The sequence below is a fragment of the Promicromonospora vindobonensis genome, from assembly GCF_042685865.1.
Lineage (GTDB): Bacteria > Actinomycetota > Actinomycetes > Actinomycetales > Cellulomonadaceae > Promicromonospora > Promicromonospora vindobonensis.
Window position 1 is genome coordinate 112,686 of record NZ_JBHUOG010000002.1, and the last position, 57,671, is coordinate 170,356.

Here is a 57,671-nt window from a genome sequence, read left to right on the forward strand (position 1 = left end):
TCATCGACAGGCAGGACCACCCGAACGCCGCGATCGTCTTCTCCACGCCGGACGAGGCACGCGAGGCCATCGAAAGTCATCCTCTCGTCGAGAGCCTCGCGGAGGAGGACTGCTTGGACGCTTACGTCCCCACCGGCGTCGACCCCGCGGCCCTGATTGGCCGCGAGATCTTCCTGCCCTGAGGGTGCGGCGGACACACGGATCGCAGATGAGCGCCGTTCTGCTAGAGGTCGAGCCGGATCACCGCATCGCGACCCTGCGCGCCGGACCTGACACTCGTGACGGTGATACGCACCGTCTTGACCGAGCCGTCAACCCGGCGAAGATCGACCACCATCGAGCGAGGTTCCTCCGTCACGCCCGCTGCCGCCGTTGCGATGAAGGCACGGAGCTCTCCTGAAGCACCATTGGCGAAATCGCCGAGCCCACCAATATGTCCGAAGCCCGCTCGCCGCCACGACTGAGAAGTCATCAGCACGTCCAGGGTGGTTCCGTCCACCACGGCTATCGGTTCCGTGGCGAGCTCCATCACTCCACGAAGTACGTCATCGACGCGTGCGGCGTCGTGCTCCAACGCCAGATCGTGGAACGTCGACGGCGCGTCGTAGCTGAATCCCTGCAGGACGATCTTGTCGTCACCCGGTTCAACCGGGACGACCTGACCGACCATGCGCAGGTGCCGACGACCTTGCGATGAGGAGCCGTAGCCCGTCACCACGCTGTAGGTGAGGCACCGGAGCGTACCCGAGATGCCCTTCAGTCCGTCCTGGATGCTGTCCCGGATCGAAGCGCTCAACCGCATCTGGTCGGTTTGATCAATGAGCCCGGTCGCCCATTCACCGGCCTCCCAGTAGCCCTGGTCCTGACGTAGCTGGGCGATGCTCGGGTCGACGTCGTAGATCTGGAAGAGGTTCTGATCCCAGTAGGTGCGTCGATGCGATGTCGGCTGACCGTTGGGGTGGCGCTCGATCTCCCATTCCCAGCTGCCGACCAGCGGCGGATCTGGCAGCGCCTGGTCGGCCGACGAGACGGCGGCGAGCACGCCGATCAGGGTCGAGGACCGTGGTGAGAACACCGGTCGTAGGGCGACGGTCCACTCGGTACCGCTATGGGTGACCGTCTCGGTGGTCGCACTGCCGTTTTGGTAGGCATGGGTGACCCGGTTCTGGTCCAGCAGCAGGCGGCGCGGAATCGGGCGTGTGATTTTCCGTGCCGAGATGGGTCCGCAGGGCTGGTCGTCGATGAGAACGAGCTGCCTTCCGCCATGGCCGCAGAACAGGCCCCAGGACCCGACGTCGAGCTGGACTGGCATGTATCAGATTCCCCCTGCGACCGGAATAGTGGCCCCGGACATGTACGTGTTCTCAGCGGTATGGATGATTGCCGATGCCATCTCGTCCGCGGTTCCCAGGCGTTTCAACGGAATCCCTTCCAGCATCGCTGCGCGTGCCTGCTGCGAGACGTTCGCCATCATGTCAGTGTCTGTCGCGCCGGGCGCGACGACGTTCACGCGGATGTTGCGATCTGCGTATTCCCTGGCCATCGAGCGGGCGAACGCCTCCAGGGCACCCTTGGAGGCGGTGTAGTTGCACTGGCCGGCAACCCCGTATTTCACCGATATCGACGACACCAGCACGATCGAGCCGTCTCGCTGACGCATCATCGGTTCCAGCGCGGCCTTGCAGGCCAGCATCGGTCCGATCGCGTTGACCTGCATCACCTCGCTCAGGTCCTGTTCGCTCATCCTCAACAGCAGCTTGTCCCGCGTGATTCCGGCGGCGACCACGAGCACGTCGAGGCGACCCAGCAAAGCCACCGCTTCTCTCACGCCTGCCGAGATCGACCCGGCGTCGCGAACATCCATTTCGATCCCGACTGTTCCCGTAGGCACCGACCCGCCACCACGATGTGTCCCTGCGGTCCGGTATCCCACCTTGAGGAGCCCTCGCGCGGTAGCTGCGCCGATTCCTCGGCTCGCTCCGATCACAAGTGCCGTTCTTGCTGCCTCAACCACTTGTCCCCCCAACCCTCTATCGGCTATTGTGATTGCCCTTCAAGATTCAGGACTCGTACCCCTGCGTTAGCCAGCGACAGGCGGTGTCCGTACTACTCTCCCCAGAGGACTACAGATGCCTGCCTTGACGCCGCTGATCACCGGGTCCCTCCGCGATCTTCTCCACCACCGAAGTGGCGCGCCTGTTGAGCCGGCCCGTCATGGCCCCGTCCAGGATCCGATCGACAGCCTCGAATGGCCTGAGGAGTCCACGCTCGAGGCTCTCGGTGCAACTATCGCTTCCGTGTGTGGTCTCGGGATCGTCGTTGCGCCCATCCCCACGAGACTGCGCCACCCCGAGATCAGTGGACTCACCATCGTCATTGGGTCGACCGCGCATGTCTATTACGACGCCGGAGTCTCTCCGCTCAACCAGATGCAGACGGTGCTGCACGAATATGCCCACATCCTCCACGGCGATGTCCGGACGAACGCCGATGCGACGCATGCCCGCACGACCTTCGACAGCCCGGTCGAGCAACGGGCCGAGACGACCGGGATGCGGCTGATGGACACCATGCTGCGCAAGCACCGCGGGTCGGACGTCCTTGACTTCATCTCCGGCAACGGTGACGTTGAGCATCGCTCGTGATCTGGCGTGTCCCTCGCACACGTTCCCCCACGTCGAGCCGGTGGCTCTGCCCGCGTGGTACCCGCCGCCCGGGCCCCTGTTTGGCTACCGCTGACGGGGCCAGAGGCTGAGCAGTCCTGCCGATGGCAACGGGGAACCCGTGGGACCGGTACCCGAGTGGAAGATTTTCCACTACGATGGTTCGTGTCGCGGTTCTCGTGGAGCGCCGTGACGAGCCAGTCGTCACCGATCGCGAGAGGGGCCGGGCCTGTGAGCATCGCACAGCGACTCGAGGATCTCTTTGCACAGACTGCCGGACCTCGTGGCCGTCCGGTCACCATGCAGGAGATCATCAGCAGGATGGAGCAGCGCGGCATCTCGACGATGTCGATGAGCTACCTGCAGCAATTGCGTAAGGGTGAGGCACAGAATCCCCGGCTGCAGCACTTGCGGGCACTCGCCGACGCCTTCGGCGTCACGCTGTCGTACTTCGACGACGAACCCTCGAATCTGGACGCCGAGCAGGACCTGACGCCGCAGGAGCGCACGATCGCGCTGCGCGTCCACGGTCTGAGCCCGGATGCTCTGTCCAGCATCGAGGCCATCATCGAGTTCGCTCGCAAGAGCGAACAGCTCGATGATGTGCCGCAGCCGCATGACCAAGGATGAGCCCGGACTCGTGCAGAGCCTGCGAGCAGAAGTCGGGGCGAGAGTCTCTGGCTGGTCTGCCGTCCGAACCTCGTTTCTGAACTTGTCCTCGATCGTGCCGCGCTTCCTTCTCGACTGCCGGGACGGAAACGCCGAGTAGCTCGAGACAGGCCGTTGTCGCGAGCAAGGTGCCGTGTTCGACTTCATCTGCGCAGAAGCAGGAGGCCTACCATGCTCTCGGTCCTCATCGTCGGTGTCGCCGCCGCGACCGTCGTGCTCATATCGTTCGTCCACAAGGGGCGCGGTGACCGATCGAAATTGCTGCGGTACGCCGTCATCACGATGTTCATCGCTGCGGTGCTGCGTGAGCTCGAACCCGTCCAGGGTGTGCCGGTCATCGACCTGCTCAAGCGCCTCACCTTCCTCGTGACCCAGACTTCCTCGATCCTGCTGATGCTCACCTTCCGTCGAAGGTCCGTCACCCTTCGTGCCGCCCGCAAGATCTGGGCCGTGACCGCCGCGATCGGGGTGCTGACGGCGACACTCGTGTGGTTCGTGCCCACGCACGCGGACGGAACCCTCTACACCCACCTCGAGGCTGCTGGGTCGCCGGCCGGCATGGCCTACTACGGCCTGTATGAAGCCACGATGGCCGTCACTGCCCTGGTGGTCGCGGTTGGCTGCTGGTCCGCGCTGGTCAGAACCGGGCAGCCCATCGTTGCCCGGTTGTCTCTGATCATGATCGCCGTCGCGGCGGTGGGCACCATGGTCTACGTCGCACTCGGGTGGTACTCCCTGTCCGGGGGTGCGGCCGACACCTCCGAGCTCAGGGGGCAGGTGTACCTCCTGACATTGGTCCTCCTGCTCGTCGGCCTCGCCATCGGCGGCCTGCGCAAGATCGTCGTCGAGGGGCAGCAGGCCCTGACCATCTACACCGCCACCGACGTCATCGAGCCGCTCTGGCGCGCTGTGGTGACGCTCCACCCTGATGTCGTGCTCCCGAGCGAGGGGTTCAGTAGGCGTGAGCGGATGATCCGGCTCGTGGTGGAGACCCATGACGCGCTCACCCTCATCCGTTCCGACTCCGATCACGCCCTGGATGTCGTCCGCGACCGGTACGGCGACGACCCGAAGCTCACGGCCGGGTTGCTCCTGCACCTCCTGGGCGAGGACGCCGTGCCCAGATCGCCCGGACGTGTGACACGGCTCCTGATGCGCCTGATCAGTGGCACCAAGAACGAGGCCCTGATGTCGTCGATCCGGGATCTGTATGCCATCAGGCGGGCCTGCGGCTCACGAGACCAGTGGTGGAAGCCGGCCCTGGTGACCTGAGGCGTTCACCGTCGGGCCGTGCTGAGCCGGGGACCCCTGCCGATCGGTACACCAGTGGAAATAATTCCACTCATGAGGCATGATCGCAGTATGCACCCGGCGATGCCGCCGTCCTGACCCCGGCGCATCACGGACTCCCCAGCCGCGCACGTGTAAGGAGTGCATCGATGACCGCCCCCCAACCCGAGATCCATGGCCCTGACGAGTTCCAGGGCTTCCACGAGGCCCGGCACGTCCTGTGGTGCCATGAAGCGCGCACCCGCGTGCGCGAGCAGCTCGACCGGACGACCTTCATCCTCGACGAGGGCGTCACGGCGGTCTGTGTCGACAACTTCTCGCGGGCCGACCGGGTCTCTCTTTCGGCGTTCGACAAGAGTGGCCGGCTGGTCGACTCCGACACGCTCTACATCGACGAACCGGAGCAGCGCCTCGACGTCGCGCCCGAGTTCGACCACGACTTCACTGGCTTGGCGGTCCCGCGTGGATCCGAGCTCGCGCGAGTCGTGGCCCGCGAGGATGGCTGGATCATCGACATGTCGGCGCTGCGGAACTACGACCTCCTCGCTGACCGTCGGGCCGCGCAGCGAGCGATGTTCGTGGCGCACCTCAAGGACATGATGACGAACGGTCAAGCCCGAGGCTTCCTGATCGACCTCGGCGACGCCGACGCGGCGTGAAGGGCCACGACCTCGATTCCCGGCCAGCGCAGCAGGCCCCGCCCGACTCGGGCGGGGCCTTTTTGTGTCTGAGGCGCCCGCGAGCCTGCGCAGTCCCCGCGGGGGATCAGCGCAGCTGATCCGGGTACCGGGCCGAAGCGTGCCCGCCGCGCCCAGCTCTGGAAGTCGTGGATCGCGGGGTGCTCTGCGCAGAAGCGTGCGGTGGACCGGCTGGCGCCGGTCCCGGGTGGCGTCATGTGGTGAACAGGGCCGCGCCCACTGGCCGGCACGCCGTGCCACGGCCTGCCAGAGGGTCTGAGCCCACGAAGAACAGCGAGCCGCGTCAGGGGCGCATGGCGGCTGCGGGCCCTCGAGTACGCCCGCCGGCCCATCAGTGTCAGGCCCCATCGGCGAGGACCGAGGTCCGCCCACCACGAGGCCCGCCCGGGCCGCCTGTTTTGTTGACGCAGCCATCGGTTCCACCTGACCGGGATCGGCGGCGCCCTACGGCCCGAGGGCTCCGACTCCGTCACGGCTGCCTGGTGAACCGGATCCGCATCCCTGTGCCCTACCTCTATCACCAGTGCGAGCGAGCATTCGACTCATGTATCAGTGACCTACTGGAGTCGAACCGAGCCTTGATAGAATGAGCGAGTGGGCATCATTCAGTGCACTTGTTGATAGACGTTTGATAGACCACAGATCCACCGACCGAAGGAACGTCCACCATGGCCACCTACTCCGTCTCCGCCACTCAGCTCACCGAGGGCAGCAGCGTCTTCATCCGCGGCAAGCTCGCCTTCGCCCGGCTCACCCGCCTCATCGAGGGAGCGGAGCTCGAGGCAAGTGACCTGCGCAGAGTGAAGAACGGCATGAACCCGGTCGAGAAGCCGCATACGACCGTGACCATCACCGAGGCTGAGGTCCAGCTCGCCAACCCGGGTGCCCCGACCCTTGAAGAGCGTTTCGTCGCCGAGCGCTGCTACACATCGAGGAAGAACCCCGACAGCGGGATGAACTACGCGATCGACTCCAAGGGCACCGGCCTGCCGACGATCGTGATCCCCTCCGACAAGGGCGACGGCACCTACGACCAGGACCACTCCGGTCAGGAGCTCGCGCAGGGCCTCGACGTCACGCTCGTGCTGCGCGTGTACAAGCCGCGAAACTTCAACAACCGCGGCCTGGCTCTGGACCAGGTGATCGTCCACGAGAAGCCGCGGTACTACAACGTCGGCGTCGACGTGAACGAGCTCCGTGCGCGCGGAATCGTGCTGAACACTCCGCTCTCTCCGGTCCAGGCCTCCGAGGCCCAGCCCACCGGTGACGCGCAGGGCGCCTCGAACGGTACGGAGGTCGAGGATGGCCTGTCCTTCCCGACCCCGCAGCCGGCGGCCGCGCCAACCTCCGATCCTTGGCAGGTCCCGGACCAGCCGTCAGCCGTGGCGGCAGCCCCGGCTCCCGCTACGGAGGAGACGCTCCAGGAGAAGCTCGCGCGTCTTGAGGCCGAAAACGCCTCGCTCAAGGACACCGGCTCCGCCGTCGGCGCTGCCGCGGGTCCCTGGAACAACCCGGGCCAGGCTCCGCAGGCCGGGATCACCTACGAGGGCTGATCCTCGCTGACCACCGATGAGACCCCCGTACTGGCATCCGCGCAGTACGGGGGTCTCGTCTTTACTTCTCCTCAGCCCGGCCGACCGAAAGCGTGCACGAGCGATGATGCCAGCCGACCCCTACGCCTGGTTCCCGCAGTTCTACGCCAACCCCGCGATCCGCGCTCTCGCGGACGCATCCCGGTGGACCATCTCCGGCCAGATCGGAGACGACGATCCCGAGGGTCACGACAAACCGCCGACGCACAAGGCACCGATCGACATCCGGCACCTGCTCGACTTCGGCCGGCTCCGAGGCGCGTGGGCCAAAGACCAGTCCTGCCTGGTCACTCTGGGCGAGCTCACGCGGGCAATCCCCGATGCGGCGAACAATGCGTTCTATCTGCAGGCCCAGACCGACGGGCTGCTCGTCCTGGACATCGAGCCAGACTGCCCGCCAGAGGTCGCTACCGACCTGCTCCGGTTGCCCGGCACGCTCTACTCGGAGCTGTCCATGTCCGGCAAGGGGTTCCATCTCCTCGCCGCGCTCCCGGAGAACTTCCACGACTTCCCGAACGCAGCGACCAAGCGCGTGCTACGCGAGGAGCACGGCTGGTACGAGCTGCTCCTGGACCACTGGGCGACCTTCACGCGTCACTCAGTGCCCGAGCGAATCATTGCTCACGCCAACTCGGCGACCGAGAGCGCAGCATTCGCCTCGTACGAGGACCTCTATGCCGAGCTGGCACTGAAGGCCCGCGAGTCCGCGGCCGGTTCGGCATCGGACATCGACACAGACGAGGCGATGCCCGAGATCCCGTACGCCCAGGAGATCGTCGAGCAGACCCTGGCCACCGCGCGTCATCAGCTTCGCGCTCCCGAGGACTTCGACCACGATCTCTCGCGCTGGGAGTTCTCCGTCCTCGCCTCGCTCCACGGGTGGATGAGGACACAGCTGCGGGCCTACAACGCCCTCGGCATCGAGTACTCCGTCGGTGACGTCGCCTGGCTGCTCTACCGCGCGGCGGTGGAGATCATCCCCCCGCGCCCCAAGCACAGTCAGCGCCGTAACGGACGGCCCTTCCTCTTGGACCGCGCCGCGGCGCTGGTGGCCGATCGCGAAGCCTCCGCGCAGTCGAGTTCCTGACTCTTTGCGTCGACTGTGCTTGGCCCTGTGGCGCGCCTGCTCGTCCGGCACTGGTTCGCGCGTCGGCCCAGCAGCGGCGAGCACCGGTGGAGCAGGGCCTGTATCGCGCGCAGCGCGATCGGGTGGCGGTGGGCGGCTGGCGCCTTCCGCCAGCGGCCGAGGTCTCGGTTCACACCTCGGCGCTCTCCTTACCGCACCAGACGGCGTCGTCGGCCTCGGGGTCCGCGCTGCTGGCGCCCTCCTCGCCGGGTGTGCAGGCGTGTTCGTGGCGCGGCAGCTGACCTGCGTCGACCCGCACCCCCGGGTCGACGCTCCTCCGGTGCCTGAGCCCGGGTGTTCATGGGTGTCCACGACAACGCCATCAACTCGACCGGTATCTCGGGCCCTCACACCCGCGCAGATCCGCGTGCTGCCACAGCCCGGACAGCGGTCTCCTCCCATCCCGCTCATCACAGAAGGAACGTCATCGATCATGAAGTTCAGCGACACTCTCACCGAGATCGTCAAGCAGGACCTGGAGGTGGGCATTGTCCCCGCCCTCATGGGCGAGTCCGGCATCGGCAAGTCGTCCTTCGTCGACGACCTCGCCTACTCCATGGGCACCAGAGCCTTCGTGCTGCCGGTCAACCAGCTCGCCGAAAAGGCCGACCTGACCGGTGCGCGCCTGGTGCCGACCGCGGACGGGAAGTCCTACACGCAGCTCTTCTACCCGCACCACGTCATCCAGGACGCCATCGACTACGCGCTGGCGAACCCGCGCGAGTGGCCGATCCTCTTCCTCGACGAGATCAACCGCACCTCCACTGACGTCACCTCTGGTGCCCTGACTTTGGTGACCCTGCGCAAGATGGGGCACGTCGAGCTGCCGCAGAACGTCCGCCTGATGGTCGCCGGCAACGACAAGGGCAACGTGACCACGCTCGACGAGGCCAGCCTTTCGCGTTTCGCGATCTACCACGTGGAGCCCGACGCACCGACGCTGATCCGGATCCTCGGTGACGCCATCAACCCCTGGGTCAAGAAGGTTCTCACGCAGTTCCCGGCCCTGGTTTTTCAGAAGTCCACGCTGAGCGCCATCGTGGCCGACGGCAGCGACGACGAGGACGATGACACGGTCACCATGGCCGAGCTGTTCGACTCCGGCGAGGAGATGAACCAGATCACCACGCCACGCACCATCGAGAACCTGTCGAAGTGGCTGAACAAGGTCGATCAGCAGCAGCTTGCTCGGTATCTCTCGACCCCGACCCAGACCCAGGGGCGAGAGGACACGGAACTGCACGAGATCGTCGAGGCCAAGGTCGGCAACACCCTCTTCGCCACTCAGGTCATTGCGGCGATCGCGGAGGACCTCGCCTCGGGTGCCGGCAGTGCCCAGACCTCCCGGGTCAACGTGCCCACGCCTAACTGCTACGCAGGGCTCAAGGCGGCCACCACGGTCACCGACCTGGCCGACCAGATCGGTCTGCTCACCGACAACGAGAAGTCCGGCTCCCTGCTGTACGCCCTCAAGGAGAACGACGACAACACGCGCCTCATCGAGCAGCTCGCGCAGGGGATGAACCAGATCGAGGCGGAGCACATCCGAACCCTCTTGGAGATGGTCACCGGTCAGCACGTCAACCGTCAGAACCTCGAGGCCTTCATCGACAGCGACACGGCGATCGCCAACAGTGTCAAGCCTGCTCTGTCGGCCTTCCTGTGACGGGAGGCGGACCGCTGGCCCGCCGCGGCAACGACCTCACGACCGTTGGAGAAACGGAGTAGAGCATGACGATCACCGTCACGAACCAGAAGCCCGCTGTGCTCGACCCGCTGCACCTCATCCCGTGCACGGGACCCTACGACCCGATGACCGCGGTGCAGGCGACGCTCGTCGATCCGTTGCTGCGGCCGCTGAACTCCGCGTCGCCGGTGAGCATCACGAACACGCAGGGCACCGACCTCACCGGCGACATCCTGCCGCTCGTCCTCGACTGCCTCGGCGAGACCGTGCAACCGCCGAGCGAGCAGGCTGTCAAGGAACTGCTCGGGCAGACCCTGGTCAACTTCGATCAGAACACCTCCCTGCCGGTGCGGGAGATGTTCGCCGCCCAGGCAGGGCACAGGAACAAGCTGCCCGCACCAGGGCCCACCGTGCTCTACACGGCCCAGGACGACGTCATCCCAGCGGCCAAGGGGCTGCTGGGAGGCGCGAACGACGACAGCCTGTTCTTCGCGTCCCTGGCCTACGCCTACCACCCCGACACGCTGGGATTCTGGTTCCAGTCCAGCGGCGCCTTCAACGACTTCAAGGCCTGGCTCGTCCAGCAGACCTCGGTGATGGCCTCGTCGCTGCCCCCCGATACCCGCAAGCTCCTCGGCGACTTCGTGAAGCTGTCGCTCAACGGGCTCACCGAGTCGCTCCTGCTGCGCAAGAGTGACGCCGACGAGAACGACGAGCACTCGTTCGCACGCGTCCTGATCCACATGCTCATGCTCTATGTGGATCAGGAACGCCAGCAGGCGTCGCACCACGGCACAGGCGTGACCACGGGCATCCTGCCGTTCACCGCGGGGGAGCTGTTCTGCCCGCTGACGCTGGTCTTGGTCAACGTTGAGGCTCACGCCCGTGCCGTGCACGGCAAGGTCACGACCGAGTGGAAGCTCATCAACCAGTCGCTGGCCTCACCGGTCAAGGTGGTGTCGAACCGGACGCTGTCCAAGCTCACCGCGCTGCCCCGTGTGGCGGCGCGAGCCGCCATGCAGGCGGTCAGGAACCGACCCGGCATTCCGAGCGGCCGCTCGGCACGGGTGAAGTTCCGCAAGCAGCCACCGAGCAAGCTCGATCTCTTCAAGGACCTGACCAGGGTCCTGAGGCGGATGGGGACCGTCAACCACTCGCAGAACATCTTCCGCAGCTCGCGCACCAGCTTCGCCAAGGCGAACCGGCGCAACCCGGACGACTTCAACAAACCGGGCCGCGTCACGTCAACGCACTACATGCCCGACCTGCACGTCTTCGTCGATACCTCCGGGTCGATCAGCGAGAAGAACTACCAGGAGGCGGTCATGATGCTCATCCAGGTCGCCAAGAAGCTCAACGTCAACCTGTACTTCAACTCCTTCAGTCACATCCTGTCCCAGGAGGTCATGCTGAAGGTCCAGAACAGGTCGGTGAGCCAGATCTGGAAGGAGTTCCGCCGAGTCCCCAAGGTCTCCGGCGGAACCCAGTTCCGTCAGGTCTGGGACTACATCAATGCCAGCCCTGATCGCCGTCGTCGGCTCTCGCTGATGATCACCGATTTCGAGTGGTACCCGCCGTCGGCCCGTGTGGACCACCCGATCAACCTGTACTACGCGCCGTGTTCGGCGATGGACTGGAACGACATGGTCCAGTCCGCCCAGCGGTACGCGCACGGCATGCGCCATATCGACCCGAGCATCAGACAGAAGCTCCTGGGCATGGTCATCTGAGCTCGGCCGGCTCCGTCGCAACGACGAGCGTGCCGGAGAGGGAGCGGACCAGGTTCGCCGTTTCGACGTGGTCGCGGCTCCCACCCGATCTTCTTCTGCTCACCGAGGCCGTAGGGAGCTTGACCTCCAGACGGGGATGGCAAGGAGTGGGGCGCCGGAGGCCGACAGCCCCACATGGGGATGTCGCACCAGCGCCGGTAGGAGCACTGAGCAGAAGACAACGCCCGGACGGGTCCGTTCGCAGAGTCAAGTCAGACGGCGGACCGGTCCGGGCCTCTTGCATTCCATCCGAACAGCCAGAGCCACATGTCTGCCCTTTGGTGCTGGCTGCTCTGACCAGGAAGGACCAGCTCCATGTTCGAGGTCCTCACGCTCCTGCGTGATCTCAACGCCATCCGCCCGATCCAGTGGGACATCGCCGAGTCCGATTCCGGGCGGGAGCACCTGGTCGTCCGGATCCCGATCGATACCGACGACCGCAAGGTCATCACCGACCTGCGTGCGCTCCTCGGCGTCGACGGCGACTCAAGCACACACATTCCCCACGACGGGTAGCCCGCACCCAAAGTTCTCGAGAAGGAGGATGACGGCCATGGTCAGATCACCTCGCGACGCAGAGCGAGAGACCGTCACAGCGGCTGAACGACTCATCCTGGACCTGATGCGTGAGATCCGCCAAAGCATCTGGGAATTCGGAGCACCGATCCCGTACCGCTACGACCTCTCGCCTCGTATCCAACGGGCCACCGGCCGGATCGACACCCTCGAAGGTGCGATCGGTTTGCTCACGAGGCGCCCGTTCGGGGAAGCCAGGCTGGCCGCTATCGGTGCGGTCGCCGAGACTGCCACCGACACGGAACGAGCCGATATCGCACGGTGGCTCGACACGCAGAACCCGAGAAATCTGCTCGCCGAGCTCCAGCCTTGGCATCTTCAGACCCAGACCGACGACGAGGATGCCGACCTGTCCCGGCTCCGTCGGCGGCTCGGCTACCTGGGCGATCCCAGTGAGCGCGAGCCCGACCTGACGATCGAGGCGGGCCAGGTGCCCGTCATCGCCGAGGACGAGCGTCGGTGCGCCGAGCGCGCCTTGATGGACGCCTTCGGGGCGGCCCGCCGCGAGAGCGCGTCGGCTGCCAGGTATATGAGTGTGGCCGCGGACGGTCTGATCTGGGTCGACCATCACCTCGACGAGATCGACTTCCGCGACCACACGAGCGAGACCCGCGACGCCTACACGTCTCTGCGGCTGCTCTACGGCGACCAGTTCACCGTGACCGGGAACAAGGTCGCCCGATAGCCGCGGAATGACGAGACCCGGGCCCAGTGCGTCATGCACCGCCGCACGGGCCCGCATCAACGACACCTTGCAGGCAGCGCCCGCCACACAGATCTCACCACAGCCCACCCAACTGCCCAGCCATGCCCAGAGAGGAGCCCCCGCGATGGGACTCGCCAACTTCACACCGGATGTTTCCGACGACGACGCGACCAACGGTGCCGGCTCGTCGTCAGGTGGTCTCCCGACAAGGCTCCCGCCCGCAGGGCCGCCTTCGGGCGGCAACAGCATCGGCGATGCTGTCGAAGAGATGCTCGTGAACTACAACGAGCGCTTCAAGAATGCCGACCCGACCCGGTTCCGCGACACGCTCATCGAGCAGACGCTGGCCGTCCTCATCGGCAAGACCAAGAGCAACGCGCTGCTCATCGGTGCCGCAGGCGTCGGCAAGACAAAGATCGTCGAGGACATCGCCCGCCGCATCGAACTGGGCGACACGCTGATCCCGGACCAGCTCAAGGGCCACACGGTCTTCGAGCTGCCGATCTCCGACCTCGTCGCGGGGTCCGGCATCGTCGGCACCCTGGAGGCGAAGGTCAAAGACGTCGTCGAGTACGCACGGAACCCCAGGAACAAGGTCGTCCTGTTCATGGACGAGATCCACCTCCTGGTCTCCGGCCGCGACCCGAGCTACTCGAAGATCGCACAGATCCTCAAGCCTGCCCTCGCCCGCGGTGACCTACGCGTCGTCGGTGCGACCACGAGTCAGGAATCGCGCGATCTCGACAACGACCCGGCCTTCAGCCGCCGCTTCTCCCGACTGGTCGTCGACGAGCTCACCGCGACCCAGACCCTCGAGGTGCTCGGTACCGTACGTGCCGGTCTGGTAGCGCACTACCAGCACCAGATCACCGTGGACGACAACGTCCTCAAGGAGGTCGTCCGTATCGCCGACCAGAACTCACGAGCCGGGTCCCACCGACCTGACAACGCCATCACGCTGCTCGACCGGGCGATGGCCGATCGTGTGCTGGAGCAGAAGCGCATCACCACCCAAGCGCAGGCCGCCGGTCCGAACCCTGTCGCTCAGGTACTGCAAGCCACCCCGAACGTCCCGCTCACCGAGACCAGGGTTCTCGCAGTCGCCAGGCGTCTGCTCACCGGCAACGCCGTCAAGCACACGTTCGACGTGCAGGAGCTAGAGGCCAGCCTCAAGCAGAGCATCCAGGGGCAGGACCAGGTCCTGGACCAGCTCGTCGACCGGCTCGCGCGCGAGGAGCTGAACCTCTTCCCGCGCACCACCCCGATCGCGTGGATGTTCGCGGGTGCCTCCGGCGTCGGAAAGACCCAGACGGCGAAGTTGGTCGCCCGTCACACCACCGACCAAGACCCGATCATCCTCAACATGACGGAGTACAACTCGCCGGCCGCCATGGCCCGCATCATCGGGTCGCCGGCCGGATACGTCGGCTACGACTCCAACGCCGAGCTCCCGTTCGACACCCTGGAGTCCAACCCGCACCGCCTGATCCTCCTGGACGAGTTCGAGAAGTGCGACAGCTCCGTGCAGCGCCTGTTCCTGTCCGCACTCGACGAGGGCTCGATCAAGACCAGCCGAGGCCGGGCCATCGACTTCTCCAAGGCGATCATCGTGGCCACCACCAACGCAGCACGCGAGTCCCTCAGCGGTAAGACCGTCGGGTTCGGTTCCGAACCCACGACGATCTCGCACCAGAGCCTCGTCAAGACGCTGGCGGATCACTTCGACGCTGAGCTGCTGGGCCGGTTCTCTCTCGTCCTCGGGTTCAACCCGATCAGCGAAGGGACCTACCGGGAGATCGTCGCGGCGGACTACGCCGCCGAGCGGGAGCGGATCATTCAGGTCAGCCCGCGCCTCGCCAGCGACCTACCCGCGAAGATGCCCGACGACGAGCTGCATGCCCTTGCCGAGACGACCTACGTCGACTCCCAGGGCGCGCGACCTGCCCGCAAGGCCGTGCGCACCTGGATCGAGGACCGGCTGCTCACGGCCCAGGCCGTCAGCATGCCCTCGCCCGCGTCGGACGACTGATCGAGCACCAGCCGGGCATCGTGCTGAGCGTCCCTTCTCCGACACACCGGGGGAGGTGCGCTCTGGGTGTGCCCGCCACCTCATCGACGTGGCTGATGCGTCCGCTGGACGAGGTGGTGCTGGAGCGCATCGCGTCCCGGGAGCTGACCGAGCTGCCGTCAACACCGCGTAACCGTTACGCACCCCGAGAGCGGAGAGAAGAAGATGTCGAAGCACCATGTGCGTCCCGAGGACGCTCTCACGCTGGACCTGCTGCCCAAGCACGGGTATCTGGTGGTGTACGCGACTGCCGAGGTCTGGACCAACGAAGCCATCGAGTTCGGCAGCGCCGACCGGTCCGGGTGGGTCTCCAAACTGGACCAGCCGGACGAGCCCGTGCAGGCGCGTAACGACGTGGAGCCCTTGTTCATGGCGTACCTGCCGCTGAACGAGGACGAACGCGGGGAACTGGCAGACGTCCTGGCCTTGCTCGGTCCGGTGCACAGCGATCACGGCCCCACGATCTATGCGACCGGCACCAAGACGTACGACATGACCACGGACGAGGTCTGGCGGTACGCGGTTCACGCCCATGTCAAGCGTTTCAGCACCGTCACGATGCAGTGGTCCGAGGCGCCGGCACTGCTGCTGATGTAGGGCAGCTCGGCGCCCCGCGTCGCACGGGACGTAGGACACCCGTGCCTGCCATGGCTGCTCAGCACCAACAGCCGACTACGAAGCTCGCCGCCGCCTGAACAACCTCGCCGTCCGCGCCCGGAGCGCGGACGAGCTGCACGATATGGGCATCATGCTCGGGCTGAACGAGGTCGATCCAGACGGATCCCTCGTCGCGGCCTCCCCTGGGCACCTGAGGCCGACGGTCCCTGCCGGCGCTCACCCCAGGAGAGAAGCGCCGCTGATGAACGACCACGTGCCTGGGTAGCGCGTGGTGTCCGGGGTGTGGCTGCGCCACAGACCCCGGACTCAGGGGCCTCACGGCCCCTGACGGGTTGGGTTGAGAGGAACACGGACGGGGCTCGTCGGCTGACGAGAGCCCCGTCCGTGTTCGCACCTGCACCCATGACCTGGATATGCGACCGCGGCCGATGCTCGCCGTGCAGCGGTCGATCGACCATCCGGCTCTGGTCAGAACGGCTGTGCCGACCGACTTCCTCTTCTCTCGATCCCACCCCACGACCCGGCTGACGAAAGACGACATCATGCCTATCCTGCTCGATGACATCGACCTCTCGACGGCCGCCGTCACCCACAAGGCCGCCGACCCGAAGTTCTTCTCCTCGAAGCTGACCGGGTCCGGCAAGAAGACCGGCCTGCTCAACGAGAGCCTGCTGCCGATCAACACCGCGACGAACACGGCCTACGCCCTGGGCAACGACATCGAGGTCAAGCAGAGCTCGACGCAGCACGACATCACGACGTCGTCCGTCCCGCTCGCGCCGATCACCCGCCGCGCCCTGAACGCCGGCGGTTCGTTCACGCTCCTGGCTCCGCACGTCGACGACCGCTTCGTCGTGGACACCACCACCAGCCGGCACGACGACTGGGACGTCTTGCTCGACATGACCCCGCAGGCGCTCATGCTCTACGAGGACAAGTCGGGAGACAGGCCCACGCGTGACCTCGTCATCCAGTACCGGATGGAGCTGTACTTCTTCAAGAAGGGCCTCCCCGAGCCGGAGCGCACGACCTTGGTCTCGCCCACGGCCGGCTACGGCAACCACGACGCCGCGGTGCTCCTGCAGTGGGACACCAGCCCGCTGGAGAACGCCCGCGAGTTCGTCGAAGAGATGCTGGCTCGCGCCGGGCTGACCGGGTCCAACCTCGACGACCTCGACGAGTGGCTGCGTGAGTACCCGATCTACGAGCGCATCACGCGCCTGGCCGAGATCTGGGACTGCGAGGCGATCGCCGACGAGGTCTGCCGGTACATCGCCGACATGCCCACCAGCCCGACCCAGGAGCAGCTGAACATGCTCGCCGTCCAGCTGCGCTACCTGGAGAACTACAACGTCCCGCTCGAGGCCTACCGCTCGATCCACCGGACGCTCGAGCAGACCTTCTCCGACCAGGTCGCCGCGACGCTCTCGAAGCAGAACCTCAGCCTGCTGATGAACCACACGCTCGGCCATCTCGAGCAGATGAAGCCCCAGCTGACCGTTCCCGCGGCTCCGGTCTCGCCCCCGGCGCTGCCAGCGCACCTGTCCAAGCAGCAGCTCGACGCCCTGACCACGCACGAGCCGCTGGTCATGACCCAGGCCGGTGCCGGGACGGGCAAGTCCACCGTGATCCTCGAGCGCATCAAGTACCTCGAGGCCTGCGGGGTCCCCGCCGGCGACATCACGGTGCTGTCGTTCACCAACGCCGCGGCCGACAACATCACGGAGAAGAACCCGAACGTCGGCTCGATGACCATCGCCCGGAAGATCATCGACATCTATGCGCTCAATCACCCGACCCACAAGGTCTCCGCGATCGACACGATCATCAACTCGATCGACATCTTCTACCCGAACAACCAGCTCGCAGCACAGTTCCGCACCCGCCTGCTGGAGGTCGACCAGAACAAGACTGGTGCGTTCACGGCGCTGAACACCTTCGTCGAGATCCACTTCGACGCGGTGATCGCGCTGCTCGACCGCATCCAGCAGACCTCGCTGGAGCTGCAGATCATCATCTGCTACCAGCGGATCGACGACATGGCCGAACCGGCGCACGTCCAGTCGAAATTTCTCATCATCGACGAGGTCCAGGACAACTCGGTCTTCGAGTTCATCTACCTGCTGAAGTACATCACCAAGCACGCGCAGAGCCTGTTCATCGTCGGTGACGCCTCGCAGACCCTGTACGAGTTCCGCTCGGCGAACCCGAGGGCGCTCAACACGCTGGAGGGCTCGGGAGTTTTCGCGACCTTCAGGCTCACGACGAACTACCGGAGCAACCAGGAGATCCTGGACTTCGCCAACGTCGTGCTCGGCGGGCTGGAGACCAACGCGTTCGCCAACATCCAGCTGCAGGCCAACTCGCTCGTGGTTCCCACGGCGGACTCGTTCCGGCAGAAGATCACGCTGGACCACCACAACGTCACCAGGCTCAGGGACTTCGTCAACCAGGACCTGCAGCCGCTCGTGCGCAACGTCGTCGTGCCCCGGTACGTGGACGAGTGCCTCGACCGGGGCGAGCAGGTCGCCTTCCTGGCCTACTCGCGCCGTGAGGTGGCAGTGATCCAGGAGGCGCTCGAGAAGAAGTACCCGAGCCGGCACGTGGCCTCTCTCGTCAGCGAGCGGGTCTACTCCACGGACATCTTCTCGAAGTACATCAAGCTCTACTGGAACGACGTCCTGCAGGTCTTGCCGGGCAACGCCGCGTTCGTGGTCTCTCAGGGGATCAAGGACAACATGGACAAGCTGACGAAGAATGCAGGCAGTCCGAACGTCGAGAAAGCGATCCTGCGCGCCATCTCCGAATGGTGGATCGAGAACAGCGCGACCATCAACGGGTGGGTCGCGCTCTGCAACCAGGGCGCCCTGCCGCATGAGACGTTCTTCGACCGGCTCCGCGACAACCTTCTGTCCTTCGAGATCCAGCGCACCCAGAAGAAGCTGAACATCAACAAGCAGAAGAACCAGGAGCGCAAGCGGAAGAACCTCGAGACCAAGGCCGACCTCGTCGTCTCGACGATCCACGGAGCCAAGGGCCTCGAGTTCGACAACGTCGTCGTCCTCTACAAGGAAGACACGACCATGAGCCAGGACACCAAGCGGATGTTCTACGTGGCGTTCACCCGCGCGATGAACAGCCAGTACGTCCTGTCCTACGGAACGGCGAAGACCCCGCCGATCCAGAGCAGCTACGAGCGAATCGTCAACGCCCTCACCGAGCGCGACAAGAGGAACACGCTGCGGGCGCAAGGCATCGACCCGGACCTCCTCGACGACAACAACGACGACGCAGCCGGGACTGGTGCCGTCGATGACGGTGCCGTGGTCGGCCAGGCCGACTGATCGACCGCCACCACCCCACGGACGCGGGCGCCCGCTCGCACCACGAAACGGAGCGCCCGCGTCCGCGTCGGCCGGTCCATGAACCGAGACCGTGCAGGTTCCAGCTGTACAGCGACCGCCTGCAGTGTGCGCCGGGCGGGCTGTGGCGGCCACCAGGCCGCAACCATTCGGCATGCAAGAACCCGGAGGGAGTGAATGAGGAATGCCTGAGATCGTCGTCATGACTCCCCGCTGGGAAAAGGGCGAGGAAATCGGTTGGCAGTGCGCAACCGTCGTCAAGCGCATCACAGGTGACGCGTACGTCGTGAGATTTGACGACGGGCACGAAGCTGGCGCTTTCCAGAGCCGAATGCTCTGCGGTCCTGCCGAAGGAAAGGCCATCGTGGACATGCCCGTGACGGCGTGATCCACCGTCGTAACGCAGTCGGGCCACGCGGCGAGTGGTATTCCCTGCCCGAAGAGGTTTTAGAGCGACGGAGAGTGAATGATGGCGACGGTTATCGGGAAGATTCGCAAGGAGCGCGGCGTGGCTGGACAGTTCGCCTACCGCGTCACTTTCCAGTACGGAGAAGACCTGCCGTTTCCCGTCTGCGCCTGCCAAAAGGGCCGCTGTCGACATGCCATGACATTCATCGGGAACGAGTTCAGCGAATCGGTCTATGCGACTCTGCCCGGGACGGGCGTGGACGGCAACCCGATCCAGGTCCGCGTGATCGATCCTGAGCGGTTCGGCCCCCGCCTGACGCCGTCGTGGGTCCGCGCTTACATCGCTGGACTCGGTGAGCCTGTCGCCTGAACGGTGACCACGAACCACCAGGTGCGGCCTCGAAGGGAGCGAACCATGACCACCATCGGAACACGGGCCGACTCCGCCGAGCTCGACCGAAGCTCCCGGACGACCTATGACCTCATCGTCTGTCGCGACGACCGAGTCGTCTTCCACGACCACTACGCGACGCGCGTGCAGCGCCTGAGCGTGTGCGTCGGGATCCTCACCGTTTCCGACATTCTCGCCGGTACGATCACCTCCGAGCGCGCTGCCCACATCCACGAGCTCCATCGGGCGCACGTCGCACAGTGGCCGGCCGATCCCGACGTGGTCGTCAACGCCATCGCGACGCTCTGCCGCGCATGGGGCGTGCAGCTGTACGTGAGCACCACCGAGAAGAGGAGCGCCGCTCCCCGGGTGCTTTACTCGGTCGTCACCGAGTACGGCCGAGGCCAGGTCGTCGCCGAGCACTTCCCCGACCGGGTGGCCCGCACCGCCAGCCTCGTCGAGCGTGCCGAGCAGTTCTTCGGTGCAACTGGGGTAATCCCCAGCAGCGTGCTCTGCGACGAGCAGAGACTGGCCGCGCTCGTCGCGACATTCCTCATGCCGGCCACCGTCACCCTCACGGAGTCCGCGCTCGACGAGCGCGATGGCGCCTACCGACCGGCCAGCGGTTCGCTGCCGATCTGCTGAGCGCCTGGACCCGGGAGCCGTACCACCACTTACACCCCACGATCCAGCGAAAGCGAGACCTCGTCCATGCCCGCATCCACGATCGTCGCCTCCGGCGGTGCTTTTCGTCTCTACGACGACTCCGTGCAGACCTTCGACGACCTGCCCGTGGCCACCTACACGATCGCGTTCTCGCAGATGAGCGGCTACAGCCTGCACGAGGCCGAGCCACTGGCCCCCGGCGAGGAGACCATCTACGGCAACCATGCCTCCCGCGTACGGCGGATCGTCACCGGCTACCGGGCGATGGACAGGTCTCTTGGGGTCATCCTCTCTGGAGACAAGGGCATGGGCAAGAGCCTCATGATTCGCATGCTCGCCGAGCAGATGCGCGAGCTGCACCGGCTGCCGACGGTCCTCGTGCAGCACTCCACGCCGGGACTCGCATCGTTCCTCGATGAGCTCGGCGAGTCCGTCGTCGTCTTCGACGAGTTCGAGAAGGTGTTCGCCAGCGAAGGCGACGCTGAGGCGCAGAACCAGTTCCTGAGCCTGTTCGACGGGCTGAGCGTGACCAAGCGCCTCTACGTCCTCTCGGTCAACGAGCTGAGCCGCGTCAACGACTACATGCTCAACCGTCCTGGCCGGTTCCACTACCACATGCGGTTCGCCTACCCGGAGCCTGAGACGGTCGCCACCTACCTGCGCAACCATGTCCCCGGGATCTCCGACGCACAGGTGGACGAAGTAGTCGACTTTGCCCGAAAGTACGACCTGAACTTCGACCACCTCCGGGCCGTTGCCTTCGAGCTGCGCCTGGGGGAGCCGTTTGCCGAGGTGCTCGGCGACCTCAACATCAAGCGCACGGAGCGCATCGGTTCCTACGTCGAGGCCCACGTCACGTGGGACGACGGCGACACCGCCGTCCTCACCGGTCCGGTCGACCTGTTCGACCGCGACAGCACGCAGTCGATCACCGACTGGGACCTCCGTGCAGGCCTGCGTTTCCGCATGCGCGACGCCGTGCCGACCAAGCACGGCTACCTCCTCTCGACCGGCGCCTTCGAGCCCGTCGACACCCGTGACGACGAAGACAAGGCCGAGGACGACGAGCGGCCGACAGCCGTCTCCGTCGTCCTGCGCCGCCCCCAGAAGCGCTCGATCGACTTCTGATATGTAGGGCGGTCCTGTCAAGGGCAGGTTGGAACCGTCGGCCGGGCTGGGTGCCTGGTCGGCGGTTCCTTCCTTGTTCCTGGGCCGGTGCCCGCGAAGTGGGTGGCGTGTCTGTTCGACGCGGTGTCGAGTCTGATATGCGCGGGTTGGTTCCGCATGACGGTGGTGTTCGGCGGGGACGGTGGGCACGTGTCTGAGGTCGGGCGTGCCGGCCTTGGTCGGGTCGGTGCTCACAGAAGTGTCGTGGGTCGTCCCGTCACGCTGCTGGCACTCGCGGGTAGGGGTCCAGGGTTTGTCAGCCGTCGAGTGTGGCCAGTGACCAGCACCAGGCGGCGAGTTCTCGGGCGATCGCGGTGTTTGCGACGGTGGTGCGCTTGCCGCGTGTGGTGAAGTGGGTCCAGCGCTTGTGCAGGCGCAGGTTGCCGGCGTGGCCGCGGGCTCGGGCGGCGGGGGTCGCGGCGTCGAACCTGGCTTGCAGGGTGGTTCCGATGCGGTAGGAGGGGCGGTGCTTCCAGGCTGCCTCGATCAGCAGGAGACGGGCGTGGGGGTTGCCGGTCTTGGTGATCGGTCCCAGTGTGCGGGACTGTCCCGAGGAGTGCTCCATCGGAGTCAGGCCGAGGTAGGCGCCGATGGAGGTCCCGGTGAAGCGGTCCCAGTCGCCGATTTCGGCGGCCAGGCTCATGGCTGTGAGGGTGCCGATGCCGCGCAGGCAGCCCAGCGCCGTCACCGTCGCAGCGAACTGGTCGTCACTTGCGAGGGTCATGATCTTGGCGGCGAGGGCTTTCTTGCGCGACTCGGCCAGGAGCACGCCTTGGTGGGCGTCCTCGAACGCGTCCTGCGCGGCAGGTTGCGGCAGACGGACCTGGGCGAGCCACGCGTGGTGGGCTGATCCCCATGTGGTGGGTCCGGAGAAGAGCATGCCGTGGCGCAGCAACAGCTTGCTGGTCCGGTGCCGGGCCGACATCAGGTCGTGGCGGACGTCCTCGTGGGCGCGGGTCAGGTCACGGGCTGCTTCCTGGGACAGGGTCGGGATGCGTACGGCGACGAGGTCGCCGGCTGCCAGGCGACGGGCGAGCAGGGCCGCGTCACGCTTGTCGGTCTTGACCCGGTCCCCGGCGGCGCGGGCGATCTTGGAAGGCGCGGCGACTACGCACCGGATGTCGACCGTCTGAAGCGCACGGGCCAGGCCGTAGCCGGTCGGGCCGGCCTCGTAGGTCACCGCGGCGGTGCCGGCCAGGCTGGTGAGCCAGCCCTGGACGGACTCGTCGTGCGAGGTCAGGCGAGCGGTGCGTAGCTCGCCGGTGGACAGGTCCAGCGCGCACGCGCTGATCGATCGAGCGTGCACGTCCAGCCCGACGGCCCACCGCTCGGTGGGTACGGGGATAGTGTTGGTAAACACAGGGGCCTCCGGGGGTCGACATTGTGACGCCAGGGCACCCGGGCGGTGTCCCGGTAACTCACGACCATGCGCTCCGGAGGCCTCTGCCGACCAGAGGCAACCCGCCTGGCGAGGGATTCCGCCGCTCCCTGCCGATCGTGCCGGACGTGATGGGGTCGGGGCCGGCCGCAGGCCGCCCCGCAGGGGCCGAAGGGCCTTGACACCATCACGGCTGGCACCACCATGGCAGGTCCGGCGGAATCCCGAACCCGCGCACGACCGTCACCTCATACCGTCTGAGGCACCGCCGCCCGACCTGTCGAGGGGACTGAACGGTCTCCTCGGAGGTTCCCTTCCCCGTCTGCCATCGACCTGCACTCGTGCCTCCGGTCGTGCACCGGGCCGTCCATCGTGGTGTCGTCCTGGCCGCCGTGTTCCAGCTCGCGGCCTGTCGTCGGTCGCAAGCGACGACGGACCGCCCCGCGCCGCCCCTGCAGCTAGCCGAACTAGCGGCGCTTGGAGCACAAGCCGCTGCTCTGGCTCAGGTGCCTGAGACCGGGCACCTGCGCCATCGGCACAACGCCCGCACGCCTGACGCCGTGCCCGGCCGGCTCCAGCACCCGGCGGCTCGAACGACAGCGCAGGAAGTGCAGAACGCCCCCACCAGCACGTCACCAGGTCAGGAGTATGCCCGTGACCACGCCCCACTACGTCACCTGCCCGAACTGCGGCGAGAAGCGTGACGCCTCCGGACGGTATACCTCGCCGGCCAATCGCGAGCACGACCAACGCTGGTGGGCCGAGGAGCACCTGTCCGGCAGGTGCGTCGCCGACGGCGCCCGCACCTTTACCCAGGACCGGATCAGTGCCGCGCTGAACCGCGCCGCGGACAAGGTCTGCGCGCTCGCCCCGCAGGACGTACGCCTGGGCGACGCCATCAACCTCGTCGCCAACGCCGCTCTGCACATCCTCGAGTTCCCCGACGCCGACCTTGAAGCCGTTGTGGAGGCCAAGTACAGCGAGGACGTCGACACCGTCCTGGGATGGGTCCGCGGCGGCCACTGAACCCAGGGGGCGCACACGTCCCGCGTCCTGGACCGATACCTCAGAAGGAGCCACCACCATGAGCTCAGCCATGCTCATCGGGACCCTCGCCGTCCCGGCTGACCGCATCCAACCTCCGGACTTTGACCGCGGTCGCCAGCTGCTCGAGGAGATCGACGACGTCTCCCAGTTCAGCTTCGACGACCCCGCGAACGAGATCCTCGACCTGCTGCCGGAACTCGACCCCGAAGCCCAGGTCGTCGACGAGCACGGCCAGCCGATCCTCGGGTACGCGAGGCAGGCCGGGTTCGCCATCATCGACAGCCTCGAGGAAGCCCTCGCGTCCAGCAAGACCAGCTTCCTCGTCGTCGCTGGCTACGAGATCTACTTCTCCGCCGGCCGCTCCTGGGGCGGCGCGCCCACAGTCGCCGCCGACGCGATGTGGAACGCCGACAAGCTGCCCGAGCCCGTGCTCCTGGCGATGGGGTTCATCCCCGACTACAGCAAGCCGCTCGCCCGGAAGAACGGCAACCCCGGCCACGTCACCGACACCGACATCGTCGACGCCATCGCTCTCGGTATGGGCACCAAGCCGGACTGGGGAAGCGACGAGCAGGTGTGGATCCCCGAGCTCATCGGTGCCGTCCGTCAGCAACCCGGCAGCACCACACCGGCGCAGTACCTCCGCGAGTTCACCGAGCGGTACGAGTTCGACCCGACGACCAGCAACTTTCTCACGCAGTACGTCAGCAGGGAGGCGGACGCGGACGACGACCAAGAGTAAGAGGAGCGCCCGCGCCATGACGAACCTGAAGAAGCTCCTCGAAGCCAACACCGGTTCGGGCCGGCGCCGGGTCACGCAGGTCTTCGCGGACTTCTGCGAGCTTTGCGCCCTCGCGATCCGGAACGCCGTCGACCGACGAGGGGTCGATGAGCGGGAGGACCGGTATCTCTCCGTCGCCGCGGCTTACACGCCCGAGGAGTTGGACCGGTTCGCCACGGCGCTGGCGCATCTCGCGCTGGCGCTGCAGACCGGGCTCTCGGACGTCCTGGGGACCCTGTACATGAGCCTCGACCTCGGCAATGAACGCCTCGGCCAATTCTTCACCCCGTACGAGGTCAGCGTGCTCGCCGCCAGGATGACCGCAGGTGACCTGGTCGAGCGCCTGCAGGAGCAGGAATTCGTGACGGTCAGCGAACCCACCTGCGGTTCGGGCGGAATGGTGGTCGCCACCGCCGAGGCTCTCAGCGACGCCGGCATCAACTACCAGAGATCCATGCACGTGACCGCGCAGGACATCGACATCACGGCCGTGCACATGACGTACGTCCAGCTGGCGCTGCTGCACATCCCGGCACTGGTCGTGCACGGCAACACCCTCGCCCTCGAGCAGCGCGACGTCTGGCCCACGCCAGCACATGTGATCGGCGGATGGGACTCGAGACTCCGAAGGGCCGGCGCTCCTGATGGCACCCCCTGCGACCCACCCACCGCCGACCATCCCGTCGACCGTGTCACCGCCGGGGCCGACGGCCTCGACGACGAAAGGGAGGACTGACGATGCCCCGCCGGACCCTCTTCCTGTGTGAGTGCTGCGCGCTCAAGCTGTCGAACGACGACGAGTCGGGCTGCCGCGACTTCCACCACCACACCCACTCAGGTCTCGACGTGCCCGCGGAAACGGTCATCGCGCAGGGACCGTACACCTGGGACGGCAGCCACGACCTGGCCTGCCACGGTCACGAAGGCGGCGTCGTCCAGACCGACCAGACGTACTGGGTCGCCGAGGTCCTGAGCGCACCGGACGATCCGCGGACCGAGGTCCCAGACACTCCGTAAGATCCCTGGTGGTCTGTCCAGTCGTGGTGCCGTGGCCACTGTGCCGTCGATCCTCAGGAGCCTGCATGAGCAACCTCCCCGCACCCTTGCCGGCGAGGTATCCCTGTGGGTCATGCCCGTACCGGCGCGATGCGCCGGTCGGCCTGTGGCACCGCGAAGAGCTGAGCCTGTTGACCGGCTATGACGCCGAGACGTGGGAACAGCCGCGCTCCCTGTTCCTGTGCCACCACGAGAACGATCGGATCTGCTCCGGATGGGCGAGCTGCCATCCGATGGACCACAACCTCGGCGCTCGCCTGGCTCTGCTGACCGGGCACCTGACCGGAGAACAGCACGACCAGCTGCTCAGCTACCGCACCGGCGTCGATCTCTTCGACTCCGGCCGTCAGGCCGCCGAGCACGGGCTCGCGGCCGACCCGTCCCGCGAGACCGTAGAGCTGCGCCGCACGCTCGACGCGAAGCTGCGGGAGAAACTCACGCAGGCCGGGACTGACAGCGCCCGGTATTGAACCCGTCCGTCGTGGACGCTGCCCGCACGGCGCGTGTCGACCACTGATCCACCTGCGACGCAAGAGCCCCGGTGATACCCCGTGCATCACCGGGGCTCTTCTTTTTCAGGCCGTTCCTCGCCGTCGTCCGGTACGACGCGAGGCCACCGGCAAGGTTGCACCGACCAGGCGCTCGTCCGCCTGTCCGCCTAGATCTCGATGTCCGGCTCGATCTCCTGGCGCTCGTCCTTGGGCTCGTAGTCGACCGTCTCGACGATCGACCGGGTCCGCGGGTCCCGGTGCCTGCTCACGACCTTGTCGTGCGACTCCTCGAACCGCGTCTGCGCCGCCACGCGATGGGCCGCGTCGAGCCTTGAGCCGATGTTGCGCTCCCCGAACTCCATCATCGAGCTCAGCGACGACTTCGCGCCCTTCTTCACGGCATTGACGTTTCTCCTGTTCTGCATCCTTTCCTGCTCCCACTCGCCGCGGTCCTTGGCCGTGACGTAGCCGAACATCCGCGCCAGGCGCGATCCGTACCGGCTCTGCTGCCCTTCGGCCCGCTGGTCATCGCTCATGGCTCTCTTCTTCCTGGGTTGTTCGTCCCTGGTCTGTCACGCGGGCTGGTAGCCGCCGGTGGCGGACGTCTGCCCCGGTGCGTCGCGATCGAAGCCGTCCTCGTGGCCGGTCGAGGGCGCCGGACCCGCCCGGTATGGCCGCGGCCTGAGCCGCTGCTCCTCGTAGAAGCCCTGTGGGTCGTCGACTGCCATCTGCAGGGTCTGCTGCCAGTCGTCACCGAGGGCGAGCCGAAGCTCGTGCGCCAGGTCCGGGTACTTCTGACCTGCGGCCTCCATCGCGTCGACGTAGGCGTTGGAGTAGACCCGCTGCTGCTCCTCGGCCGACAGGCCGTCGATGTCCATGCTCGCGATCATCACCTCGCACTGGTCCAGGCGGTGCCCGAGCGTGCGCGGAAGGCCCCGGGTGTCCAGCCCTTGTCTCCTCGCCGCGAAGCCGACCATGTAGCCCTGCACGTTGGCAGCGAAGGCGTCTCGGTCCTCGCGGTCGAGCGCGTGGAGCAGGGAGGTCGTCATCGTCTCGGCGAGCTGGACCTGGTGCGCGTCCGCGCCCATGGGGCGGCGGAGCGTGAACATTCCGTCCTCGGGGACGTGCTGGCCCAGCTGGTCGTCGAACTGACCGCTCCAGACCTCGCGCACGTGGTCGGTGCCACCGATCCGTTCCTCGTGCGGGATCGCCTTGACGATCCGGCCGTGGGCTACGCCGTTGAACATGGTGCGCAGCTCGGGCTCGTAGTCCATCCGCTGGCCGATGATCATCCGCGCCCGCGCGACGACCTCCTGACGCTCCAGGCCGTCCTCGCCCATCTGATCGCGCAGCCGCTTGCGCATCGCCCGGTAGCTCTCGAAGATCTGGCCGGTGTCAGCATCCGGTTCACGCATCTTCCAGAAGGCGCTCTCCATGAGCGCGACCTCGGTCATCGCCGCCGAGTCCGGGGTGAACATCTCCCGGTTGCCGCGCTCACGACGCTCAAGATCGTCCACCCGGCGCTGCCACCTCGTCGCCAGGTAGGAACCACGGTCGGTCTTCTTGCTCTCCCGCCGCCTGAGGAACGTCTCGCTCTCGGCCAGGGACGGCGTCTCCTGCAGGAGTGCGCGCGTGCGCTGGTCCGTGCGCCGGTTGTGCGACTCGGACAGGCCCTCGGCCCAGGAGCCCACGAAATTCGTCCGCAGGTCGATGCGCTCCTGGATCTTGTCCTTGAGCGGCTGGAGGTAGACGCCCATCTCCCTCCTGAAGTCGGGCGAGAGCATCCGCATCGCCATCATCATGCTTGCGGCCTGGACGACCGAGGTGGTGCTCACCCCGCGGGCGAGCGGCTTGAGGCAGGACTGCATCATCATCTGCATGTAGACCTGGTGCATGACGTCGAGCTGCTTGTCGCGCTCCTCGTCGTTGAACCCGGGGACCAGCAGGTTCGAGTCCCGCAGCGAGTCCATGTACTTCTCGCCCGCGAGCCTCGTCTCGGCCCGCAGCTTCAGCAGGTGCTCGCGCTGGTCCTTGCCGTCGTCCTCGTCCTGCGCTCGTTCGATGTCGATGCGGTGGACGCGATCATGGTCAGCCATCCGCTCACGGGTCCTCTCGCCGAAGAACGCGCGGGCGCGGTCCCGGAGCCTGTCGTGCCAGGTATGCCCGCCGAGCGGATCACCGGGTCCCGTCTCGTCGATCACCTCGGGCTCGACCGGCTCGCCGTCGTCGGCCGTACCGGTACCGTCCAGGTGGACCGTGCCGTCCGTGCTGACCGGCAGCACCCTCGTCGGTCGCGGCCGGCTCGTCGGGCCCGCCCCCAGGTCCTTGCGCTGCGCCATCTCAGTACCCCATTCCGTAGTCGTCCCCGCCGGTGCGCTGTTGCTCGAGCTCGATGCTCGGCGTGTACACCGGGTGCGAGACCCCGACGCCGACCGCGTGCACCGAACGCCGATCGGCGCCCCGCGCGCGGTGAGTGCGCCCCTCCTGGGCGACGACATCGCGCTTGATCACCGAGCCGTCGACGGTGATCACGGCACTGCCTACCTCGTCCAGGTCGTGCGTCTCGAGCGTGTCGAGCTGCCGGGCCGTCTCCGCCCGGGCCTTGCGGGCCGGCGTGGCCGCGAACTGCTCGTTCTTCTCGCCGTCGTAGACGCTCTCGCGGTTCTTTGCCGCCTCGACCAGGTCGGCGAACGTGCCGCCGTAGGCCATCCGGTCCATCACGGTGCCACGCAGCGACGGGTCCTCCTCGAGGTTGCGGATCAGCCCTGTCCTGGGGTCCTCCAGCGCGCGGGCGACGCGGGCGACGTAGTCCGGGTTCACCTCGACGCCGAAGCCCTCCTTGGAGGCGTAGAACTCGGCGAACTGGGCCTCCCACTCCGTGGCCGTGGCCTGGACCGGCGCGCCGTCGGCGACCTGGGTGCGCCACTGACCCGGCCCGACGTGCTCGAGCTTGCGACCTCGCCACAGGTCACGGCCGGGACCCTGGAGCATCTCGTACTTGTGGCGTGCCTCGGCAGCGTCGTGCTTGGCCTGGAGGATCGACTGCGTCACCGGGTAGGTGACTTCCAGGACCGCCTTCAGGTCCGCGCCGCGCAGGGCCCGCACCGCGCGTTGGCTGAACGAGCCTCCCAGCCCCGTGCCGTGGGCCTTGATCGCCGTGGCGAACATCGAGGCCTCCTGGTCGGCCTGCGTGATACCGGGCTTGCCCTGCTCGTCACCGAGGTTCCGGGCATAGTCGGCCAGTTTCCGCTCGCTGCCCTTGGCACGGGTCTCGACGCAGACCTCCCGCACGCTGCGCAGGTGCATCTCGCGGTCGCCGAACACGAGCGCGGAGCCGAACTCCGAGCGCTGAGCCTCCCGGTAGAAGCCGCTCAGCTCCTCGGTGACGATCTCCTTGCAGGCGCGCAGCTCCGCGGGCTCGTAGTCGACGAACCGCAGGCGGTTCGCCTCCTTGCGAGCACTGTCCATGTCCTCGGCCAGGTCCGGGCGCTTGGAGATGGCGACCTGGGTGTCCAGCGAGACTTGCATGGCCAGCGGGTGCGTCCCGTCCGGGCTGACGACTCCGGTCTCGAGCAGGTTCGCGGGCACCGAGAGCCGATCCATCGCCTCGGCCTTGGCCGCTTCGCTGTGCAGCCTCACCACGGCGACCGCGTCGCCGTCGAAGTCGCCGTCGAAGCACTGGTCCATCACCGGGTTGATCGCGGCGCCGGTGAGCCGGTCGTCGATCGCGACCCGCATGTAACGCACGCCGGCGTCACGGAGCACCGGATCGCGCCACACGAGAGCGTGGTCGCCCTCGGCCAGGCCGAGCTGTGCGGCCTTGACCGAGCTCAGCGCGACCTGGTCGACGTCGAGCCGCGGGTCCGCGGTCCAGACCATCGTCGCCGAGTCGGACAACCGTGAGGACATCAGACCGGTCTTGAACACGTTGTGCTTGCCCGTGAGCACCCGGCTGCGCACGTCGGTCGTGATCGCCTCGAAGGCGCGTTGAGCCCGTGAGACAGACTCGCCCATGGCGCGGCGCACCTCGGCGCGCTTCTGCGGGGGCAGGTCCTGACCCTCGAGCTGCTCGGCCATGTACCGGTACCGGCAGGCCTCGACGAACACGTCCTGGTAGCTGCGGGTGTAGTCGTGCGTGACCGAGGCGCCGTCGTCGAACTCCTGGGCGCTGCGCAGGTGCGAGGACATCACCGGCAGCCTCCACGAGGTCGCGCTGACCGTCTCGGTCTCCTCACCGGTCGGGTACTTCAGCGGGAACGGGATCTCCATGTCCCCGCCCCGGTCACCGATCAGCTCGCCGAAGGACTTGCGCATCGCCGTGGTGTTCAGACCTGGGCGCTGGCCCTGAGCGCGTGGCTGGGTGCGCTGCAGCTCGGGCATCGCGATGAGGTGGCGCTCGGGGCGCTCGTCGATGCTCTCGGCCTGCCCGATGACCCGCAGCGTGCCGTCGGCCTCCATGTCCATGCCCACCACGAGCAGGTACTCGCGCAGGTTCGCCTCCGCGCCGGAGTTGTGCTCGTAGAACTCGCGCATGATCGCCGGGCAGCCCTGCGCCTGCAGCGCCCAGGCCAGCTGCGAGGAGGCCTTGCGACCCCTGCCGGCACGCAGCTGCGCTTCGTCGTAGATCTTCGTCTTCTCGTCGACCGCCATGTGGGTCACCACGAACCGCATCTCGCCGAGCGCGCCGCGCTTGTAGTCGCCGTCGGGGGTGAACAAGCCCGCGACCCGTCCGTTCATCAGCTCGCGCGCCGAGCCGGCATTGCGCCGGGAGATGAGACTGAACGGACTCATGACGACATCGAGATCCGCGTTGGCGCGGAACCAGGCCACTTCCTGCTCGATGCCCTGCTCACGCGCCTCGTGAGGCAGCATCTCCCGGTCGACGACCAGGGAGACGACACCCTTGTTCCCGTGCAGGTCGCTGATCTTGTCGCCGACGACGAGGTCACGCAGCTGGCCACCGGCCCCGCGGATCTGATGGTCCTGGGCGAAGTGCGAGCTGACCACGATCGGGTCATCAGCGGTCCATCCGCCGAACGTCATCAGCGCCGTACCAGTGGGGCGGGTGACCTGCGAGGACTGCATGATGGTCGAGGCAGTCATCTGCTGGCGGTCGAACGGGTCGTACCGCAGGGTCTCGAGCTCGGGACGGCTCATCAGCGGTGCTCGCGAACCTGTCACGGTCTGCGGGTCGCCCGGGCGGATGGAGCCGTCGGGAGCGACCGTCGCGTCCTGTGTCAGGTACCGCACGATGCCCTGGTTGGTCGCGCCGCCGGTCATGACCGGGTCGAAGTACCCGCCCGGGGCCGCGACGTTGTTCCGGTCCTTTCCGGTGAGCACCGTCATGTTCCTCCCGCCGGTCAGTCGCCAGGCGTCGAAGCGGTTGTCGTCGGCCGGATCCGTGCGGTCGCGATCAGCCCGGTACTCCGCGTAGATCGTCGAGCCCTGCTTGATCTCGCCCGAGTAGCGCACCCGGCGCGCCTCGGTCGCCAGGATCGACGCCGTCCACTCGTCCAGGTGCGTACTGACCTCGCCGGTGGACTGGTCGATCTCGTACGTCGTGGCGCGCTGGATGAAGTCGACCGGGTGCCTCGTGCCGTACAGCTGCGAGTACACCGTGTTGAGCGAGGATGGCTCCCCGGTCTCGCTGCGCCCGGAGACGACGTCACCGGCGATCTGGTACTGGATGCGCTCGTGCATGAGCTGCTCGTAGCCGCGCAGCCGGGTGCGCTCCTCCACCGAGGTCGGCGCCGCACCTGGTGGTTGCGCCGTGATCCGGGCCTCGTAGCCGGGTACGACCAGTGCGTTCTCACCGCTGGCGAAGACGGTGGTGATCTCGCCGTGCCGGCCGACGTCGAAGACCTGACCGATCTCGCCGGAGAACGGGGTGGCCTTCCCGTTGCGGCGCAGCTTGCTGCCGCTCCAGCGGATCACTCCTTTGTCGTCGATCAGGATCTCGGCCGCAAGCGCCGCGTTGCGCTCGAGGCTCTCGCGCACGGTGGTCCCGATACGCCGGATGAACGGTGACTCATGCTCGGCGATCGGCACGGCGCGGCTGGCGTCGAACCTGACCAGGCGGTCCTTGAACCGCGTCGTCTGGAAGCTCGAGCCCATCATCTCCTCGGGAGGGACACCGCAGCGCCGAAGAGCGGAGGCCAGGCTGTCGAGGTTCGACCACTGCCCTGTCGCGCTGGTCATGTACTTCGCCACCCGGGCAGGGTCGAAGCGCTGGTCGACCCACTCGCCGTCGACGTCGTGCGGCTGCGCCTCCCACGTCCCGACGAGCTCGAAGGGCACGTCCTCGGCATGCGCACGGACCTTCTCGGCGCCTGTGCCGCCATAGACGATGTTGCCCAGGTCGGGAACATCACCCGCCTGCAGCTCACCGATCGCGTCCAGGCGCTCCTGGTACATCTCCTGTGTCGCGCCCGGGCGCAGCAGATCGCCGCGGGCACCGGTGAGCACATCCCAGTACGAGCGCTGGATCGCGGCGATCTCGGGGTCGGAGGAGTACTCCGGAAGCTCCATCTCATCGATCCGGCCACCCGTGCGCTCGCGCTCTGCCTCAGCGTGCGCGATCAGGCTCTCGACGCCCAGAGCCGTGCGCAGGTTCTCCCGAGCGCTCTGGACGGCGGTACTCGCATAGACCACCGCGGGCTCGGCGTCGACGAAGAAGGTCGGCAGCGACCGGTTCTTCGCGTCCCTGCGCACCATGACCTTCGAGCCGGGACCTGGACTCGCCTGACCGGGGACGACATAGTCGCTCACCACGAACATCGACTCGCGGTCGACGTGGTAGGCGTCGGGAACGTCCACGGCGATGCCGCCGCGGCCGCGCTCCGGGTGCGTCGTGCCGATCTCGCCGACGGCCCGGCCCGGCACGTCGGTGCGCTCGATGCGCTGGCCCTGGGCGAAGCGCAGCAGCTGCACGGCCTCTGCGGGCGTGGGGGAGTGGACCGCCATGCCGCCGGGGACCCGATAGTTCGTCGAGTAGCGCAGGACGGTGCCGTTGTCGTAGATCCGGGCCCCGGCGTACTCCTCCTGGCGTGTGTCGGTCAGCCGGATCTCCATACCGGTCCCGGCGACCTTCGCCTTGATCTGACCGGGCTCGCGGTCGCGCAGCACCTCGTAGGACACACCCTGGGACTTGAGCTCCTCGAGCAGCGCTGCCGAGCGCGCGACGGCCTGCGATGACATGAAGCGGTTGTGGTCGACCCGTCCTGTTCGCGGGTCGCGTCCGCCGTCGATGACCCAGTCACGGACCTGCTCGTACTCCTGCTGGCTCATCTTGTCCATGAGCGCCGTGAGACCGGCCGCGTCGTCGCTCGTCATCGCCCGACCGGCCTCGTAGAACTGACCCTCGTCGTCGATACGCCAGAGAACCATGTTTCCGCGTCGCGGCTCGGCCAGGGTCTCCACCTCGCCGCCGGCGACACGGTTGATCGTCTCGTCGGGGAGGTAGACCAGGTCGGTCCCCGCCCGCTTCACGCTCGCACGCTCCGACCAGTGCGGGTCGTAAGGACTGATAGGCAGCCGGGCCGACTTCGAGGCGACAGGAGCACCGACACCGGTCTGCGCGGTGAACTCCCGCTGCAGCTCCAGGTACCGCTCGCCGCGTGTGGAGTGGTCTCCGAACTGCGGCTCGTAGCCCGGTACCCGCTCGCCGAAGGCCTGGTCGATGGCGGTGAGGCAGTCGGAGACACCCAGCCGGGGGTCGGCGACCGTCGTGCCCTGTTCGCCGAGCATCTCGTCGACCCGGCCCCGGATCGCCTTGCCCTGAGAGATGGGAATGACCTGTCCGGTCTGAGCCCTCGCCTGTTCGACTGCCTTGTAATAGATGTACTCGTAGAAGTACCTGCGCAGACCATGTGCCTTCTTCATGCTTCTCAGCCCCCTGTGGACGCTCGGCGCTTGGATCTATGCATAGATCATACGCCACCTATCGAAAGGAGGGTGATAGGCATTCGACAAGATCAATGCCGAGGTGGTTGCGCCTCTGGGGAGAGGCGGCCACCTCGGCACTGGTTCAGGGTCTGGTCGACGGAGGCAGGGCGCGTCCTACTTCGAGTTCATCTCGATGGCCATTGCCCGGTCGAACCGGCCGTCGGCGAGGACCTCCCAGCTCGGTAGCGCGGCGAGATACTGGTAGAAGGCCGCGTGGACCTTCACTGTCGACAGGGACTTCAGGTCCTCCTCGGTGAGGTCGTCCTCGGCGAAGACTCGGGTGTCCTGGTCCCTGACCTGGCCGTTGATCCGGCGGGCCGCCTCGGTGTACGCGTCCGAGCGGACCTGGCTGATGTAGGTCTTGGACCCGTCGGCGCTGCGCAGCTCGCCGTGACCGCCGACCGAGAAGTGCTCGTGATCTTGTTCGAGGTCGGTCTGCGCGGACTTGTATGCCTCGCTGATCTCGGTGTCCAGGCTCTTGACCTTCGCCGATCCGTCGGGGTTGATCAGCATCTCCTTGCTGATCGTCTCCTCGGCGTAGACCAGGCGCTGCCGTTCGGCACGGGCTGCCTCGCGTGCGGCGACCTCCGTGGCCAGCTCGACGTTGTCGATGAACTGGTCCTCGTCCAGCATCATCGTGGCTGCGTAGGCCTCGGGGTCCACGACGGTCGGGGCGCCTGGGTCATGGCCCTCGTCGGCCGCGGTCATCATGGTGATGATCTCCATGACCTCGTCGGAGTAGACGTCGGGATCGAGGCGTTCGATGTCGACGTCCCGGTATCGGTACGTCTCCTTGTAGAGCGTCTTGGCGTCCGTGGCGCGCACGGCCTGGCGCATGCGCTTGTCGAGCATCCGGACGAAGTCTGGCTGGTTGTTGCGGACGTCGAAGTCGATGGCCGAGGACAGTGTCGGGATGTCCTGCAGCGTGTATGCGTGCCCCGGATGGGCGATCGTGTCCTTGAGCAGACGCCACGACATGGGCAGGATCGTCTCGTTCCTGTTCCAGACGGGTGGGTCGCCGGCCCGGAAGACGATCGAGTTCCGCGGGGGGATGAACTCCATGTCGTTGTAGGAGATCAACGGTTCTTCCTTGGTGTTCATCGTGTACGTGACACGACCTTCGGTCTTGCCGCCGACGATCCGGTCCAGGTCCTGGCTGATCTGCTTGGAGTCGATATAGGACCTGTGTGTCTTGCCCGACATCTTTTCGAGGGTCTCGATCATCGAGTCGTCGGTCGACTTGAGGAACACGATGTTCGAGGTGTTGCCCTGCACGATCTTGTCCACGCTCTCGCCGTAGACGTCGCGCAGCTGCTGGAGCGTCTGCAGGATGAGCGTGAATTGCTGCTCCTGTCCCAGGCCGATCGAGAGCATCGTCTCGAAGCCGGCGATGCCGTGACCCTCGGACTGCAGGTTGCCCAGCTCGTCGAGCATGAACCGGGTCTTGTACAGCGGTTTCTGGTCCGACTTGGTCATGTACGACTTGTCGAAGTTCAGGTCGACCAGCTGCTTGACCAGGATCAGGATGAGCTTGGCGTACTTCATCAGGTGCGGCGGGGTCACCAGGAACACTGCCTTGGGTGACTCCGAGTAGCGCACCATCGTCTGCGTGATCGCCCGTGTCTCGCCCTGGACGATCTCGGGGTTGCCGCCACCGGAGAAGTCCAACCGGGTGTGCGGGTACATCGTGTCCGAGGGCTCGAAGGAGAGGATCTCTCCGTCCCGCGTCCCGCCCGCGCGCACCGGTCTGAGCTCGCGCAGCACGCCGTTCTTGATGATCTTCCTGCCGGTGACCGGCTCGGTCACGTAGTGCCGGCCGTTGAGGGAGACCTGGTAGTTCTTCTTGAAGTGGAGATAGAAGGTGCGCACCAGCATCTTGCTCTGCGGGTTGACCAGCTCGAGCTTGATCCACGCCTCGTCGGTGGGGAACTTCCCCTTGAAGTAGTACCGCGCCCAGCCCTCTCTGCTGACGATGTCGGAGTGCTCGAAGTCCGTGCCCAGGTCCTGGGTGAACATCGCGTCCGCGTACGCCGACCACACGGCCTGCTGGCCGACGAGGTGGTCGCGCTTGAGGTAGTTGGGCGCGAAGCGCACGCCGAACCGGCGGGGGAAGCTCAAGCCGCCCAGGTCGGTGTTCTGCGAGGGCTTGCCGGAGGTCAGCGTTGAGATCGTCGGGTCGGTGAAGAACGACATGGCCGTGATCGCGATGCCGTACACCGAGGCGAGCATCTTCTCCGCGCCGGCCATCGCACGCAGTGCGTTGTTCGCGTTGCCGATGAGCGTGCGCATCGTGTTGCGTGGTAGCGCCTCGGTCGCATTGAAGTAGAGCGTGAGCATGTCCTGCTCCGCCTTGCCCTCCCACAGGAACGCCTGCGCCGCGGCCTTCTCCTGCTCCTCGGCCAGCGCCGCCTCGTCCTGGTCGAACTGCCCGGCCTTGACCTTCTTCTCCAGCTCGACCTCGGGGTTCTTGATCTTCTTCGAGGTCAGCTGGACGAACAGCTGGTAGCAGTTGTAGAGAGTGGACACCCCCCACATGTCGTCCAGGCGCCGCTCCAGCGTCTCCGGGTCCATGCCGGTGCTCGCCGCGACCCCGCGCAGCTCGCGTTCCTCCTCCAGGTAGAAGTCGATCAGGCCATAGGCGGCGCGTTTGAAGGCGTTGTTCGCCGCGTGCGGCCACACCGGGTCCTCGCCACCGTCGAGCGGGAAGAACACATCGGCGATGTTCTCCACGTACTGCGCGCACTTGGTCGCATCGCCCTCGCGAGCGGCCTCCGCTGCCAGGCCCAGCAGGTTGTAGATGTCGGTGGCCAGCGGGTTGATGAGGTTGAACTGCACCGGCTCGAAGCCACGCGTGACCAGCGGGACGTAGAACTTGACCAGCAGCTCGCCCTTGGGGTCGTTGATGACCATGTTCGACGGGCGCTTCTCGCGCGACCACATGTCGATCTGCGGCTCGATATAGCCCTGACCCTTGCCGGCGCGGGTCATGGCCAGCACCATCGTGTTCACCGGTGTGGTGTCGACGATGTAGCCGCCAGCCGGGCGTTGCACCTCGTAGTCCGGGAAGGTCCAGTCGTTCTTGATGAGGTCGGCGACCGTCTTGTACTTCCCGAGCTTGTCGCGGTCCTTGCCGTCCGGGTTGTAGGGGATGGCCGTGGTGTCGTACTTCTTGCGCATCGTCTTGTCCTGCGGCAGGCCAGAGGTCTCGAACAGATCGTTCCCGAAGGCCTCGTCGATGATCGGCAGCGTCCTGGTGATCGGGTTGCCCTCGTCGTCGTCCAGGATCTCGCCGGCGTAGTAGACCAGGTGGCCGTCCTCGTCGAAGATGTCCTGCTCGGCGCGCTGGGAGACTTCGACGGTCCCCAGACCCTTCTGCTTGAGCATCATGTGGCTGATCACGGAGCTCACCTGCACGTCCGAGTGCGCACCGGCGTCGGGAAACCAGTCGAACTTCCGCTGGATCTCCTCCGGCAGGGCAATGTGCTGATCGTTCTGGTACTGGTTGATGTCGCTCGTGGTGTTCATGAGGTTCGCCGCGCCGACCCGGCGCGCGAACCATGTACCGACGACGAGCGTGAGAAGAAGGCCCGAGCCGAGCGTGACGACGTGCTTGAACGGTGAGACGGAGATCAGCTGCTCACGGAACGTCGTCGGCGTCGCACCCTCGTTCGTCGCGCCGTTCTCGGTGCTCGGGGTGCCGTCCTGTGTGCCGGTGTACCAGTGGGGGACGGGTACTTCCTCAGCGTTGGGGTAGCAGCCCGCGTGGGGGTCCGGGGTGCCGGTCTCGGCCAGAGGCCGGTAGCAGGTCACGACCGACCCGCCCGCACCCGTCGTCGTGTCCTCGACGTAGTATCCGGCCGCCTCGCCGCTCGAGACGGGCGGCCCCGCCCCGATGGACGCGCTCACCGAGATCACTGCCGTGGCGATAAGCGAGTAGAGCACCCAGGTGACGCCTGCGACGAGCGTTCCGGCGACCACGGCGGCGACGAGGCCCGGCGCCCTCGACCGCCGGGTCCGGAACCTTCCGCGGTCCAGCTGCTGTTCGTCGTAGACGTCCCGGTTCGCCAGCGTCTCGCCAGGCTCCCGGGCCGAGATCTTGTCCCAGCTCTTCGCGTTCGGCCGCGTCGCCTTCCACCTGTGCAGAGCCATTGGGGTTCCTTTCGCTCGAACCTGGTCCGTCGGTCGTCCTGCGTGCGCCGCAGGCCCTCCCCGGTCGACGACCGCGTGTGGGGGTGCGGCCCCATGCGCCGTCTCGTCAATTCCTCGTGCGCGCCCCGACTTCTGCGTGCGTCACAGGACGGCGCCGATGATGAAGCCGGCCACGCCCGTCAGCAGCGAGCTCGCGACGACCAGGATCGTGAAGAGCTTGCTCGAGCGTCCCTGCACTTCCGAGGCCCGTGCCAGCGCGTTGGCGTAGGACTCCTTGTCGGTCGTCAGCTCGGACAGGCGTGCCTCGTACTGCCGAGCCGTCGTGTCCTCGACCATCTCGACCTGCCTGAGCAGGTCGGCGACCCGTGACGTCTGGGAGCTGGTCTTCTCCCGCTCGAGGTTGAGGCTGTGCTGCCACTCCTCGTCGCGCGCCTTCATCCGGGTGATGGTGTCCGTGCGGAGGCGCTCGAGCTCGTCCTCCATCCGGCCGATCCGGTGGGTGTGCTCGGTGCGCATCGACTCGACGAGAGCCTCCTGCTCACGGCGCATGGTGCCGATCTCGTCCACGGTCCGCAGGTGCTCGGCCAGGGTCTCGGCCTGCGCGATGTCGGCCTTGCGGTTGTCGTCGACAACCGTCTGGATCTCGATCTTCCACCGGCCCAGACGCTCCTCCTCGGCCGCCAGGTACTGCGAATGGCGTTCCTGCAGCAGCTCGAAGATCCGCGTCTGCCCGGTCTGCATCTTCAGCGCCGCGTGCTGCCGGCGGACCCGCAGGATCTCCTGCTGGTCGCGCGTGCGGTCGTTGTCGATGATCCGCTCGATCTCGGCGACCGCGTCGACCTGCTCCCGCTCCATCCTCGGCCGGTTGCGCTCCTTGTACTGGATCTCGGCCTGCATCGCCGCCTGCTGCGCGAGCCTGGCTGCCTGCTCCTCGTACTCCCTGACAATCCCGGCCCTGCGGGTCCGGATCCGCTGCTCCTTCTCGGCGAGCCGCTCCTGGTGCTCAGACTCCGCGGCCTCCTTCAGCAGCTTGTACAGCGCGCCGTCGCGGTCGGTGGCCACCTCCCGGATGACCTGCTCGGCGTGCGCCGACATGAGGTTGACGTAGAGCGCACGCAGCTCGTCCTCGTGCGCGAAGCGGAGCTGGGCGAGTTCCGCGTTCGCCTGCCGGCCCAGCTGAGCGATCTGGTCACCCAGCCACTCGGTGGCCCCCTCGGGCACGTCGATCTGCACGACCGGAGCGCCTATCGCGAAGGTGGCATGAAACTCGTCCAGGCGGATCGCGAGGTCGAGATCCTCGGACAGGAAACGGCGGGCGATCACCTCGCGCACCTGGTCCTGGTCGGCCAACGACACGACGTCCTCGGTGCCACTGACGTTGTCGTCCTCCCGATAGCCACCCTCGACGCCCTGGCCGTCATCGACCTCCTCGAGTGCTGCGCCAGTAGCCTCCGGCTCGACCGGAGCCCCACCGTCATCGTCGATACCCGCGTCCTCGTAGAACACGGGTGCGTCTGCTCCCTCGTACTCGGCCGCTTCAGCGTCGACGACGTCGCCGAAGACCGGCTCGTCGTCGGGGTCGGCGACGTCGTCACCGGAACCCGAACCGAAGATCCCGTCGTCCTCGTCCTCGGACGTCCTCACGGGCTCGAAGTCCGCGCCGGGAGCGGCCGCGAGCTCGGGGCCGGCGGCGTCCTCGACGACCAGACCGCTGTGTTCCGCCCAGGCCTGCATGCCGACCGCGTCCTCAAGCGTGGTGGTGCCCGCGGCGACCGTGCGGGCCTGCAGGAAGGTCGCCTCGTTGACCACGTCGACGAGCAGCTCGCCGCTGGGCTTCTGCCACACGACCGCCCAGGCGTACTGCGCACCGGTGAGCAGCGAGTACTCCTCCATGCGCGCCAGCGTCTCGTCGGTGGGGATGATGCCGAAGACTTCCTCCTCGAGCATCTCCGCGGTCGCCACGGTGTGGATCTGGTCGGAGCCGATGAGCTCGATGATCGAGCCCTTCGCCTCGTCCCGGCTGTGCCGCCTGCTCAGCCCCCCGATCGCGTCCGCGGTGAGCACGAGGATGACCCATGCCGTGCCGCTGGGGAAGACGAACCGCGAGTTCGACCGCAGCAGCTCTACGGCTGCGGGGATCGCCGTCTCCCTCACCACGGAGGACAGAAGCTCGTCGTGCTTCTTCCTCCGCTCCACTTTCCGGCGTCCTGTCCTCGTTCTCAGAATGCCCATCGGTAGGATCCCTTCGATGACTAGCCACAGATCGTATGATCTACATTTCTCTTAGCTGCTCTATCGACATGCTTATCGAATGAGTGGGGGCATCTATGGTGGTGTCGCTGATTCGCTCATCGCATCGCACCGACCCTGATGTGGGCGTCCGAGCTCAGCCGGTTCTTGTCGTCGCTGACCAGGTCGCCGACGACGTCGATGCGGATCTGCCGCTGCGAGGGATGCTCGTTGATGAACGTCGCCACCGCGGTGGTGACCTCGTCGGTCATCTTCGCTACGGCCGTGCGGGCGCCGCCGGCGTCTGAGTCGCTGTCGCCCTTGTCCTCGATGAGGTACTGCAGGACTCGCTTGTCGGTGTGGACCTGCACGTCGTGCTTGACGAGCACCTCTTGCGTCATCCGGCGCAGCTTGTTGCGGACGATCTTCGTCTGCGTCTCCAGCGACAGCGGCTGGAAGGGCACGATCGCGTCGATGCGGCCCAGCAGCTCCGGCGGGAACCTGTTGTCACCGGTCGTCGTGGAGATCGAGCGGTGGATGAGCTTCTCGTACTCGAGCAGCTGCCTGCCGGAGCCGGTGTCGTCGGCGGCGTACTGCGCGATCGTCTTGTAGATCTCGGAGCCCGCGTTCGTGGTGAGCACGATGTAGGTGTTGAGGAAGCTCACCTTGCGGTTGTTGTCGTCGGTGAGCCGGCCGTCGTCGAGCACTTGCAGCAGCACGCGCGTGACCATCTGCGAGGCCTTCTCGACCTCGTCGAAGAGCAGCACGGCGTGCGAGAGGTCCCATACGCGTTTGGTGAGCTCGGAGCGGAAGCTCGTGAATGATGAGTCCTCGGCGTATTCGGTCATGTCGAAGCGGATGAGGTGGCGCTGGTCGTCGCCGAAGAGCAGCCGTGCGAGCTGCTTGGTCAGCTCTGTCTTGCCGACGCCGGTCGACCCGGTGAACAGGAAGCTCGCCTCGGGGCGCGCCTTGTCGTTCAGGTCCGCCACCGACAGCTGCAGGCGCCTGGCGACGACACTCGTCGCGAGGTCCTGGCTGAACACCTCGGCGTCCAGCTGCTGCTTGATCTTCGTCCCGTCGACCTGGAAGGCGATATTGACGCCGAGGGACTCCTGGAGCACGTCCGAGAGGAGCTCCCGGTCCATCGGCCGTTTCGTGAGGCGATGCCAGCCGACCATGCTGTCGAGCACGAGGATCGACTTGCGCGGCTGGGCGCTGGCCGGCATGTAGCGCTGGGTGTACTCGTAGATCTGCCGGAAGATGTGGTCGTCGTAGAACTGGTCGGACACGTCGTAGCGCATGGCCATCGCCTGCAGGATGGTCACCGTCGTGTGCTGGTCCGGAGGGTTGACGTTGATGCGCTGTAGGCGCTCGACCAGTGCCTGGTTCGGTGAGATGTGCTTGTGGAACTCGTCGTAGGTCGTCGCCGCGATGATCCTGATGCCACGGGTGCCCGAGGCTGCCAGGACCGGTTTGATCGCCTCGACCGCGGCGTCGGAGAGCTGGACGATCTGGTGGAACTCGTCGATGAAGAGCACCAGCTCGCGCTCTTCGTCCTCGACGAACCGTTCGGCCTCGTCGAAGAGACCTTTGAGTGTCGAGGCCATGTTCGCGGCGTTGCCCGCGTGCGTGATCATCCGCGCCGGGTCCACCTCGAGGTAGAGCCGCTCCGGATCGGCGAGCATCGTCGCCTGGACGAGTGCCGTCTTTCCCGTTCCGGCTTCCGCCAGCAGAAGGGCGTTGCACAGTTCGGGCCGGTTCATCGAGGCCAGAAGCTGCATCTTCTCCTGCTCGCGACCGACGATCGGCCGCTCGGGCGGCTTGAGCGGGTCCGCCAGACTGGACAGGAGCCCATAGCTTTCGCCGAGGTGTGCATCGTGGGATGCGCCGGACAGGGCTTGTCGACGAGGCGCGAGCTCGACGGGTCGCTGCTCATGAGGAGGCAACAAGGTCCGCGGCGCTTCTCGGTGCGATTCCGGGGTCTGGCCGGTTTGCTCGCCAAGACGAGTGAGGGCGCTCATCCTTCGTACTCGGACCCGACTGCCGCCGGCGTCGTCGGCTGCTCGAACTGGTCCTTGACCCGCTCGCTCACTGGGGCCTTGTGCGACGGCACCCGGCGCTTCGGGCCACCGGCACCATCCGGATGTACCACCGCGTTGACGCGTCCGAGGAGCGCCGCACCGTACGCGCTGCGCGGAAGACGCTTCTCGGCCTCATGGGCGATCGCGTTCGAAGGGCGGTCGGGCACCTCATTCGTCGACTGGCCCTGCGCCGTGTCGCGGCGCTGCGCTGTCCGACTCTCCTGCCCCCTGGGTGTGGCATCCGGCTGCTCCGGCTGAGTCGTCGGCACGTCCCGGGAGGTGATCATCTTCGGGTCCGCGCTCTCAGGGGCCGACGTACGGCGCTCACGCACGACAGGGTTGAACGGTGAGCCCTGCTCGCCAGGAGCCGGGGACGCGGGCACCGACCGTGCCGGGCGTCGAACCGCCGACAGGCCTGCCTGGGAGCTGACCCCTGGACTGGAACCAGGCTCGACCGGGTCGACTGGCGGAACTGCCGGAGTCTGCACGGCCTCCGGAGCTGCCTCCGGAGCGGTCTGCTGGCGAAGCGCCGAAGGATCCTGGTCGCCACGCCGCCCGACTGTGCGCTGCCGGGAGAGCGCTTCCTGTCTCGCCAGCCCGATCGGCCGGCTGCGGCCCTTGCTGAGATCTACCACGATCATCCTCCGTCCTGAACGGAAAGGCCCCTGGATGGCACTCCAGGGGCCTTTCGAAGGGGAGTCGATTCAACCGACAGCGGGCTCTTCGACCGCGACCGCCTGCTCGGTCTCCTGGGCTGGGGCGTCGACCTGGGTCTCCCTGGCTGCCTCCTGCGCCTCCCGCGCCGCGCGCATCGACGCGAACTGGTTGTCCAGCGTGGTGCTGTCGATCTTGAACTCGCTCGCCTGGACCGACTTGGTGTTGACCACCAGGCCGGTGCCACGCGAGGCCGGCATCACGTTGCCCTTGAGGCCGTAGAGGGTGCCGATCTCGTTGCCGTCCTTGTCGAGGATCGGCTCGGTGTTCGGACCCGCAGCCTTGACGATCTCCTCCAGCTGCCCGATGGAGTACGGCGCGCCGTTGTTGAAGCCGGTCTTGCCGTCGTCGGTCTTGTACCGCTCGGACTTGAGGTGGAGGTTCGTCTGCTCCGGACCGCGGCTGTCGCGCGCGTCGACCTGGACGTCGGCGTACTGCGTCTTGCCGTCGTGGGTGCGGCCGTTCTTGTACACCTTCGCGATGAGGTTGACCCCGGTCATCGCGCCCTTGCCCTTGAGAAGTGCCATGATCTCTCGCCTTTCGTCGATCCGCCTGCCCTCTCGACAGGTCGGCCATGATCAGTCACATCGTCCGGACAAGTCTCCGAATGCCTGCCGAACACCATTCAGACTAATGCGTGATAGATCATTCGACAAGACGTAGTGATCATCTATCACTCGTGTTGTGCATCGGTTGATAGATCAATCGGCTTGGATCCTGTGGTGTTCGTGGCGTTCGGCCTGGTCGCGGCACCACCGACCTCGGCGCGGACGCGCACGACCAGCCCCGCGTCCAGGGAAGAAGCCTTCGACCGGCGCCCGTGCCGGGCCTGCTCGCGCCCGGTCCGCAGCTCGGCGATCCGCGAGCGGAGCACGCGGGTTCCGGTCCCGTCGTCGTCCGCCTGGGTCGCCAGCTCGCGGGCGACGCGCGTCATCACCGCCACGTCGTCCACCGGTAGGTCCGAGATCGCCTCGGACTGGCCGGAATCGTCGAGGTAGGCCACCGCTGCCAGGAGCAACCGGCGGCGCTCACGGGTCGCCGCCACGAAGTCGCGGCACGCCTTCGGCCCGACCTCGACGTTGCTGACGAAGTCGTAGCCCAGGTGGTGCAGATCCAGAGCCTTGACCTCGTCGAATTCGTGCGCAGCGCCGACGACGACCCCCAGATCGGTGCTCACCCCGTCGGTCCCACCCGCTTTCGGCGTCCTGCCGTTGTCTTCGATGGCACGGCCCACGCGCAGCACGAGGCCGGAGGCTGCCAGATCGGCACGCAGATGCTCAAGACGCTCGTCATAGACCTGCTTCATCGTCCGGATGCGCTGGTCGAGCACCGCACGACCGTTCTTGCCGGCGGTGAGGTGCCTGCCGCCGGGCTGGTCGTAGATCGTCCGTCCCAGGCGTTCGGCCTGTTCAGGGTCCTTCATCCGCCGCAGCGAGGCGTCCGCGCGCAGCGCCATGAGCGAGAGCAGCCGCCGGCCGTAGGCGGCGACGTGCTGCTGTTGCTCGTACCACTGCCCGGCGTCCCCGACGAAAGGCAGGAAGTGCTGGTACTTGCTCATCACCCGCCGGTGATAGTCCTCCTCGAACCGATAGAAGTCGTAGAGGGGACGTGAGTCCTCGGCGGCGACACCCACCCGTTCGGCATGTTCCCACTGGCGCGCGAGGTCGCGATAGACCCCGGCCTTGTCCCGGTGGTGCTGCAGGCGTGTGGCGTAGCTGCGCAGCCGGAAGCCGAAGGAGACCAGGTCATCCTTGGCGCTCTCGTCCGTGTTCTGCCGGTCGGCGGCGAGCACCGCCATCTGTTCGTAGTCCATCCCCATGACCTCGAGCATCGGCGTGCGCACCCGCAGCTCGGACTCGGGCATCGCCTGCAGCATCTGGTAGATGCCGTTGACGGCACGCTCCATGATCTGGGCTCGGCCACGGTCGACGAGCATCCGCCACTGGTCGGTGGACAGGTCCTCGCTCTCGCGCCGGCCGTTGGCGTAGTCGACGATCCGCTCCATCGCCTCGGGCAGGGGGGAGCCTGGGCGTTCCAGCTGCTCGACCACCAGCTCGGTGACCAGCTGGTTGGCCTTGCGCATGCGGTGGTCGTTGCTGCCGGCGCGCCACAGCCGGCGGTCCGCCGGCAGGCACGCGAGCAGGAACTGTGGCAGGGACTCGGCTCGGATCTGCTCGTGGGCCCAGCGCTTGATGAACGTCGTGACGTTGCGCCGCTCGTAGCCGACGGCACTCGACAGGTGGGCGACAGTTTGCTTCTGGTCGAGCCAGGCGTCGACGCCGCGACGCAGGCGCGACTTGTGGCGATCGAGCAGCTTGCCGCGCTGGGTACCGTCCTTCGTCACCTGACCCCGGCCGCCGTCGACCATCGCCAGGTGGCAGTGCACGTGCTTGGTGTCGACCTGGATGACTCCGACGTAGCGCAGGTCGTCGAAGCCGCTCGTGCCGGCGCTCATCCGATCCAGGCCGTGCATGATCGCCATGCGCAGCTTCATCTGGTCGATGTGACCGCGGTAGGCACCGCGCTCGGTGCAGTGGAAGTCCTGGTCGACGATGCCGTGCTTCTTCAGGTACGCCTCGTCGAAGCTCAGCACCGTCTTGAGCACGGTCTTGCCGCTGTCGAAGTGCTGCTGGAGATCCTTCGAAGCAGTCTTGAGCTGCTCGTCCGAGAGGGAGACCGAGCCGTAGCCGAAGGCGACGCCGCCGTGTGCCTGGGCCTGCCGCATCTGGGTCTTGACCGTGCTGCGCGAGAGGCCGGCGCGCTCCACGGCCGACTCGCGAGCCATGTAGCGCAGAACGAAGTCGTCGGTGCGCAGCCGCTGGATCGGTGCGAGCGACTCCGTCGCCTGCGCGCGGGCCATGTACCGCTCGACGTACCGGCCCGGTGTCGCGCCACGAGATCCCGTGCCACCCGGCTGCGGTACCGAGAACTCGTTGACGATGACGATGTCCTGCTTGAGACCCATGATGGCGCGCTCCTTCTGTCCCGGAACGACACGGCCCCGACTGCCGTCCACCAGCAACCGGGGCCGCACGCTCGCTGTGCTCGGACCGTCCTCAGGACCCCAGACCCTGCTCGCCGGAGTCGTCGAGATCGAGGTCGGCCGCTCGGCGGGCCACCATGCGCTTGTGCTCCTCGAAGCTCGCAGCGGGCTCGCCTGCCTGCCAGCGGGTCTCCCGCTCCTCGACCTCGAGATCCAGGTCGGCCTCTGGGACGTGGGCCGCTCGCTCGAGCAACGGCTCGCCCTTGTGCTCGGTCGCGGGTCTCGGCTGGGCCACGCGTTCCCGGTACAGGTTCTCGGTGGTGCCCTCGATACGCTCGCGTCCGGTACGGAACTGCTCGGCCTCGGCTGCGATCTCGGCCTCGACCTGCTGCAACCGCTCGCTCACACCGTCGCCGACCGGCTCCGCCTGGACCCCGGGCGCAGCGCCAGCCCGCCCGGCTTCGGCGTCCAGGCTCAGCTCGTCCTGAGTGAACAACGAGTTGATCGCGTCCGAGCGAGCCAACAGCGCGCGCTCGTCGACGACGGTCTGCGTCCTCCGTGCGCCGTCCGCGGGGTGCTCGGCGAAGTACTGGGCGAGGTCGTAGCCACTTGACTCGCGATCGATCTCGAGGCCTCCGATGTCGTGCACCCGGGTGAAGACCACAGGTGCGTCACCCTCGGTCGGCATCCCCGACGGGGCGAGCACGAGAACGTCTACCGCGGCAGGCAGCTCCCACTCAATCCCGGTGACCTGCTCGGGCACCACGAAGCCGTCCGTGAAATAGCCCTTGGCGGCGAGCGCGACCAGCTGCTGGTCGTCGAACTCGTAGAACGCGTCGACCTTCTCTCCGTGGCCGGGGGAGTAGGTCACCTGGGAGATCGCGTACGGCAGCGGCTCGGTCGGGGTGATCGAACGCAGCTCGCCGGTCAGGTGCAGGTACGGGCGGTAGTTCTCCTCCTTGCTGCGGTGCTTGAGGTCGAGCGATCCGACCAGGACACCGATCTCGGCAGGCACGCCCTCCATCCGGTACGTCTCGACACCTCGTTCGTGCAGCACACGGTGCGCCCACACGTCGTCCATCGGAAGTCCTGCGGTTCGCATCACGTGCTCCTCCTGTGGTTCCTCTTGCTCTGTCGGCCGGTCCTGGCGCGAGGCACCGTGGTCTCGCTCTCGCTCTCGCTCTCGCTCTCGCTCTCGGTCTCGGTCTCGGTCTCGGTCTCGGTCTCGGTCTCCTTGGTCCGGGAGTCCCGGATCCGCGCGATCATCCGCGTCGCCCAGCGCCACATGCCGCGCATGAGGGCGATCTCGCCGGCGACGAGCAGAGCGACCAGGAAGAGGAAGGGCATCAGCCACATCGCAACCGTCCCGGCCTCGGTGAGACCGCCCTGGGACGCACCGGACTGCGCGTGCAGCCAGGCACCCAACGACGGGATGACGACCATGGCAGTGATGAACGCGAGCAGATAGTCGCCGGCGAGAACGACTGTCCGGTAGAACCCGGCCCACAGGACGAGCGGCAGACCGCCGTCGCGGCTCTTCGTCGGGGCCAGGTGCTGCCATACAGCTCGGAGCCGTGAATCCCGCTTCTTCGACACAGGTTTCGTAGCGGTCGTGTCTGCCGTCTCGGTCTGGTCCAACGTCGAGGTGGTCATACTCTGCTCGCCCTTCGTGTCGTCGAGGCCCTGTGGGTATGTGCTGGTCGATCAGTGCGCCGATCAGCCGCCTTGATCGGACGACGGATCCGCCGTCGGCGTCATGCCGGTCTCGGCAGATTCGTCCTCGTTCCTGGCCGCGACCAGGACATCGCGGGTCCTGTTCGAGGCTCGGTAGGCGTCCAGCGACGTCACGGTGCCGTCATGGGCAGTGGCGCAGGTGAACACCACGAACTCGCTCTTGGTGGTGCTGTTCTCGTCCTGTTCGACAGGATCGAGCCGGGCCACTCCGACGTAGGAGTAGTCCAGGCCCTGCACGCCACGCACGTCGAGGTCGAGACCGGCGAGGGCGTACACAGTGCCAGCGCCCTGCATGGATCCGGTCGCCGTCATCCACCCGGGCACGAACTCGGTCAGGACCCTCGACTCGTGGTCGAGGAACTCGTAGCGAGCGTCGAGCAGCGCCTGCGTCCTAGCGACCGACCGGCTTGACGCCGAACTGTCCGTCAGGCTGAGCAGGAGGGACCGGATCACGGCCTCGTCCTGGCTCACTCGATCGGTCTCCGTACTCGCGAGCTCTGTCTGCAGCGCGGTGTGCGCGACCTTGAGCTCGTGCAGCGCGACGGCGAGATCTGCCTCGAGCGCCTGGACCAGAGCGTCCTCGTCATCGGGCTCGGTCGAGCCGTCATCGAGCAGGGCCGAGCCGAGCGCGAACACCGAGAGCGTGAGCAGAGCCCCTGCACCGCCGACCAGGAGCTTCCCGGCGTGGCTGCGCAGCCAGTACCTCCTGTCTGCGGTCACGATCCCGTCACCTCCAGTCGCAGCGCCTCACCCGTCGCCGTCGTACCCGTCGTCACACCCGAGAACGTCCTGCGGTGCATGTCGTAGTAGGCGCTGGCCCAGGCGAGCAGCGCCGGTGTCTCGCCCTGACCGGTCCGGGTCTCCAACGCCAGCCACGTGACCTCGACGCTGCTGTCGTCGGTGATCGCGTAGGGCACCTGGGCGACCCACTCGAAGCCCGAGTCGAAGCTCATCGGGGTCCCTATGCCGCTCGCGACGTCCTTGTCGCCGGCCAGCAGATACCAGGGCGCGAGACGTGCCTGGTCGACCGAGGGCGCGAAGTAGGGGACGAGGTTCCGGCGCCCCGACAGGCTCGCATCGAAGTCGACGTCACCGCCGGAAGCGGCCACGTGGGGCGTCAGATAGCGATAGTCGTTCTGCAGCTTCGCGACCTGGCCAGAAGCAGACAAGGCCGCGACCAGACCGCGGTCGGCGTCTTCCGCACCCGGCAGGGCAACGGTCTTCGCCTCCGCGACCCGGATCCGCTCCTGCAGGGCGAAGAGCTCCTGCGACATCTGGGCGCTGTCCCCGGGCCGGCCACCGGCGAACCCTGCGGCCAGCACAAAACACAACAGCGCCCCTACGCCCATGCTCACAGCCGCGACGACCGTGCCGGTGCGCATGTCACCGGTGGTCCCCATCTGGTCGGGGGCATCAGCTTCCTCGTTCGGCGGCTCGAGGCCCGACACGCTCGACGGGGTCACGAAACGCTTCTTGTGCGTACCGCTCACAGCCTGACCTCCGACTCGCCGATCCGTGTCGACATCATTCGCCTCGACTCGCTGGTCCATTAGCGCTCCAATGCAAGCCTATCAATAGGATGATTCGAAAGATGGATGGAATCATCCGGAATGGCGAGTGCTGCCGCTCGCGGGGACGCCAGAGAGCTCAGAGACCGCTCCGTCGGCGTCGACCGTCACGAAGAGCAGCATCGGTCGGTGCGCCGTGACGCTCGCACTGTTGGCGTCGTTCCGGCTCACCGCGTCTGAGGTAATCGCGATGTCGACCAGGACGGCATAGGCGTAGTCGCTCGCCCGGACCTCGACGACCTCGATGTCGGGATCGTCGCCGATCGCCGAGTTCAGCCCGACCGCGTCGATGTAGTAGTACCTCTGACCGTCGCGGACCTCGTTGAATCGCGACGGAGGCATGAACTCCTGCAGGAACACGTCGTCCTCGGTGAGGCCGAACCGGTCCTTGAGGCGCTCACGCGCTTCGTCGTAGGCCACGCCCGAGTCCCACGTGAAGGCCACATCGAGCAGCGACTCGATGACCGCGGCATCGGTGTCCATCCGCGACCGGCTGACGCCGAGAGACTCGAGGACGTTCACCTCCACCCGCTCGTCGTTCTCCTGCTCGACGTCGGCCAGCCGTCCGGCGAGCTCATCGATCCGCGCTTCCTGCCTGGCCAGGTCCACGTGCTGGGCGTTCCAGGTGAGGCCTGCGACGATCGAGACCACCACCAGGGCGGCCGCGATCACCGAGGTCCAGAGGTTGCGCCGGAAGAGTCCTCGCCTCGTCGATGCTTCGCTCATCAGTTCCCGCCGCTGTTCTTGTCCTGTCCGCCCAGGTCGGCGGCGATCTCTGGGACCGCTGACCGGTCCTGAGGCGGGCTCGAGCCGCGCCGGTACTGCGCACCGGCCGCCGTCGTCACGACCTCAAGTCGGTCGAAGGCCCCCGCCGTGCCGTCATGCGTGTAGCGCGCGCTCGCCCAGGCGAGCACCTCGTCGGTCGCCGCGTCCCGGCAGAGCCAGACCGCTTGTGCCCGGTCCGTCACGCCTGAGGTGTCCAGGGAATCGACGTCCGGCAGCGCCGCCTCGAGGACCCACGTGTACGCACGCGGATCGGCGGCGTCCGGCCCTTCGTAGCGGATGTACCAGGCGTAGCGAGGGTCGATCTCGGAGGTCGCATCGAACGATGTCGCCGTCGACCAGCTGTAGGCCTGCTCGTCCTGGACCAGATAGGAGGAGTGGCTGAACAGCGGCGCGAGCCGTCGCCGGTGCTCGGCGATGTTGAGCATGGCCCGGTTGGGCGCGCCGTTGTTCGGGCCGGGCTGCGTGCTGGCCTCGCGGTAGAGCTCGGCAAAGGTCTGCTGGGCCGTCGCGACCTGCTCCGCATCTGCAGCGGCCGCCTCGATCAGGGCCGACAGTTGCCCGGCGGCGTCACCGCCCTGTCCATCTGCCTCGGTCCTGGTGAGCAGTTCTTCGAGGTCGACGATCTGAGCCTCGTTCTGTGCCCGGGCCGCGTCGTACCGTTCCCCGGTCACGCCCGCGGCGACAACAAGAGCGAGAAGTCCCAAGCCCATGAGCGCGACGAGACTGTGCCGGAACACCCGGGGCCCGGCCTCCCTGGTGAGTGCGGCCGTCTCGCGCTGACGCTTCGCCCAGCCGGCGAACCGCGATTCGAGCTCGGCTCCCGTGAAGTGCGTGCGCGCTCTCGGCACAACAGGCCGCCCCTCGGGCACCGACTCGGCTTCGATCCTCTCAGGGATCGCACCCTCCGCATCGCCAGCGGCTGTCCCCACGACACCCACCCCTCTCTCGACGTCACCCGATAGGACGAATCAAGTCTATATCGATAGGCGCTCGATAGAGCCCGAATCATCAATCGATTGGATTCGGAGGGTGATGTTGAGTTGCTGCAGGGCGAAGTAGTCCTGTGCGCCGACCGCGGTGCTCAAGCCGCAGCTGCTGAAGAAAGCGTCTGGCTCCTGGATCACGGCGTGGGACGTGCTGTCGCTCGATGATGAAACCGCGCGAAGTCCCCTGCCGGAGTTTGCGACCCTGGTAGGCCCGGTTCAGCCCATGGCACACATCACCATGCACAACACGCGTCGCGAAGGCGGGTGCCCTCGCGGGCCGATCTCGGCCATGAGGTCACGACGCTCACCTGCAAGGCTTCGAGCCGTGTGCCCTGGTGGCTGACGAACGCACGGTCCTGTGCGAGGGCAACGCCAGCGAGACAATCATCTGCCGAGTCGCGAGTGTCCGGCGAATGGTCTGAGCGCCCCTGCGGCTAGCTCTTTTGCCGATCAGACTCGTAGTCGTCGAACATCATGCGGATTCGGACAACCTGTGCGTCCTCAGGGGACGTGTGGATCCCCGATTTGACGGTGGCGAAACCAACGCCGTGCTTCACAGTGAGCTCGTTGAGCATCGTGTACACCGAATCTGCGCGGGAGATGCGGTCCGGGTCCGACGCGACGATGACGTCGATCTCCTCCGCCTTGGCCATGTTCACTATGCGGCTCCAGCCGGGCCTGTCCTCGTCGAGGCCCGAAGCGGTGTCACTCTCGACAGCCACTACCCGCCACCCGTGCTCGTCACAGAGGCGTCGGCACAGGTCTTCTTGAAGGGGTATCGCGGTAAGGCTGCCGTCCTCGTTGGCCGTGCGGGCGTAGACCCCTGCGCGCTTCTCCATGGGGCAAGTCTAGAAGTGCGTCCTGCCTCATGTCTCCGGCATGGACCCACGAAACGCCGCCGGAACACAGCGATCGTCGATCGGTCCGCCGATCCTGCGCGATCTGCGACCGGCACCGCGACACCCATCCTGGCTGTCCGTGGCGTGTCAGCGGCGGCGGGTACGGTTTCGGCATGACGGGATTTGACGATCTGGTGGCGAAGGCAAAGCAGGAACGCGAATCGGACCGCGATCGAGTTGAGCGGCAGCGTGAGCGGGCGAAGAAGGAAGCCGAGCGCGCCGTGGTTGAGGTGAAGCAGATTGGCGTCAGTGCTGCCAACCATCTGCGCGAGGCGCGGGTGCCGACGATCCCCGTCATCGAGTTCGGGTCCGGCCTGCTTGGTCGACCAAAGCTCGTCGAGAGGGACCAGGCATGGATGCTGCCGTCCGGCCTCCTTGGCTCTGAGGGAGTCTTTCTCGATAACAAGGTCGTCACCGCCCGTGACGCGGTCAGCGAAGATCCGCACGATGTCGCCCAGCGCAGGCTCGTCGTCCTGAGCAAGACCGGCATCGGTGAGAATGACGACCTCGTTCTCGGGCCCGCGAAGCCGTCGCTGCACATAGGGGAGTACACCGCGCTGCGGTTGCCGGTCGCCTATCTGTGGCGCCACAGGCTCGAGTACCTGCCGATCAACGACAACGCGCTGAGCATGTCGGACCGGTACGACGAGGAGAAGAGATCGCAGAAGGTTGCCGAACTGATCGCCCGCGAAGTCGCCAGTCTCACCGACGACCGTTCCTGATGGAGGCGACGGCACGCCACGCGAGGTCCCGCGAGATGTCGCCGCCCCCTCCGCCGTCGGCACTGTTCACTCCGCCGTGCCCGAACCCGGTAACCCTCAACCGACGGCGGCTGGGCCCTGTCGTCCCCGTTGAGCGGCGTTCGCGTTGTTGATCTGGATCCCGTCTGCGTCGTTGCCACCGTCGCCGACCATGTCCGAGACGTCGACGAACTCCCAGCCGCCGTCCTTCCACTCCGAGACCTCGACCCAGCGCGCCCGGCCAGGAAACTGGCAGTAGGCGGCCTCACCGATGAGGATCCGATCACCCTCGACGGCGAGGACGACGCCCGTGTGGCCGGCTGTCGAGGTGTTGCCGTGCGAGAAGACGGAGTAGGGCGTCGGGGTGTTCGTGGTCTCCTTGCCCATCACACCCGCCATGGACCGGGCGACATCGACGCCGTTGCCCGGTGCGTAGCCACCCTTGTAGGACGTGTACTTGACGATGAAGTACCACGAGAAGCTCACGCAGTTCTCGATGTAGCTGCCGTTGCACTGCCCAGGGCCGCCGCCGTTGAAGGCGTCCCGGAGGACCTGGTCGCCCTCCGCGTTGTAAAGATCGACGAGCGCCTGGGCGTCCGCCTCGGACATCCCACCACCGGTGAGGCCGACGTACTCACCCAGGGCGGCGCAGTTGCCGAGGATGGTGCTGATCCCGTTGCTGACCCCGGCGACGATGCCGCCGACGATGTCCTCGACGCCACTGGCGACGGAGTCGTCGGCCACCCAACCGCTCATCCTGCCGAACCACATCTCGGCGTCGGCGGAGCGCTCGGCCATCATCGCGGCGTTGTCAGCCGAGCGCTCCCACCGGTCGTGAAAATGGATCGCCGCAGCGCTCGGCGAGCCCTGTGAGGTCGTGATCATGTCCTTGAAGACCGCGACGTCGCTCGGGTTGTCGCCCTCGACCATGAACGCCAGCTGCGCCTGGACCGTGTACCAGTCCAGACCCTTGGCCTCGGCGTAGCGGAGCAGCTTCAGCGTGCGGCCGTTCGACCACTGGCCCAGGCCGATACCGCCGTGCGTCTGGCCAGGGATGTGAGTGAAGTTTCCGTCCCAGGCAGCCTGCTTGCGCGGGCCGATCCGATAGGGCTCGTCGAAGACAGCCTCGACCGAGGTCGGGTCGATGCCCGACTCCTGTGACCAGTTGCCGAGGATGCCCGCGATGTTCTCGTCTGGCATCCCCCAGCTGCTCAGCACCGAGTAGACGGCCTTCGCGTTGTCCTCGGTGTTCACCGAGACCCCGACGCCGGATGCGCTGTCACTGCGGGTGTCGACCACGCATGCTGACCCGCTGGAGCTGATGCGACCCTCTGTGAGCGACGTCTGGTCGATGACGCCAGTGACGACCGTGCTCATGAGGGCGATCGCGGCCACCGACGCGGTGACACCTGACGCCGCGGCGGCCACCGGGGCCACCGCGGCGCCGACAGCGACGCCCAGGACCGCGCCCGCGGTGTTCGCGATGAACCCACCGATCGCGACGAAGGGCGCGGCGACCGCGTGACCGACCGCCTTGGCGACGTTGACGAGGAACATCCACAGCGCGTTCGCGGCGTTGGCCGCCAACGCCATGGACGCGAAGAACATCGACTTCAGCCAGTTGAGCAGCGCCATCGTCATGAGCACACCCAGAGCCGGTGGCGCGGCCACCGCGGCACCCCCGACGGCGACGCCTTTAGCGCCCTTCGAGCCCGTGCCCTTGTCGGCCTTCGCGCTGCCGCGCGCGTACCCCGTGCCGCCGGCACCCAGGCCGCGCTCGTCCGCGGGCTTAGCGTCCGGGCCTCCACCGGTGACCTCGGCCGCACCCTTGACGGAGTCCTTGGCCGCCTCGATGCCGACTTCCCTCACCGCACCGATCACGGCGCCGTGCGCGCCGCCCTGCAGGCCGCCGTCGACGCCGCCCGCCACAACCTTGCCGGCGTAGCGGCGAATGCTGCTCTCGCGGTCGCCCTCCACAGCCCGGCCAGCCACACCTCCCACGCTGTGCCTCGCGGCCTGAGCGAGGCCCAAGACCGGGGCGGGGCGCGCCTCAACACGCGAAGCAGCCACTGCAGCCCCGGCATCTGCCCGGTGGTTGTCCGGTCCGACCGGTGCTGTCGGGCCGCTCGAGGAAGCCGGGATCGGCAGTTGCTTGGGTGTAGCGGGTCCGCCGCCGGAGCTTCCCGGACTGCTTCGCCCCATGACAGGCCCACCCGATCTGCTCGTACCGGCGCGATCAGCGTCGAGGCTCTTGCCGACTCGCCCCTGTGATTCGGCCGACGACGAGGAAGTCGTGGGGACCCGTGCGGGGGTTGAGGTGTTCGGTCCTGGAGCTGTCCGGTGCGGTGGCGGCTCGCTGCCGTGCCCTTCCATGTCCTTCGGATCCGCTGAGGTGCCGGACCGGGCCGACGCGGCCAGATCCGTGCGCTTGTCGGTTGCCATCAGATCTTCCCTCCCGGTTCGGTGCCTGGTCGTGACCCGTTCGCGCTCAGTAGAGCGTCGTCAGGAAGTCCGGGTCGTCGCGGACTGTGCTGTTGGACTGCACGCCGCGTAGAGAGATGTCCATTTGGAGAAGCTCGAGCATCAGGTCGGACTGATACTCGGCCTTGCCTGTGGAGTAGTCCTGATACGCCCGGGACAGGTTGTTCATCACGGTCGTGAGGGGCCGCATCGTCACGTCCGAGAGCTGGTAGTCGTCGGTGAGGCTGGAACCGTCCGAGAGGATCCACTGCATGTCCGAGACCCCCTGGGTCCTGCCGTCCGCCGCTTCCTCTCGCTTCGCGGAGAGGAACTCGGCGAAGCTCTGCCCGGAAGGCACGAGGGCATCGAGGTAGCCGTCGTAGACGTCGCCCGAGCGCCAGTCGAGGCCGAACCCGCCCGGGACGACCTGGTCGGTCTCCAACGTCAACGTCGAGACACCGTCCTGCGCCTCAGCGGCCGAGACACCCGTGATCTCGTCGCCGGCCAGCGACGCGGGCACCGACGGCGGACGCAGGAACAGCCCGTCGACCTTCGTCATCTCCAGGTCAGTCGTATACGCCTCGACCTGAGCCAGGCTCGTGCGCATCTCGATGAGCTTCCGGTCCAGGGAAGTCCGGAGCTCCGCCTCCTGCGTCTCGAGCACGACGTCGTAGAACGCGCGCGCAGGATCGAAGGCCAGTGCGTCGAGAGCGGGAATCACCTCGGCTCCCGAGGCCCCAGGGTTGAAGAAGACCCTCCACTGGTCGTACTTGGCGAAAGTCCGATCGCCGAGCAGCTCGTCAGGGTTCGCGGTCCCGTCCTGTTCCGCGAAGGACAGCTCTGCGTTCGCTCGTACGGTCAGATTGAGAACCTGACGGTCAAAGGGCTCCTCGGCGTCCAGGAGGACCCCTGCGTAACCGGTCGAGCCGAAGACGTGGAAGGACCCCTCGATCCCGCCGGTGCTGACCGGCTCGCTGTTGAGCGAGGTGTCCGAACCGAGCAGGAACGCCTGGTAGTCCGCTGCGTTGTACGAGATCCGTGCGCTGTCGTCGAAGTGCATCATCACGAGCGCCTTGTCGCCGCTCTCGTTCGTGTAGATCCCGTCGACGTCGCCGCCGAGATCCGTCTTCGACGTGACGAACTCCTGCGTGTACAAAGCTGTCTGCGACAGCGCGTCGCGACCCGCCTTGAAGGCCGCGACACCCGAACCCACCATCACGATCGCGCCGGTGACCACGAAGATGCCGAAAAAGACACCGAAGCGCTCGATCGCGTGGTGCGAGTCGAGCTTGAACTTCTTGCCGAGGTTCAGTGCTTTGTCCTTGATTCCCATGTTCCCTGCCTGCCGCCCTGCTCTCTGTCCTGCCTGTACCGGGCCCGGACCTGGGTACGACGAACCGGGCCGGAGGATGCCGGGCTCCTCCGGGGTTCCGGTCCGGCGACATCTCGTGTGTCCGGGCGTATCTGGGAGGACCTCCTAGCCGGAGATGCGGTCCAGGGCCCCGCCGACCTGATCGAGGGTCTGAACGATCACGGTGCCTCCGCCGAGGTCCTCGATGGTCTGCTGGCCGCCGGACCCGACTGTCTCGATGAACTGCCACCCGCCCGTGCCCAGGGCACCCGCGAAGATGATGAGTGCGGCGATGGTGCCCCAGCCCGCCTGCTGGCTGGCCGTCTGCGGGTTCGCCCATAGCTTCTTGAGGAGGAGCACCCCTCCCCACACCAGTGCGGCAGCCCCCAGCAGCATGAGCACAAGACCACCCCATTGCTGGACCTGGGCCTTGGCGTTCTCCAGGAAGCTCGTCAGGTCCCAGGCGGCACTCGGCAGCGACGCCGGTCCGAGGGCTGTTGCCTCGTAGTAGATCCTCGTCATGATTCTTCCCTCTGGCCTTTCGGATCGCTCGTGACATGACGGCGAGTCACAAGACCACGAGCACGACTACCTGCTGATAGAGGATGCGACGACCTATCGCTAATGCCGTCGGACGCATCCTGACCAGGAGCCTTGAGGGTCGGACTGGTCGACGTACTCGTCGACAAGATCCGGGTCTACTCGTATGCGTGCGCGTCTCCTATTGCCAATCTACATCATTCGAGTCATCAATCGATAGGACTATCGGATGGGCTGTGGATAGATTCCGATAGGTCTCGGTGGCGAGAGGCGGGCGGTGTCGTGCCAGCCTCGGCAG

46 protein-coding genes (1 of these 46 only partly in view) are annotated in these 57,671 nt (G+C 66.7%); 24 read left to right on the forward strand and 22 right to left on the reverse strand.

Features of this window, described 5'->3' with window-relative positions; all coding sequences use genetic code 11:
• Positions 1-182, forward strand: partial view of a hypothetical protein gene (locus ACFS27_RS13785; protein WP_377183891.1) — the 3' portion only. 154 nt of this gene lie to the left of the window's left edge; only the last 182 of its 336 coding nucleotides appear in the window; its start codon lies off the left edge, out of view; its stop codon occupies positions 180-182.
• A gap of 41 nt (positions 183-223) precedes the next feature.
• On the opposite strand, the gene ACFS27_RS13790 is transcribed toward ACFS27_RS13785, so the two are convergent.
• Both ACFS27_RS13790 and ACFS27_RS13795 read right to left on the reverse strand, forming a co-directional pair.
• Positions 224-1,312 (reverse strand): hypothetical protein, encoded by a 1,089-nt coding sequence (locus tag ACFS27_RS13790; RefSeq protein ID WP_377183893.1) that lies wholly within the window; start codon positions 1,310-1,312, stop codon positions 224-226.
• Between the two features lie 3 nt (positions 1,313-1,315).
• Positions 1,316-2,014, reverse strand: coding sequence for an SDR family NAD(P)-dependent oxidoreductase (locus ACFS27_RS13795; RefSeq protein ID WP_377183895.1), 699 nt, complete (start codon positions 2,012-2,014; stop codon positions 1,316-1,318).
• Between the two features lie 115 nt (positions 2,015-2,129).
• Here ACFS27_RS13795 and ACFS27_RS13800 point away from each other — a divergent pair, with 115 nt between their 5' ends.
• The 17 genes from ACFS27_RS13800 to ACFS27_RS13880 all read left to right on the forward strand — a co-directional run bounded on the left by ACFS27_RS13800 (position 2,130) and on the right by ACFS27_RS13880 (position 21,417).
• Positions 2,130-2,645 (forward strand): hypothetical protein, encoded by a 516-nt coding sequence (locus tag ACFS27_RS13800; RefSeq protein ID WP_377183897.1) that lies wholly within the window; start codon positions 2,130-2,132, stop codon positions 2,643-2,645.
• A gap of 249 nt (positions 2,646-2,894) precedes the next feature.
• Positions 2,895-3,293, forward strand: coding sequence for a hypothetical protein (locus tag ACFS27_RS13805; protein WP_377183899.1), 399 nt, complete (start codon positions 2,895-2,897; stop codon positions 3,291-3,293).
• Between the two features lie 210 nt (positions 3,294-3,503).
• The gene (locus tag ACFS27_RS13810; protein ID WP_377183900.1) at positions 3,504-4,604 is read left to right on the forward strand and encodes a DUF6545 domain-containing protein; all 1,101 of its coding nucleotides are present in this window, start codon (positions 3,504-3,506) and stop codon (positions 4,602-4,604) included.
• A gap of 167 nt (positions 4,605-4,771) precedes the next feature.
• Positions 4,772-5,281 (forward strand): hypothetical protein, encoded by a 510-nt coding sequence (locus ACFS27_RS13815; protein WP_377183901.1) that lies wholly within the window; start codon positions 4,772-4,774, stop codon positions 5,279-5,281.
• A gap of 707 nt (positions 5,282-5,988) precedes the next feature.
• A complete protein-coding gene (locus ACFS27_RS13820; protein WP_377183902.1) occupies positions 5,989-6,873 on the forward strand; it encodes a hypothetical protein in 885 nt (294 codons plus the stop codon).
• Positions 6,874-6,979: 106 nt separating this feature from the next.
• Positions 6,980-7,999, forward strand: coding sequence for a hypothetical protein (locus ACFS27_RS13825; protein WP_377183903.1), 1,020 nt, complete (start codon positions 6,980-6,982; stop codon positions 7,997-7,999).
• Positions 8,000-8,471: 472 nt separating this feature from the next.
• Positions 8,472-9,704, forward strand: coding sequence for an AAA family ATPase (locus ACFS27_RS13830; RefSeq protein WP_377183904.1), 1,233 nt, complete (start codon positions 8,472-8,474; stop codon positions 9,702-9,704).
• A gap of 65 nt (positions 9,705-9,769) precedes the next feature.
• Positions 9,770-11,455 (forward strand): hypothetical protein, encoded by a 1,686-nt coding sequence (locus ACFS27_RS13835; protein WP_377183905.1) that lies wholly within the window; start codon positions 9,770-9,772, stop codon positions 11,453-11,455.
• Positions 11,456-11,809: 354 nt separating this feature from the next.
• Entirely contained in the window at positions 11,810-12,010 is a 201-nt protein-coding gene (locus ACFS27_RS13840; RefSeq protein WP_377183906.1) for a hypothetical protein, read from the forward strand.
• Positions 12,011-12,116: 106 nt separating this feature from the next.
• The gene (locus ACFS27_RS13845) at positions 12,117-12,755 is read left to right on the forward strand and encodes a hypothetical protein (protein ID WP_377183908.1); all 639 of its coding nucleotides are present in this window, start codon (positions 12,117-12,119) and stop codon (positions 12,753-12,755) included.
• A gap of 145 nt (positions 12,756-12,900) precedes the next feature.
• Positions 12,901-14,805 carry an AAA family ATPase gene (locus ACFS27_RS13850; protein WP_377183910.1) on the forward strand — a complete coding sequence of 635 codons (1,905 nt, stop codon included), beginning with the start codon at positions 12,901-12,903 and terminating at the stop codon, positions 14,803-14,805.
• A gap of 204 nt (positions 14,806-15,009) precedes the next feature.
• Positions 15,010-15,441: a hypothetical protein gene (locus ACFS27_RS13855; RefSeq protein ID WP_377183912.1), complete on the forward strand. Its 432-nt coding sequence runs from the start codon at positions 15,010-15,012 to the stop codon at positions 15,439-15,441.
• 563 nt (positions 15,442-16,004) lie between these two features.
• Positions 16,005-18,806 (forward strand): AAA family ATPase, encoded by a 2,802-nt coding sequence (locus ACFS27_RS13860; RefSeq protein WP_377183914.1) that lies wholly within the window; start codon positions 16,005-16,007, stop codon positions 18,804-18,806.
• A gap of 202 nt (positions 18,807-19,008) precedes the next feature.
• On the forward strand, positions 19,009-19,212 hold the full coding sequence (locus tag ACFS27_RS13865; RefSeq protein ID WP_377183916.1) for a hypothetical protein: 204 nt from the start codon (positions 19,009-19,011) through the stop codon (positions 19,210-19,212).
• Positions 19,213-19,290: 78 nt separating this feature from the next.
• Complete coding sequence (locus ACFS27_RS13870) at positions 19,291-19,602, forward strand: hypothetical protein (protein ID WP_377183918.1); 312 nt, start codon at positions 19,291-19,293, stop codon at positions 19,600-19,602.
• Positions 19,603-19,647: 45 nt separating this feature from the next.
• Complete coding sequence (locus tag ACFS27_RS13875) at positions 19,648-20,268, forward strand: hypothetical protein (protein WP_377183920.1); 621 nt, start codon at positions 19,648-19,650, stop codon at positions 20,266-20,268.
• Positions 20,269-20,334: 66 nt separating this feature from the next.
• Positions 20,335-21,417: an AAA family ATPase gene (locus ACFS27_RS13880; RefSeq protein ID WP_377183922.1), complete on the forward strand. Its 1,083-nt coding sequence runs from the start codon at positions 20,335-20,337 to the stop codon at positions 21,415-21,417.
• Between the two features lie 295 nt (positions 21,418-21,712).
• Here the strand turns inward: ACFS27_RS13880 and ACFS27_RS13885 are convergent, their stop codons facing one another.
• A complete protein-coding gene (locus ACFS27_RS13885) occupies positions 21,713-22,816 on the reverse strand; it encodes an IS110 family transposase (protein WP_377180810.1) in 1,104 nt (367 codons plus the stop codon).
• Positions 22,817-23,488: 672 nt separating this feature from the next.
• Between ACFS27_RS13885 and ACFS27_RS13890 the strand changes: the two genes are divergently transcribed.
• The 5 genes from ACFS27_RS13890 to ACFS27_RS13910 all read left to right on the forward strand — a co-directional run bounded on the left by ACFS27_RS13890 (position 23,489) and on the right by ACFS27_RS13910 (position 26,188).
• The gene (locus ACFS27_RS13890) at positions 23,489-23,860 is read left to right on the forward strand and encodes a hypothetical protein (RefSeq protein ID WP_377183924.1); all 372 of its coding nucleotides are present in this window, start codon (positions 23,489-23,491) and stop codon (positions 23,858-23,860) included.
• Between the two features lie 58 nt (positions 23,861-23,918).
• Positions 23,919-24,623, forward strand: a complete 705-nt coding sequence (locus ACFS27_RS13895; protein WP_377183926.1) for a hypothetical protein — start codon at positions 23,919-23,921, stop codon at positions 24,621-24,623.
• A gap of 16 nt (positions 24,624-24,639) precedes the next feature.
• Positions 24,640-25,398, forward strand: a complete 759-nt coding sequence (locus ACFS27_RS13900; protein ID WP_377183928.1) for an N-6 DNA methylase — start codon at positions 24,640-24,642, stop codon at positions 25,396-25,398.
• A 2-nt stretch (positions 25,399-25,400) separates the two neighbouring features.
• The gene (locus ACFS27_RS13905) at positions 25,401-25,679 is read left to right on the forward strand and encodes a hypothetical protein (protein ID WP_377183930.1); all 279 of its coding nucleotides are present in this window, start codon (positions 25,401-25,403) and stop codon (positions 25,677-25,679) included.
• A 65-nt stretch (positions 25,680-25,744) separates the two neighbouring features.
• Positions 25,745-26,188 carry a DUF6283 family protein gene (locus tag ACFS27_RS13910; RefSeq protein WP_377183932.1) on the forward strand — a complete coding sequence of 148 codons (444 nt, stop codon included), beginning with the start codon at positions 25,745-25,747 and terminating at the stop codon, positions 26,186-26,188.
• Between the two features lie 188 nt (positions 26,189-26,376).
• Here ACFS27_RS13910 and ACFS27_RS13915 read toward each other — a convergent pair whose 3' ends face one another.
• The 16 genes from ACFS27_RS13915 to ACFS27_RS13990 all read right to left on the reverse strand — a co-directional run bounded on the left by ACFS27_RS13915 (position 26,377) and on the right by ACFS27_RS13990 (position 52,222).
• A complete protein-coding gene (locus ACFS27_RS13915; protein ID WP_377183934.1) occupies positions 26,377-26,745 on the reverse strand; it encodes a hypothetical protein in 369 nt (122 codons plus the stop codon).
• Positions 26,746-26,781: 36 nt separating this feature from the next.
• Complete coding sequence (locus ACFS27_RS13920) at positions 26,782-28,548, reverse strand: hypothetical protein (protein WP_377183935.1); 1,767 nt, start codon at positions 28,546-28,548, stop codon at positions 26,782-26,784.
• A gap of 1 nt (position 28,549) precedes the next feature.
• On the reverse strand, positions 28,550-34,090 hold the full coding sequence (locus ACFS27_RS13925) for a hypothetical protein (RefSeq protein ID WP_377183937.1): 5,541 nt from the start codon (positions 34,088-34,090) through the stop codon (positions 28,550-28,552).
• Positions 34,091-34,267: 177 nt separating this feature from the next.
• Positions 34,268-38,302 carry a type IV secretory system conjugative DNA transfer family protein gene (locus ACFS27_RS13930; protein ID WP_377183939.1) on the reverse strand — a complete coding sequence of 1,345 codons (4,035 nt, stop codon included), beginning with the start codon at positions 38,300-38,302 and terminating at the stop codon, positions 34,268-34,270.
• Positions 38,303-38,443: 141 nt separating this feature from the next.
• The gene (locus ACFS27_RS13935; protein ID WP_377183941.1) at positions 38,444-40,498 is read right to left on the reverse strand and encodes a hypothetical protein; all 2,055 of its coding nucleotides are present in this window, start codon (positions 40,496-40,498) and stop codon (positions 38,444-38,446) included.
• Positions 40,499-40,650: 152 nt separating this feature from the next.
• On the reverse strand, positions 40,651-42,312 hold the full coding sequence (locus tag ACFS27_RS13940; protein WP_377183943.1) for an AAA family ATPase: 1,662 nt from the start codon (positions 42,310-42,312) through the stop codon (positions 40,651-40,653).
• 236 nt (positions 42,313-42,548) lie between these two features.
• Positions 42,549-42,899: a hypothetical protein gene (locus tag ACFS27_RS13945; protein WP_377183945.1), complete on the reverse strand. Its 351-nt coding sequence runs from the start codon at positions 42,897-42,899 to the stop codon at positions 42,549-42,551.
• A gap of 417 nt (positions 42,900-43,316) precedes the next feature.
• The gene (locus ACFS27_RS13950) at positions 43,317-43,853 is read right to left on the reverse strand and encodes a hypothetical protein (protein ID WP_377183947.1); all 537 of its coding nucleotides are present in this window, start codon (positions 43,851-43,853) and stop codon (positions 43,317-43,319) included.
• A gap of 146 nt (positions 43,854-43,999) precedes the next feature.
• The gene (mobL, locus tag ACFS27_RS13955) at positions 44,000-46,291 is read right to left on the reverse strand and encodes a relaxase MobL (RefSeq protein ID WP_377183949.1); all 2,292 of its coding nucleotides are present in this window, start codon (positions 46,289-46,291) and stop codon (positions 44,000-44,002) included.
• Between the two features lie 91 nt (positions 46,292-46,382).
• Entirely contained in the window at positions 46,383-47,411 is a 1,029-nt protein-coding gene (locus ACFS27_RS13960; RefSeq protein ID WP_377183951.1) for a hypothetical protein, read from the reverse strand.
• Positions 47,411-47,962, reverse strand: a complete 552-nt coding sequence (locus ACFS27_RS13965; protein WP_377183953.1) for a hypothetical protein — start codon at positions 47,960-47,962, stop codon at positions 47,411-47,413. The genes ACFS27_RS13960 and ACFS27_RS13965 overlap by 1 nt, the downstream gene beginning before the upstream one ends.
• Before the next feature lie 63 nt (positions 47,963-48,025).
• Positions 48,026-48,763, reverse strand: coding sequence for a hypothetical protein (locus ACFS27_RS13970; protein ID WP_377183955.1), 738 nt, complete (start codon positions 48,761-48,763; stop codon positions 48,026-48,028).
• Positions 48,760-49,506 (reverse strand): hypothetical protein, encoded by a 747-nt coding sequence (locus ACFS27_RS13975; RefSeq protein WP_377183957.1) that lies wholly within the window; start codon positions 49,504-49,506, stop codon positions 48,760-48,762. The genes ACFS27_RS13970 and ACFS27_RS13975 overlap by 4 nt, the downstream gene beginning before the upstream one ends.
• A 138-nt stretch (positions 49,507-49,644) precedes the next feature.
• On the reverse strand, positions 49,645-50,337 hold the full coding sequence (locus tag ACFS27_RS13980; protein ID WP_377183959.1) for a hypothetical protein: 693 nt from the start codon (positions 50,335-50,337) through the stop codon (positions 49,645-49,647).
• Positions 50,337-51,326: a hypothetical protein gene (locus tag ACFS27_RS13985; RefSeq protein ID WP_377183961.1), complete on the reverse strand. Its 990-nt coding sequence runs from the start codon at positions 51,324-51,326 to the stop codon at positions 50,337-50,339. Before ACFS27_RS13985 ends, ACFS27_RS13980 begins: the two co-directional genes overlap by 1 nt.
• Before the next feature lie 491 nt (positions 51,327-51,817).
• Positions 51,818-52,222, reverse strand: a complete 405-nt coding sequence (locus ACFS27_RS13990; RefSeq protein ID WP_377183963.1) for a recombinase family protein — start codon at positions 52,220-52,222, stop codon at positions 51,818-51,820.
• A gap of 173 nt (positions 52,223-52,395) precedes the next feature.
• On the opposite strand from ACFS27_RS13990, the gene ACFS27_RS13995 reads away from it, so the two are divergent.
• Entirely contained in the window at positions 52,396-53,004 is a 609-nt protein-coding gene (locus tag ACFS27_RS13995) for a hypothetical protein (RefSeq protein WP_377183965.1), read from the forward strand.
• A gap of 96 nt (positions 53,005-53,100) precedes the next feature.
• Here the strand turns inward: ACFS27_RS13995 and ACFS27_RS14000 are convergent, their stop codons facing one another.
• The 3 genes from ACFS27_RS14000 to ACFS27_RS14010 form a co-directional block, all read right to left on the reverse strand.
• Positions 53,101-55,014 (reverse strand): phage tail tip lysozyme, encoded by a 1,914-nt coding sequence (locus ACFS27_RS14000; RefSeq protein WP_377183967.1) that lies wholly within the window; start codon positions 55,012-55,014, stop codon positions 53,101-53,103.
• A gap of 496 nt (positions 55,015-55,510) precedes the next feature.
• On the reverse strand, positions 55,511-56,815 hold the full coding sequence (locus ACFS27_RS14005) for a hypothetical protein (RefSeq protein WP_377183969.1): 1,305 nt from the start codon (positions 56,813-56,815) through the stop codon (positions 55,511-55,513).
• Positions 56,816-56,959: 144 nt separating this feature from the next.
• Positions 56,960-57,355, reverse strand: a complete 396-nt coding sequence (locus ACFS27_RS14010) for a hypothetical protein (RefSeq protein WP_377183972.1) — start codon at positions 57,353-57,355, stop codon at positions 56,960-56,962.
• Positions 57,356-57,671 lie beyond the last annotated feature (316 nt).

Bases quoted from the DNA above. Each gene is read 5' to 3' on its own strand.
- ACFS27_RS13850 (WP_377183910.1), top strand. From the start codon at position 12,901: ATGGGACTCGCCAACTTCACACCGGATGTTTCCGACGACGACGCGACC.
- ACFS27_RS13880 (WP_377183922.1), top strand. From the start codon at position 20,335: ATGCCCGCATCCACGATCGTCGCCTCCGGCGGTGCTTTTCGTCTCTAC.
- ACFS27_RS13790 (WP_377183893.1), bottom strand. From the start codon at position 1,312: ATGCCAGTCCAGCTCGACGTCGGGTCCTGGGGCCTGTTCTGCGGCCAT.
- ACFS27_RS13855 (WP_377183912.1), top strand. From the start codon at position 15,010: ATGTCGAAGCACCATGTGCGTCCCGAGGACGCTCTCACGCTGGACCTG.
- ACFS27_RS13865 (WP_377183916.1), top strand. From the start codon at position 19,009: ATGCCTGAGATCGTCGTCATGACTCCCCGCTGGGAAAAGGGCGAGGAA.
- ACFS27_RS13820 (WP_377183902.1), top strand. From the start codon at position 5,989: ATGGCCACCTACTCCGTCTCCGCCACTCAGCTCACCGAGGGCAGCAGC.
- ACFS27_RS13810 (WP_377183900.1), top strand. From the start codon at position 3,504: ATGCTCTCGGTCCTCATCGTCGGTGTCGCCGCCGCGACCGTCGTGCTC.
- ACFS27_RS14005 (WP_377183969.1), bottom strand. From the start codon at position 56,815: ATGGGAATCAAGGACAAAGCACTGAACCTCGGCAAGAAGTTCAAGCTC.
- ACFS27_RS13835 (WP_377183905.1), top strand. From the start codon at position 9,770: ATGACGATCACCGTCACGAACCAGAAGCCCGCTGTGCTCGACCCGCTG.
- ACFS27_RS13860 (WP_377183914.1), top strand. From the start codon at position 16,005: ATGCCTATCCTGCTCGATGACATCGACCTCTCGACGGCCGCCGTCACC.
- ACFS27_RS13990 (WP_377183963.1), bottom strand. From the start codon at position 52,222: ATGGAGAAGCGCGCAGGGGTCTACGCCCGCACGGCCAACGAGGACGGC.
- ACFS27_RS13840 (WP_377183906.1), top strand. From the start codon at position 11,810: ATGTTCGAGGTCCTCACGCTCCTGCGTGATCTCAACGCCATCCGCCCG.
- mobL (WP_377183949.1), bottom strand. From the start codon at position 46,291: ATGGGTCTCAAGCAGGACATCGTCATCGTCAACGAGTTCTCGGTACCG.
- ACFS27_RS13980 (WP_377183959.1), bottom strand. From the start codon at position 50,337: ATGAGCGAAGCATCGACGAGGCGAGGACTCTTCCGGCGCAACCTCTGG.
- ACFS27_RS13965 (WP_377183953.1), bottom strand. From the start codon at position 47,962: ATGACCACCTCGACGTTGGACCAGACCGAGACGGCAGACACGACCGCT.
- ACFS27_RS13930 (WP_377183939.1), bottom strand. From the start codon at position 38,302: ATGGCTCTGCACAGGTGGAAGGCGACGCGGCCGAACGCGAAGAGCTGG.
- ACFS27_RS13815 (WP_377183901.1), top strand. From the start codon at position 4,772: ATGACCGCCCCCCAACCCGAGATCCATGGCCCTGACGAGTTCCAGGGC.
- ACFS27_RS13900 (WP_377183928.1), top strand. From the start codon at position 24,640: ATGACGAACCTGAAGAAGCTCCTCGAAGCCAACACCGGTTCGGGCCGG.
- ACFS27_RS13995 (WP_377183965.1), top strand. From the start codon at position 52,396: ATGACGGGATTTGACGATCTGGTGGCGAAGGCAAAGCAGGAACGCGAA.
- ACFS27_RS13940 (WP_377183943.1), bottom strand. From the start codon at position 42,312: ATGCAGCTTCTGGCCTCGATGAACCGGCCCGAACTGTGCAACGCCCTT.
- ACFS27_RS13950 (WP_377183947.1), bottom strand. From the start codon at position 43,853: ATGGCACTTCTCAAGGGCAAGGGCGCGATGACCGGGGTCAACCTCATC.
- ACFS27_RS13915 (WP_377183934.1), bottom strand. From the start codon at position 26,745: ATGAGCGATGACCAGCGGGCCGAAGGGCAGCAGAGCCGGTACGGATCG.
- ACFS27_RS13825 (WP_377183903.1), top strand. From the start codon at position 6,980: ATGCCAGCCGACCCCTACGCCTGGTTCCCGCAGTTCTACGCCAACCCC.
- ACFS27_RS13920 (WP_377183935.1), bottom strand. From the start codon at position 28,548: ATGGCGCAGCGCAAGGACCTGGGGGCGGGCCCGACGAGCCGGCCGCGA.
- ACFS27_RS14010 (WP_377183972.1), bottom strand. From the start codon at position 57,355: ATGACGAGGATCTACTACGAGGCAACAGCCCTCGGACCGGCGTCGCTG.
- ACFS27_RS13800 (WP_377183897.1), top strand. From the start codon at position 2,130: ATGCCTGCCTTGACGCCGCTGATCACCGGGTCCCTCCGCGATCTTCTC.
- ACFS27_RS13830 (WP_377183904.1), top strand. From the start codon at position 8,472: ATGAAGTTCAGCGACACTCTCACCGAGATCGTCAAGCAGGACCTGGAG.
- ACFS27_RS13905 (WP_377183930.1), top strand. From the start codon at position 25,401: ATGCCCCGCCGGACCCTCTTCCTGTGTGAGTGCTGCGCGCTCAAGCTG.
- ACFS27_RS13845 (WP_377183908.1), top strand. From the start codon at position 12,117: ATGCGTGAGATCCGCCAAAGCATCTGGGAATTCGGAGCACCGATCCCG.
- ACFS27_RS13910 (WP_377183932.1), top strand. From the start codon at position 25,745: ATGAGCAACCTCCCCGCACCCTTGCCGGCGAGGTATCCCTGTGGGTCA.
- ACFS27_RS13960 (WP_377183951.1), bottom strand. From the start codon at position 47,411: ATGCGAACCGCAGGACTTCCGATGGACGACGTGTGGGCGCACCGTGTG.
- ACFS27_RS13925 (WP_377183937.1), bottom strand. From the start codon at position 34,090: ATGAAGAAGGCACATGGTCTGCGCAGGTACTTCTACGAGTACATCTAT.
- ACFS27_RS13945 (WP_377183945.1), bottom strand. From the start codon at position 42,899: ATGATCACCTCCCGGGACGTGCCGACGACTCAGCCGGAGCAGCCGGAT.
- ACFS27_RS13870 (WP_377183918.1), top strand. From the start codon at position 19,291: ATGATGGCGACGGTTATCGGGAAGATTCGCAAGGAGCGCGGCGTGGCT.
- ACFS27_RS13895 (WP_377183926.1), top strand. From the start codon at position 23,919: ATGAGCTCAGCCATGCTCATCGGGACCCTCGCCGTCCCGGCTGACCGC.
- ACFS27_RS13875 (WP_377183920.1), top strand. From the start codon at position 19,648: ATGACCACCATCGGAACACGGGCCGACTCCGCCGAGCTCGACCGAAGC.